This is a genomic window from Chitinophaga sp. 22308 (assembly GCF_052045305.1).
GTDB classification, from domain to species: Bacteria; Bacteroidota; Bacteroidia; order Chitinophagales; family Chitinophagaceae; genus Chitinophaga; species Chitinophaga varians_A.
In genome coordinates, this window is record NZ_JBQEOP010000010.1 from 1 (window position 1) to 57,671 (window position 57,671).

Annotated in this window: 41 protein-coding genes (1 of these 41 running past the window's edge); 20 read left to right on the forward strand and 21 right to left on the reverse strand. The window is 50.0% G+C overall.

What is annotated here, in order from left to right:
• Both ACTJJS_RS30830 and ACTJJS_RS30835 read left to right on the forward strand, forming a co-directional pair.
• Positions 1 to 5,464, forward strand: a 5,464-nt coding sequence (locus tag ACTJJS_RS30830; RefSeq protein ID WP_440667627.1) for an HYR-like domain-containing protein, incomplete at its 5' end; no start/stop codon positions are given.
• A gap of 132 nt (positions 5,465 to 5,596) precedes the next feature.
• Positions 5,597 to 7,828, forward strand: coding sequence for a glycoside hydrolase family 20 protein (locus ACTJJS_RS30835; RefSeq protein WP_440667629.1), 2,232 nt, complete (start codon positions 5,597 to 5,599; stop codon positions 7,826 to 7,828).
• A 62-nt stretch (positions 7,829 to 7,890) separates the two neighbouring features.
• On the opposite strand, the gene ACTJJS_RS30840 is transcribed toward ACTJJS_RS30835, so the two are convergent.
• From ACTJJS_RS30840 to serA, 3 genes are all read right to left on the reverse strand, one after another.
• Complete coding sequence (locus tag ACTJJS_RS30840; RefSeq protein ID WP_440667631.1) at positions 7,891 to 9,477, reverse strand: S41 family peptidase; 1,587 nt, start codon at positions 9,475 to 9,477, stop codon at positions 7,891 to 7,893.
• Between the two features lie 26 nt (positions 9,478 to 9,503).
• Complete coding sequence (locus ACTJJS_RS30845; protein ID WP_440667632.1) at positions 9,504 to 10,292, reverse strand: hypothetical protein; 789 nt, start codon at positions 10,290 to 10,292, stop codon at positions 9,504 to 9,506.
• Positions 10,293 to 10,513: 221 nt separating this feature from the next.
• On the reverse strand, positions 10,514 to 11,749 hold the full coding sequence (serA, locus tag ACTJJS_RS30850; protein WP_168875096.1) for a phosphoglycerate dehydrogenase: 1,236 nt from the start codon (positions 11,747 to 11,749) through the stop codon (positions 10,514 to 10,516).
• A gap of 322 nt (positions 11,750 to 12,071) precedes the next feature.
• On the opposite strand from serA, the gene ACTJJS_RS30855 reads away from it, so the two are divergent.
• The gene (locus ACTJJS_RS30855) at positions 12,072 to 13,283 is read left to right on the forward strand and encodes a serine hydrolase domain-containing protein (protein WP_247655114.1); all 1,212 of its coding nucleotides are present in this window, start codon (positions 12,072 to 12,074) and stop codon (positions 13,281 to 13,283) included.
• 92 nt (positions 13,284 to 13,375) lie between these two features.
• On the opposite strand, the gene ACTJJS_RS30860 is transcribed toward ACTJJS_RS30855, so the two are convergent.
• Positions 13,376 to 14,353: a cation diffusion facilitator family transporter gene (locus ACTJJS_RS30860; RefSeq protein WP_440667634.1), complete on the reverse strand. Its 978-nt coding sequence runs from the start codon at positions 14,351 to 14,353 to the stop codon at positions 13,376 to 13,378.
• Between the two features lie 163 nt (positions 14,354 to 14,516).
• Between ACTJJS_RS30860 and ACTJJS_RS30865 the strand changes: the two genes are divergently transcribed.
• Both ACTJJS_RS30865 and ACTJJS_RS30870 read left to right on the forward strand, forming a co-directional pair.
• Positions 14,517 to 15,104 (forward strand): HD domain-containing protein, encoded by a 588-nt coding sequence (locus tag ACTJJS_RS30865; RefSeq protein WP_440667636.1) that lies wholly within the window; start codon positions 14,517 to 14,519, stop codon positions 15,102 to 15,104.
• A 17-nt stretch (positions 15,105 to 15,121) separates the two neighbouring features.
• Complete coding sequence (locus tag ACTJJS_RS30870; RefSeq protein WP_440667638.1) at positions 15,122 to 15,637, forward strand: hypothetical protein; 516 nt, start codon at positions 15,122 to 15,124, stop codon at positions 15,635 to 15,637.
• 163 nt (positions 15,638 to 15,800) lie between these two features.
• On the opposite strand, the gene infC is transcribed toward ACTJJS_RS30870, so the two are convergent.
• A complete protein-coding gene (gene infC / locus ACTJJS_RS30875) occupies positions 15,801 to 16,460 on the reverse strand; it encodes a translation initiation factor IF-3 (RefSeq protein ID WP_168875092.1) in 660 nt (219 codons plus the stop codon).
• A gap of 167 nt (positions 16,461 to 16,627) precedes the next feature.
• Positions 16,628 to 18,568: a threonine--tRNA ligase gene (gene thrS, locus ACTJJS_RS30880; protein WP_440667640.1), complete on the reverse strand. Its 1,941-nt coding sequence runs from the start codon at positions 18,566 to 18,568 to the stop codon at positions 16,628 to 16,630.
• A 513-nt stretch (positions 18,569 to 19,081) separates the two neighbouring features.
• On the opposite strand from thrS, the gene ACTJJS_RS30885 reads away from it, so the two are divergent.
• The 3 genes from ACTJJS_RS30885 (at position 19,082) to ACTJJS_RS30895 (ending at position 20,296) form a co-directional block, all read left to right on the forward strand.
• Positions 19,082 to 19,510 (forward strand): hypothetical protein, encoded by a 429-nt coding sequence (locus ACTJJS_RS30885; RefSeq protein ID WP_440667642.1) that lies wholly within the window; start codon positions 19,082 to 19,084, stop codon positions 19,508 to 19,510.
• 38 nt (positions 19,511 to 19,548) lie between these two features.
• On the forward strand, positions 19,549 to 19,869 hold the full coding sequence (locus tag ACTJJS_RS30890) for a hypothetical protein (RefSeq protein WP_440667644.1): 321 nt from the start codon (positions 19,549 to 19,551) through the stop codon (positions 19,867 to 19,869).
• A gap of 79 nt (positions 19,870 to 19,948) precedes the next feature.
• Positions 19,949 to 20,296, forward strand: a complete 348-nt coding sequence (locus ACTJJS_RS30895) for a hypothetical protein (RefSeq protein WP_440667646.1) — start codon at positions 19,949 to 19,951, stop codon at positions 20,294 to 20,296.
• A gap of 3 nt (positions 20,297 to 20,299) precedes the next feature.
• Here the strand turns inward: ACTJJS_RS30895 and ACTJJS_RS30900 are convergent, their stop codons facing one another.
• The gene (locus tag ACTJJS_RS30900) at positions 20,300 to 22,660 is read right to left on the reverse strand and encodes a TonB-dependent receptor (protein ID WP_440667648.1); all 2,361 of its coding nucleotides are present in this window, start codon (positions 22,658 to 22,660) and stop codon (positions 20,300 to 20,302) included.
• 43 nt (positions 22,661 to 22,703) lie between these two features.
• Positions 22,704 to 23,294 carry a DUF3347 domain-containing protein gene (locus tag ACTJJS_RS30905; RefSeq protein ID WP_440667650.1) on the reverse strand — a complete coding sequence of 197 codons (591 nt, stop codon included), beginning with the start codon at positions 23,292 to 23,294 and terminating at the stop codon, positions 22,704 to 22,706.
• Positions 23,295 to 23,512: 218 nt separating this feature from the next.
• On the opposite strand from ACTJJS_RS30905, the gene ACTJJS_RS30910 reads away from it, so the two are divergent.
• From ACTJJS_RS30910 to ACTJJS_RS30935, 6 genes are all read left to right on the forward strand, one after another.
• The gene (locus tag ACTJJS_RS30910) at positions 23,513 to 25,477 is read left to right on the forward strand and encodes an ABC-F family ATP-binding cassette domain-containing protein (protein ID WP_440667652.1); all 1,965 of its coding nucleotides are present in this window, start codon (positions 23,513 to 23,515) and stop codon (positions 25,475 to 25,477) included.
• A gap of 123 nt (positions 25,478 to 25,600) precedes the next feature.
• On the forward strand, positions 25,601 to 26,287 hold the full coding sequence (locus ACTJJS_RS30915) for a response regulator transcription factor (RefSeq protein ID WP_078673032.1): 687 nt from the start codon (positions 25,601 to 25,603) through the stop codon (positions 26,285 to 26,287).
• 6 nt (positions 26,288 to 26,293) lie between these two features.
• A complete protein-coding gene (locus ACTJJS_RS30920; RefSeq protein WP_440667654.1) occupies positions 26,294 to 27,664 on the forward strand; it encodes a sensor histidine kinase in 1,371 nt (456 codons plus the stop codon).
• A 98-nt stretch (positions 27,665 to 27,762) separates the two neighbouring features.
• Positions 27,763 to 29,040 carry a TolC family protein gene (locus ACTJJS_RS30925; protein ID WP_440667656.1) on the forward strand — a complete coding sequence of 426 codons (1,278 nt, stop codon included), beginning with the start codon at positions 27,763 to 27,765 and terminating at the stop codon, positions 29,038 to 29,040.
• A 4-nt stretch (positions 29,041 to 29,044) separates the two neighbouring features.
• Positions 29,045 to 30,136 carry an efflux RND transporter periplasmic adaptor subunit gene (locus ACTJJS_RS30930; RefSeq protein WP_440667658.1) on the forward strand — a complete coding sequence of 364 codons (1,092 nt, stop codon included), beginning with the start codon at positions 29,045 to 29,047 and terminating at the stop codon, positions 30,134 to 30,136.
• A 48-nt stretch (positions 30,137 to 30,184) separates the two neighbouring features.
• Entirely contained in the window at positions 30,185 to 33,280 is a 3,096-nt protein-coding gene (locus ACTJJS_RS30935) for an efflux RND transporter permease subunit (RefSeq protein WP_440667660.1), read from the forward strand.
• A 178-nt stretch (positions 33,281 to 33,458) separates the two neighbouring features.
• Here the strand turns inward: ACTJJS_RS30935 and trhO are convergent, their stop codons facing one another.
• Both trhO and ACTJJS_RS30945 read right to left on the reverse strand, forming a co-directional pair.
• Positions 33,459 to 34,475 carry an oxygen-dependent tRNA uridine(34) hydroxylase TrhO gene (gene trhO / locus ACTJJS_RS30940; RefSeq protein ID WP_440667662.1) on the reverse strand — a complete coding sequence of 339 codons (1,017 nt, stop codon included), beginning with the start codon at positions 34,473 to 34,475 and terminating at the stop codon, positions 33,459 to 33,461.
• Between the two features lie 211 nt (positions 34,476 to 34,686).
• A complete protein-coding gene (locus tag ACTJJS_RS30945; protein ID WP_440667664.1) occupies positions 34,687 to 34,914 on the reverse strand; it encodes a helix-turn-helix domain-containing protein in 228 nt (75 codons plus the stop codon).
• Between the two features lie 288 nt (positions 34,915 to 35,202).
• Between ACTJJS_RS30945 and ACTJJS_RS30950 the strand changes: the two genes are divergently transcribed.
• Positions 35,203 to 35,586, forward strand: coding sequence for a response regulator (locus tag ACTJJS_RS30950; RefSeq protein WP_440667666.1), 384 nt, complete (start codon positions 35,203 to 35,205; stop codon positions 35,584 to 35,586).
• A gap of 115 nt (positions 35,587 to 35,701) precedes the next feature.
• On the opposite strand, the gene ACTJJS_RS30955 is transcribed toward ACTJJS_RS30950, so the two are convergent.
• From ACTJJS_RS30955 to ACTJJS_RS30965, 3 genes are all read right to left on the reverse strand, one after another.
• The gene (locus tag ACTJJS_RS30955; protein ID WP_440667668.1) at positions 35,702 to 35,908 is read right to left on the reverse strand and encodes a hypothetical protein; all 207 of its coding nucleotides are present in this window, start codon (positions 35,906 to 35,908) and stop codon (positions 35,702 to 35,704) included.
• A 471-nt stretch (positions 35,909 to 36,379) separates the two neighbouring features.
• Positions 36,380 to 38,899, reverse strand: coding sequence for a DUF5686 and carboxypeptidase regulatory-like domain-containing protein (locus ACTJJS_RS30960; protein ID WP_440667670.1), 2,520 nt, complete (start codon positions 38,897 to 38,899; stop codon positions 36,380 to 36,382).
• Positions 38,900 to 38,977: 78 nt separating this feature from the next.
• A complete protein-coding gene (locus ACTJJS_RS30965; protein ID WP_343746541.1) occupies positions 38,978 to 39,334 on the reverse strand; it encodes a hypothetical protein in 357 nt (118 codons plus the stop codon).
• 142 nt (positions 39,335 to 39,476) lie between these two features.
• Here ACTJJS_RS30965 and ACTJJS_RS30970 point away from each other — a divergent pair, with 142 nt between their 5' ends.
• The gene (locus ACTJJS_RS30970) at positions 39,477 to 39,884 is read left to right on the forward strand and encodes a DoxX family membrane protein (RefSeq protein ID WP_440667672.1); all 408 of its coding nucleotides are present in this window, start codon (positions 39,477 to 39,479) and stop codon (positions 39,882 to 39,884) included.
• Between the two features lie 72 nt (positions 39,885 to 39,956).
• Here ACTJJS_RS30970 and ACTJJS_RS30975 read toward each other — a convergent pair whose 3' ends face one another.
• Positions 39,957 to 41,144 carry an O-succinylhomoserine sulfhydrylase gene (locus tag ACTJJS_RS30975; protein WP_440667674.1) on the reverse strand — a complete coding sequence of 396 codons (1,188 nt, stop codon included), beginning with the start codon at positions 41,142 to 41,144 and terminating at the stop codon, positions 39,957 to 39,959.
• Positions 41,145 to 41,168: 24 nt separating this feature from the next.
• Positions 41,169 to 41,588 carry an OsmC family protein gene (locus tag ACTJJS_RS30980; RefSeq protein ID WP_343746539.1) on the reverse strand — a complete coding sequence of 140 codons (420 nt, stop codon included), beginning with the start codon at positions 41,586 to 41,588 and terminating at the stop codon, positions 41,169 to 41,171.
• Between the two features lie 192 nt (positions 41,589 to 41,780).
• Here ACTJJS_RS30980 and metX point away from each other — a divergent pair, with 192 nt between their 5' ends.
• Together metX and ACTJJS_RS30990 are read left to right on the forward strand one after the other, a co-directional pair.
• Positions 41,781 to 42,794, forward strand: coding sequence for a homoserine O-acetyltransferase MetX (gene metX / locus ACTJJS_RS30985; RefSeq protein ID WP_440667676.1), 1,014 nt, complete (start codon positions 41,781 to 41,783; stop codon positions 42,792 to 42,794).
• A gap of 97 nt (positions 42,795 to 42,891) precedes the next feature.
• Positions 42,892 to 45,765, forward strand: coding sequence for a TonB-dependent receptor (locus ACTJJS_RS30990; RefSeq protein WP_440667678.1), 2,874 nt, complete (start codon positions 42,892 to 42,894; stop codon positions 45,763 to 45,765).
• Positions 45,766 to 45,942: 177 nt separating this feature from the next.
• Here ACTJJS_RS30990 and ACTJJS_RS30995 read toward each other — a convergent pair whose 3' ends face one another.
• The 5 genes from ACTJJS_RS30995 to ychF form a co-directional block, all read right to left on the reverse strand.
• Positions 45,943 to 47,514: a reverse transcriptase domain-containing protein gene (locus ACTJJS_RS30995; RefSeq protein ID WP_440667680.1), complete on the reverse strand. Its 1,572-nt coding sequence runs from the start codon at positions 47,512 to 47,514 to the stop codon at positions 45,943 to 45,945.
• A gap of 406 nt (positions 47,515 to 47,920) precedes the next feature.
• Complete coding sequence (locus ACTJJS_RS31000) at positions 47,921 to 49,573, reverse strand: SWIM zinc finger family protein (RefSeq protein ID WP_343746537.1); 1,653 nt, start codon at positions 49,571 to 49,573, stop codon at positions 47,921 to 47,923.
• Positions 49,574 to 49,655: 82 nt separating this feature from the next.
• Positions 49,656 to 52,988, reverse strand: coding sequence for a HEAT repeat domain-containing protein (locus ACTJJS_RS31005; protein ID WP_440667682.1), 3,333 nt, complete (start codon positions 52,986 to 52,988; stop codon positions 49,656 to 49,658).
• A gap of 206 nt (positions 52,989 to 53,194) precedes the next feature.
• Positions 53,195 to 53,563 carry a hypothetical protein gene (locus tag ACTJJS_RS31010; protein WP_440667684.1) on the reverse strand — a complete coding sequence of 123 codons (369 nt, stop codon included), beginning with the start codon at positions 53,561 to 53,563 and terminating at the stop codon, positions 53,195 to 53,197.
• Positions 53,564 to 53,709: 146 nt separating this feature from the next.
• Complete coding sequence (gene ychF, locus ACTJJS_RS31015; protein WP_168875066.1) at positions 53,710 to 54,813, reverse strand: redox-regulated ATPase YchF; 1,104 nt, start codon at positions 54,811 to 54,813, stop codon at positions 53,710 to 53,712.
• Between the two features lie 67 nt (positions 54,814 to 54,880).
• Here ychF and ACTJJS_RS31020 point away from each other — a divergent pair, with 67 nt between their 5' ends.
• Entirely contained in the window at positions 54,881 to 56,113 is a 1,233-nt protein-coding gene (locus ACTJJS_RS31020) for a nucleoside recognition domain-containing protein (protein ID WP_440667687.1), read from the forward strand.
• A 30-nt stretch (positions 56,114 to 56,143) separates the two neighbouring features.
• Positions 56,144 to 57,388, forward strand: coding sequence for a YeiH family protein (locus ACTJJS_RS31025; RefSeq protein WP_440667689.1), 1,245 nt, complete (start codon positions 56,144 to 56,146; stop codon positions 57,386 to 57,388).
• Between the two features lie 86 nt (positions 57,389 to 57,474).
• Here ACTJJS_RS31025 and ACTJJS_RS31030 read toward each other — a convergent pair whose 3' ends face one another.
• Positions 57,475 to 57,671: the 3' portion of a SusD/RagB family nutrient-binding outer membrane lipoprotein gene (locus ACTJJS_RS31030; protein ID WP_440667691.1), read on the reverse strand. 1,207 nt of this gene lie beyond the right edge of the window; the window shows 197 of its 1,404 coding nt (coding positions 1,208-1,404); its start codon lies off the right edge, out of view — the gene reads right to left on this strand; its stop codon occupies positions 57,475 to 57,477.

Here is a 57,671-nt window from a genome sequence, read left to right on the forward strand (position 1 = left end):
TACCAACGCCCTGCCTGGCTTCACTGACATCGTGGACGCTGCATGGACCGGTGCTGGTACTATCAAGGTATCCTACCCTGCTACCACAGCGGCTGGTACCTATGATTTCGTACTGACCGTTCAGGACGCCAACAACGCAGGTTGCGTATTCACCAAAAACTTCTCTGTGAAAATCATGCAGCCTTCCACACCGCCTACCGGCATCAGTGTGAATGCAGCTGAGATTTGCGACAAAGGAGATGTAGTGTTGACTATCCAGGGTGGCAGCCTCGGCACAGATGAAAACGGTGCCACCAATGCTACCTGGAAATGGTATATCAACGGCTGCCCGGGAACTCCCGGCAGCATAGCGGTAACTCCTGATGCCATCAGCGCAGACGGCCGGACCGCAACCTTTAAAAATGTATCTGTCACCACTACATGGTTTGTACGTGCTGAAAGCACCGGCGCCTGCGGTAACACTGCCTGCGCATCTGCCAAAGTAATTGTGTACGAACTGCCTGCCAAAGCAAATGCAGGAGAAGACAAAACTTTCTGTAACATTACAACAGACCTGAAGCTGGAAGGTAATGATCCGAAAGCTGCCGGCGCAACCGGTACCTGGACGACCAACAACCCGAAAGCCATCATCCGCAATCCGAACCAGCCGGTAACCAATGTATACCTGCCAATTGGAGAAACAGCCACCTTCACCTGGACTATCACCAACGGTGTATGCGCAGTGACCAGCGACGATGTAGTGCTGACCAACTACGAAACACCTGCCGTTGCCAATGCCGGTGCTGATCAGGAACATTGTGATGATGAAAACTTCACCCTCGACGGTAACGCACCTACGCAGTTTGGCGCTTCCGGTACATGGACAGCCTCTACTACTACCGGTGTTACCATCGATCAGCCAAACAACGCTAAAACCAAAGTGACCGTGAAAGCCGGTATCACTGTAACCTTCACCTGGACCATCACCAATGGTACCTGCGCGGCTACCTCAGACAACGTAGTTGTCACCAACTACGCTACCGCAGCAGACGCCAATGCCGGTCCGGACCAGGAAGCATGTAACCAGGCAGGCGACTTCGTGATGAGCGCCAACGCACCAAGCGTACCAACTGCTACAGGAATGTGGAAAGACATCAGCCGTATACCGGGAAGAGCGGTGATCAAACAACCGACCAACCCGCTGACCGCTGTAACAGTGCCCGTTGGCGACACCGTGGTACTGGAATGGACCATCACCAACGGTACATGTAAAACCACTTCCAGCAGAGTAACTATTATTAACTACAAAGCAGCTGCCGTTGCCTACGCCGGTGCTGACCAGGAAAAATGTAATACCAATGCCGACTTTGTAATGGACGCCAATCAACCCGGCTCCTCCAGTGCAACAGGCACCTGGACAGACATCAGCCGTGTACCAGGCAGAGCTACTATCTACGAGCCGAATAACCCGGCCACTAAAGTGAAAGTGCATGTAGGCGATACCGTTATCCTTCAATGGACCATCGCCAACGGCAAATGTGCCAGCTCTTCCAGCCAGGTGACACTGATCAACTATGCGAAAGCCCTCGACGCCAACGCAGGCCCCGATCAGGAAGCTTGTAACCAGCTGATGGACTTCACCCTCGCAGCTGACGCTCCAAGCGTACCGAGCGCAACAGGTTTCTGGTCTATCATCAAAGGAACAGCTGTCATCAGGTCTATCAACAGCCCTGTGTCAAAAGTGAAAGTAAATCCGGGCGATACCGTAACCCTGCGCTGGACCATCACCAACGGTGTATGTAGCTCCACTTGGGACGATGTGACCCTGATCAACTACCTGACACCGGTAGCCGCTAACGCCGGCCCTGACCAGGAACATTGCAACGACGCTACCTTCATTATGAATGCCAGCGATCCGGGCGTACCAGGCGCCAAAGGCGTATGGGTAGTCACCAGCAACAACGCTTCGCTGATCACTATCAGCAACGCCACTGACAGGAAAGCAACCATTACCGTACCTGCCGGTGAAACAGCACAGCTGACATGGGTAGTAAGCAACGGTAAATGTGCTGCCACCAGCTCCAGTGCTACACTGATCAACCGTAAACCGATTCTGGGCAATACCATCCTGGCGGACCAAACGGTATGTATGACTGAAACGCCGGGCGCTATCCGTGGCAACGCCCTCTCCGGAGGTAACGGCACCTACACTTACGTATGGCAACAAAGCACTGCCGGTGCAGCCGGACCGTTCACCAACATCCCGGGCGCTACCGCCGATACCTATCAGCCAGGTCAGCTGTCCGCAGATATCTGGTACAGAAGACTGGTATCCTCTGGTGCATGTATCAACAACATCAGCAACGTGGTGAAAATCACCGTTGTCAATAAAGCACCGTTCGCAGTGTCTGAACCTCCTGCTATCACTACCGAATGTGTACAGGGTAAAGACTACACTGCCCTCTTCGGTAAACCGGTGTTCAGCCACGCACCTTATGATGACGTGTCCCTGAGTGTGACCTATAATGATGTGACCACCGTCACTTCACCATGTCTCACGACCATCACCCGTACATGGACTGCCATCGACAGATGCGGCCTGTCTGCCAAAGCGTCTCAGACTATCACCATCGTGGATACCAAAGCACCGGTGTTCATCACCCCTGCTCCGGCCAACATTACTGTTGATTGTGACAAGGTGCCTGCGAAAGTAGATCTGATCGCAAAAGACGACTGTGCCGGCAACATCACTATCCCTGTGGTGGAAGTACGGAAAGACATCCCGGGCGCCTGCGGCAATAACTACCAGCTGGTCCGCACCTGGACAGCGAAAGATGCCTGCAACACCGGTGTAACACTGACACAGATCATCACCGTGAAAGACATGACTGCTCCGGTATTCACTATGCAGCCACCAGCTGACGCTACAGTGGATTGCGATAAAGTACCGACCGGCATCAACCTGACCGCTACCGATAACTGTACTCCAGGCATCATCACCGTTGCCTCCAGAGACTCTATCGTTCGCAAGGCAGGCATGTGCAACAGCAACTACACCATCTTCCGCAAATGGACAGCATTGGATGAATGCGGCAACGGTAGCACTGTACAACAGATCATCCGCGTACAGGACACCACCAGACCAGTATTCTCCATGCCTGCGCCAAAAGACACCGTGGTAGATTGTGATAAAGTACCAGCATGGCCAGTGATCTCCGCTACAGACAACTGCTCCGGTAGCATCCAGGTGATCACCAGCTCCAAAACACAAAGAACACCGGGAGATTGCGCCGGTAACTACCTGGAAATCCGTACCTGGACAGCGACTGACGATTGCGGCAACAAAGCCACCATGCAGCAGACCATCCGCGTACAGGATACCACTAAACCGGTATTCACCGTACTCCCTCCAAGAGACACCACGGTGAACTGCGATGCTATCCCCGCCCCTGTTACCAATGTGACAGCTACGGACAACTGCAGCGCCAACGGCAGCGGTCTGACCGTAACACGTCAAACTATTACAGAAACCATCGCTGGTGCATGCGGCAACAACTACCGCATCATCAGAACATGGACCGCGAAAGACGCTTGCGGTAACATCGCAACGGTAAAACAGGTAGTAACCGTACAGGATACCACCAGACCAGTGATCATGCCTGCCCCGGCAGATGTGACCATCTACTGTCAGGACCCGATCCCGGCGCCGGTGACCTTAACCGCCACCGACAACTGTGACCCGGCCTTCCCGAAAAAAGCAGTATACAGCGAGGACCCGTTTGTGAAAGACATCTGTAACGGCTATACGATCGTAAGAAGATGGAGCATCACAGACGCCTGCGGTAACAAAGCCAACGATGTTATCCAACGCATCATCATCAAACCTTGTCCGAAACCGCAGCTGAACGCTACCCTGCCGGCCAACTGCTCCGATAACCCGAGAGTAGCCCTGCAACCGGTAGGCAACGTGAACCTGCCAACCTTTACCCTGGTGGCCGTAACACCTGCCAACGCAGTAACAGGCCTGCCGTTGACACAACGCAGCAATCAGTTCAACCTGAACGGTGCGACTTCTGCCTCCTTCATCATGACGGACGGTAAAACAGGTTGCTCTTCCGATACCATGACTTACCAGCTGAATTACATTCAGAAACCGGTAGTCGACCTCGGCAAAGACACCACCATCTGCGGCGGCAACAGCCTCGTACTCGATGCAGGCGCTTCCAACTTTGCCTACACCATCAAGTGGTCTACCGGTGAAACAACACAACGGATCAAGATCACCAAGGCAGGCACTTACTGGGTTAATGTCAGCAACGGCCAGTGTATCACCAGCGATACCATTAAAGTAGGGCTCATCCCCACTCCGCTGGTAACTATTCCGGACACCACCATCTGCCGTGGCCAATCCGTGAAACTGGACGCTTATGTAGACGGCGCCACTTATCTCTGGAGCACCGGTGCTACCACCTCTTCCATCCTCGTCAGCACACAGGAACAATTCTGGGTGAAAGTGATGAAGAGCGCCTGTATCACTATCGACACCGTGAAAGTGAGCGTAAATCCGCCACCGGACATCACCCTGAGCCGCGACACTGCGATCTGTCCTGACCAGTCCATCATGCTCACCGTTACTTCCAACGGCGGCCGCATCAAATGGCAGACAGGCGAAACCAGCAACTCCATCATCGTCAACAAACCAGGCGGTTACTGGGTGGCTGTAAGCAGAGACAACTGCGTGGTAAAAGATACCGTTAACGTAAGAATGAAACCGGGTATCCAGGTAGACCTCGGCCCTGACAGGAACATCTGCCCTGACGGCACCGTTACCTTCAACGGCACCAACACAGACGCAATATCCTACCTCTGGAACGATGGCGACACCAACCCTGTCAAACAGGTAAGCCAAGCCGGCAAATACAAACTGGCCGTGATGGACCGCTTCTGCCAACGGGTATATCTCGACAGCGTGAACGTAAACATCACCGGTGTACCGAAAATCAACCTGGGCAACGATACCGTGATGTGTATAGGCGAAACCCTGACACTCCGCGCTGAGGGCAACGGCATCACCAGCGTCCGCTGGGATAACGGCAGCACCTCGCCCACCCTGCAGGTTACCAATGGTGGCACTTACACAGTGACCGTGTTTAATGATTGCGGCAGCGCAACAGACGACATCAGAGTCAACTTCACACAGTGCGAACCGAAACCGCAGTTCCCGAACGCCTTCTCACCAAATGGTGACGGACGGAACGATGTGTTCAGACCAATAGTACGCGGACCTATGTTCGACTACGAACTGCGGATCTTCAACCGCTGGGGCGAACTGATCTTCATCTCCTCCGACAGCCACAAAGGATGGGACGGTAAGTTCAAGGGCAGCCCGGTAGATATTGGCACCTACGTATGGTGGCTCACCTACAAAAAAGTAGCCGGCGGCGCTTCCAATGTTATCAAAGGCGAAGTGACCGTGGTAAGATAAAAGTGTAATCGAATACTCCTGTTGCAGAAAGCATAAGGCCTCCGGGCTTTATGCTTTCTGCTTTTAAGACACCCTGCCATTCCCTTTTTTGTAATTCTTTCCCTATCATTGTCCTTTAATTTTATCAGGCTTATGTTCAAGTATTGTGTCAGTGTGTTGTTGTTGACAGCATGCAGTGTGCTGCCAGGGAAAGCGCAGTATACCGGTAACCTCGACCTGGTCCCGCGTCCCACACAGGTGACGGCAGGTACCGGCTTTTTTCATCTCAACGGCCAGGGACTTATTTTCCCGGGAAAAGATTTCCGGCAGGCCACGCAGCTGCTGAAAGAAATGGGCGCCTTCCCCACCAATGGGAAAACCCGTTCCACCATTATCTTCAGACAAGCTAACGCCCACGCCATACCCCATCCTGATGGATATCGCATCCGGATCTCTCCCACAGCGGTCACCATCGACGCCCGCAGCAACGCCGGCGCTATCAATGCCGCGCTGGCCATCGTACAACTCAGCTGGCTGCAGCCCAACCGCTCACTGCTGCCCTGCGCAGACATCGCTGACCAACCTCGCTTCCGATACCGCGGCGTACATCTCGACGTGTCCCGCAACTTTTTCCCGGCGACATACATCAAACGGTTTATCGATCTGATGGCACTTTACCGGATAAACACTTTCCACTGGCATCTCACCGATGGAGCCGGCTGGCGGCTGGAAATCAAAAAGTATCCGGCACTCACCCAACAGGCTGCATGGCGCACCGCCGGCAACTGGAAAGACTGGAGAAAAGGCGACCGCCGCTATTCCCATGAAGGCGACCCTAACGCCTACGGCGGATATTATACACAACAGGAAGCAAAGGAAATCGTGGCCTATGCCGCAACAAGGGGAATCACCGTGGTGCCGGAAATAGAAATGCCCGGTCACTCAGAAGAAGTGCTGGCCATGTACCCTGAGCTCTCCTGCTCCGGTATCCCTTATAAAAATTCAGAGTTCTGCCTCGGTAATGACTCAACATTTTATTTTCTCCAGAACGTACTGGACGAAGTAATAGCCATCTTCCCTTCCAAATACATTCATATCGGCGGCGATGAAGCTTCTACCAAAGCGTGGAAACAATGCCCGAGGTGCCAGCAGCGCATCCACACGGAACATCTTAAAGACGAAAAAGAATTACAGAGCTACGCCATCCGCCGGATGGAAAAATTCCTGATCTCCCGCCATCGCAAACTGCTCGGCTGGGACGAGATACTGGAAGGTGGCCTTGCTCCGGAGGCTACTGTCATGTCATGGCGCGGTGAAAGCGGCGGTATCGCGGCAGCGAAAGCCGGCCACGACGTAGTCATGACGCCCGGCGCCTATTGTTATTTCGACAGTTATCAGGCCGATCCCGTTACACAACCAGAAGCTATCAGCGGATTCCTTCCATTGGAAAAAGTGTATAGTTATGAACCGGTGCCCCGGGAGCTGGACAGCACGGCAGCAAAACATGTATTGGGCGCACAAGCCAATATCTGGACGGAGTACATCCCTAATTCCTATCACCTGGAATACATGTCCTATCCCAGGGTGATAGCATTATCCGAGGTCGTTTGGTCAGATACGCTGCATAAAAATTGGGAAGACTTCCATCGGCGGATACAGTCACACTATCTCTTACTGCAACGGCTAAACGTAAACTATTACCGGCCCTCTTACGCGGTGAACATCCATCCGGAAATCAATACCGCACAGCATGAAGCGGCCATCACTTTCAGCACGGAACAATATCAGCCACAGATACGTTACACGCTGGACGGCTCCACGCCTACTCCACAGTCAACGTTGTACAACGGCCGCTTTATGGTAAAAGGCTCCGCTGTGGTAACGGCTGCCATCTTCCAGGACACGGTGCTGCAAGGCAAACCAGCGGTGTTGGCGGTAGACGATCATATCGCACTGGGCAAAAAAGTGATCTATAACAGACCCTACAACGAAAAATACGCAGCACAGCGCGAGGCTACTTTAGTGAACGGATACAAAGGTTCGCTGACCTACGGAGACGGCCAGTGGCAAGGGTTCCTGGGCGATATGGACGTCACGGTGGACCTGGAAAAAGTAACGCCGCTGCATAGCCTGTCCCTCAATTTTATGCAACTGACCGGGCCCGGCGTTTATATCCCGGCATGGGTGGAAGTGCAGCTATCAGACGATGGTCAAAACTTCCGGACGGTACAACAGATCAACAATGATGTTCCGGTCACCTTGTCTACACTGGCTTTTAAAGATTTTAAATTCAATTTCAATCAACAGCAGGCACGTTACGTGCGCATCCACGCGAAGAACGAACAACGTGGATTTATGTTCACCGACGAGATCATCATCTACTGATAAAAAAAATCCCCGCAAAGCACTGTCAGCGGCTTTGCGGGGATATATAATTTTAATCTTTCTTAGTGGCTGGCGCGAATAATGCGGCTGCGTTCATAGTCCACCATGCCGTTAAAACCATTCACCGGTTTCAATGACGGGATCGCCTGACGCAAGTCACTCAGTTCAGTACTGGCCACACGGGCGCCGGACGTATAACTGCCGGTGGTCAGATAATTGACGATTGCTATCAGATTAGCGTCTTTCCGTGTATTTCCCCAGGCCACGTCCACGTAATCGTTGGCAGGTGCATCCACGTTGATACCTGCAAAATATCCTCCCACGCCATTGGCATTTTTTGTCTCGAAGTTAATAGCATAAAGGTCTGCCAGGTATTTCTTATTGTGATTCTGGTCATAAACAGAAATATTAAAATCGATAAAACCGACCGGTTTACCATATGTTTTAGATCCCACCAGTTTTACAGGCATATACGGTTTCAGGTTGTTCAGCGTCAGCTCACTGGCCGATGCCGTGTTACCGGTTGTAATGAAAAACACATTGTCCAGATTGAGTTTGCTGGTAGCGGCTGCGAATTTGGTGGTGGTGGTCAGATTAACGTCCGATATATGCGCCATCAGTTTGTCATTGAAGATGGTGTTGTACATCAGCTGACCGGCTGCTGCAGGCGGAGCGATCGCATTATCAAGATATTCCGCTGTTGACACCGCGCCTCCCCCGTTGTAGCGGAAATCCACCACCAGGTTGTTAATCCCCTGCGATGCAAATTTGGCGAACAGCTGGTCCAGCACCGTCCGGGTATAGGTGTCCTGGCCGGTACTATTGATAATGCTGGAGAAAGTATACATGGAGAAATATCCCACTTTCTTCGCGATGTTATTTTTATCGATCACCGTAAACACCGTGTCAAACACCACCGGATTGATGCTATAGCTGGTAGTGGTGAGGGTTTTGGTGATGGTGCTGCCATCGGGCCGTTTGAACCCGAGCGTTACTGAAGTACTGTTGAAGATAGCATTGTACAACGACTGCAGGAAGGGCTGACTGGTGGATATATTGCTGTTACCGTTCACGGAAATGATTTCCCATCCGCGGGTAACGCCGATTTGTCCGGCCGGCCCGTTCTTGTCTGCGTATAATATAAATATGCGGGCATTGTTGCTGTTGTCCAGTGCCACGCCATAATCCAGTCCGTAATCGCCGTTGTTGGTGGCCGCAAAGGTCTGTGCAGAGATGCCGTTCATTAGTTTGTTGGTCAGCACGCCATTGCGGTCCAGGAAGCTGTAATGATCGTACGGCTGTGTGGTGGCCGGATTAATGGCATATGATTTCATGACGGACAACAGGCTGTCGGCATTGGCATATTTAGTGTCCAGCGGGTTGAGGGCCGGCACCTGGGAATACCAGTAGTAGGTAGGCAATCCGGCAGATGCATTGCGGCCGCCGTCTGCATAGGAGACTTGCATGATCTGGTACGTCAGGTACTTCAGGGAATCTTCATACGCCGATGCAGGCTTACTGGTGGTGTCTATACCCGACGGTGTGGGCTGCGATCCCTTGTTGTCTTTGCGGCACGCCGTCCATAAAAGCACACAGGCAGCGCCGGCAAGGGCTATCCTGGCTCCTGAGGTAAACAGATTTCTATGCATAATAACGGTTAAGACTAATTGAAATGTTACGGATGCGCCGCCAATGTCTGTCTTGTCCAGAATTCTGTTGAAAAGAACAGCATCATTTTCATGCGGGTCTCTTCATCCGGCATCGCTGGCGCACCGCCATCCTTGTTTGCTTTGGCTTGTTTCTCCCGCAGGATTTTCTCCTGTTCACGACGTTCGGTCGCGCTCAGGGAGTTTACTTTAAAACGGTAAGCTACCGGTTTATCGTATCCGGCAGGGATGCCTGCCACAGAAAGTGGTACGGCCAATTCGCAGACCAGGTTGCCTGCCGCGTCAAAAGCAGCCGCAGTACGGATGCCATTGGTATTGTTGACCGGTATGTTACCGTCTGTTACGCCGGTAAGCCCTTCCACCTTGATCTCCTTCACATTTGCAAGGGCCTGTCTTCTCCACTCCTCAGCCAGCTTCTGGCGGGATTCCTGTGGTACGTCGGGGGCATTATTGATTTCCCCTACCAGCGGGAAAGTGATCATGGCGCCTCCTTTCTTCTTCCCTGTGGGATTGATGGAGACACTCAGTCCGGACCGCAAAATACGTTGCTGGCTTATCTTATCAGGCACGCTCACGATCAGGAACAGGGTGTCCTTATTATTGGCGATCGTATAAAAGAGTTTGGTATCGTTGTTATAAAACTGCAGTGGCTTGGGCCATTCTGTTGCCTGGCCATCGATGTGGATGTTCTCTGGGGCCCATTTATTAGGCTCACTGTCCTGCGCGTTTACATTTACCTGCCATAGCAGTGCGGCTGTTAGTGCTACCCCTGCCATGCGTACGTTGATACTGTTCATGCTTTTGTTTTGATTGCTGTTTACGCTTGCAAGGATAACAAACAAATCTGAAACAATTTACATAAAAAGCGGGGAAGGCAGGAAAAAGAATCGATGAAACGGTCAGTCGGGAAGACAGAACCGGTATTTGGGGATTTTAAAGATTTTGTTATTTGATTATTTACAGGCTGCCACGGAAAGGTAGCCCATAAATAACCAAATAACAAAATAGGAAAATTCAATTAATAGAGCAGTCTGGCTTTGATCGTATGTTTCACGTCTTTCAGCAATGCCAGGGCTTCCTGGGACAGCTGCCGGTCTACGTCGAGCACTACATAACCAATCTGATCATTGGTTTTAAGGTACTGTCCGAGGATATTGATTTTATTTTCAGACAGGGCAGTGTTGATGGCAGACAGTACGCCCGGCACGTTCTGGTGTACATGCAGGATACGATGGGTGTTTTCGATTGGCGGCACGCTGATGGCAGGCACGGTATGGGACCCAAAGCTGGCACCTTTCTCGAGATAGTTGAGCAGTTTGGCGCTTACGTCCAGGCCGATGTTATGCTGCGCTTCTTCCGTACTGCCACCGATATGCGGTGTCAGGATCACGTTGGACAATTTCTGCAGTGGGGTGCTGAACGCAGCACCGTTTTTTTCCGGTTCTACAGGAAACACGTCTACTGCGGCACCGGACAGCTGACCGCTTTCCAGCGCTTCTTTCAGGGCTTCCAGGTCAACTACTTCTCCCCTGGCGTAGTTCAGGAAGATGGCGCCTTTTTTCACATAGGAAAGGGTTTCCCGGTTGATCATCATCTCGGTGGACCTGTTGGAAGGCACATGGAGGGAGATGATGTCCGCCTGTTCAAACAGCTCTTTCAGGGAGCGCTGCTGTACAGCGTTGCCCAGCGGCAGTTTGGTTTCCGCGTCATAATACATCACGTTCATGCCCATTCCTTCGGCCAGCACGCTCACCTGGCTGCCGATGTTGCCATAGCCGACGATACCGAGCGTTTTACCTCTCAGCTCATAACTGCCCTTGGCTTCTTTCATCCAGATGCCGTTATGCGCGGCCGCATTTTTATCAACGATACGACGGATCAATACAATAGACAACCCAATCACCAGTTCAGCTACAGAACGGGTATTGGAATAAGGGGCGTTGAAAACGGCCACACCATGTTCTGTGGCTGCTTTAAGGTCTACCTGGTTGGTACCGATACAAAAACAACCGATGGCCTGCAGCTTTTTTGCAGCCTCCAACACTTTGCGGGTGACTTGTGTTTTGGAACGGATACCTAATAAATGAACATCCTTGATTTCGTTGATCAGATCTGCCTCACTGAGCGCTCCGGCCACTTTGCGTACCGAATAGCCTGCAGCGGTGAATTCTGCCACAGCGGCGTCACTGATATTCTCCAACAATAAAATGCTGATCTTTTCTTTCGGATAACTTGTAGACTTTACCTGTTCCATAATATTATTAAGAATTATATGTATATTTTATCCTTGCAATTGGCTTAATAATTGCGGTTACGCGGGACAACAAACAAGGCACAAACCTACTCTATGTTGGGGAATAATCAAATACTGTCATAGTCAAATTCGATTTTTATCAAAAAAACAGGTATCTACCCCTCGTTTTTTTGATGATTTAATAATCAACGGGCTTAAAAATGTATTAAAAGCGGGTTGGATGCCTGGTAATATTTGGTACACATTGACAATGAGTATAATTTTAACGCCTTGAAAATATTGAGAGAGAATAAGCATTAAGTAAGTCAGTGAATCACCTCTAATGAAGCGATTGAAAGCAGTAAGCATCATCTTATCTATCACGGGAATTGCCATTATCTCCAGCTGCCAGGGCAATGCAGCACGCAAGGAAGCGAACAGAAAAAAAGCCATATCAGACAGCACGCTGTATACGCTTAATCTAACAGAAGCACAGCGGGAAGCTGTGCTTAAAGCACCACGCACCGTGCAATTACAACGGGAACTGAATGCATTTTATACCGGGAAACTCTTGCGCAGCGGCTTTAACGGCGCTATCCTGGTAGCTAAAAAAGGCGTTATCATTTTTGAACAATACCATGGTTTGGAAAACTACCGAACTAAAACACCGGTAGTAGACAGCTCCGCCTTTCAACTGGCATCAGTCTCCAAAACCTTTACCGGCGCAGCTGTGCTGTGGCTGGCAGAAAAAAAGAAACTGAGCCTCGAAGATTCCATTCAGAAATTCTTCCCCGAATTCCCCTACAAAGGGATCAATGTACGCATGCTGCTGAACCACCGCAGCGGCCTGCCCAACTATCTTTATTTCTGCGACAGCCTCTGGAAAGACCAGGCAGCTTTTATTACCAACGATCAGGTGATCCGCCTGATGGAACAACACAAGCCGCCCATCCAGCACCTGCCCGACACACACTTCCAGTATTGCAATACCAACTATCTCCTGCTGGCCTCCATTATAGAAAAGGCCACCGGGCAGAAATACGCAGACTTCATGCAGCAAACTTTTTTCAAGCCGCTGCAGATGGTCAATACTTTTGTTTATGACCCGGCTTCAGCGACACGGCGTCATCAGACCCAAAGCCATAAATACAATGGCCAGGCTGAACCAGATACATACTTCGATGGCGTAATGGGCGACAAAGGCATTTACAGCACCGCCCGTGACATGCTCAAATGGGACCAGGCGTTGTATTCCGGCCAACTGCTGGATTCTGCCACGCTGAAAGCCGCCTATACCCCCTACAGCCATGAAAAACCCGGCATCCGCAATTACGGCCTGGGATGGCGTTTGATGGTATATCCTGACAGCACCAAAAACATTGTGTACCACAATGGCTGGTGGCATGGTAATAACACCGTGTTTTATCGCTTTGTACAAGACACTACTACCCTGATCATCCTGGGCAACAAATACAACCGTGGTATTTACCAGGCGGTGAAGCCTATCCGCGAAATGATGGGCCATGGCGATGGTGAAGAAGCCGGTGCAGAATAGATCACGTAGGATAAAATGTATATAAACCAAGGGGCGAAGATCAATAATGACCTTCGCCCCTTGGTTATTTTATGTTGATGGATATTCGTCGTTTACCCGTGTTTGCGGTTCGGCAACACGTTGTCCCGCGTCCACGTGATTTCTCCGGTGAAAGCATGTTTCCTCACAGGGCATGCTTCCTTCAGGCAGTAATGGCAACAGGTGGGAATGCAGGGGTCCATATGAATAAAGAATTCCACCTCGCTCCCTTCAAATCCTTTATTGACAAGCACTTCCACCCTCTTCATTTCATCATGTGCTTCCGTCAGCGTGAGGTAATAGGGCATAGTAATATGACAATCGATATGGTAGTTGTTGCCGTATTGTTGCACCCGCATGTTGTGAATGTCTATCCAATTGGGCACCCTTTCGGCGGAGAGAATGGCAATTACCTTGTCCACCACCTGCATGTCTGTTTCATCCATCAGGCCGGAAATAGAACGCCGCATGAGCTGATACCCGTTGGTGAGGATAAGGACGCCCATCAATACGGAAACGGCCGGGTCCAGCCAATTCCAGCCGGTGAAATGGATTACGCCCAGCGCGATGAGCAGGCCCACGCTGCTATATACGTCGGTCATGATATGCTGACCGTTACCCCGCAGGGTGATAGAGCCCAGCTTGCGGCCGGAACGGATCAGGTACAGCCCCAGCAGCAGGTTGGCCAGTGTGGTAGAACCCAGCAGCCATAAGCCGCTGCTCATTTCGTGCAGTTCCTTCGGTGAAATAAAATACTGTGCGGCTTTAACAAGGATGAGCACCCCCGCAAAGAAAATCATGGCACCTTCAAAGCCGATGGAGAAAAACTCTACTTTGCCATGCCCGTAGGGGTGATTGGCATCTTTAGGTTTACCGGACAAGTAGATGCTGTAACTCGCAAAACCTCCCGCCACCACGTTAATAATAGACTCCATAGCATCAGAAAGAATGGCCACGGAATGGGTCAGATAGTAAGCCAGGAATTTGGCCATGGTCAGGATGAAACTAACGACAAGCGACACCAGAATGACGCGTAATTCTCTTCTTAGCAAGTAGATCAGATTGTATGGGTGTGAAAGTACAAAGGTACGGTTATTACCGTATTGCTCCCACTGCGGCAGCAGTGAAAATTAATATTCCCGTAACACCGGCCCGCTAAATTTTTACGAAATTAATAAGCTGAAATTTGCCCCCTAACGTAAACCCATAAACGAAATGAACAGTAGAGAAATCCGGGCTAATGCTGTGGTAGACGAACTTTTTGGTTTGTACGAGCAATACGGCCACCATGCCTATGGAGAACAGGTGACTATGCTGATGCACATGATGCAATCCGCCCTCATAGCCGAACAGACCGGTTCAGACGATGAAATGATACTGGCCGCTTTTCTGCACGACATCGGCCATTTCTTTGAAAATGGCGACCAGATGGACATCTATGGTGCGCAGGCACACGATACCATAGGGTACCGTTATCTTACTTCCTGCGGGTTTCCACCAAGAATGGGACAGCTGGTGGCAAGCCATGTGGCCGCAAAAAGGTATCTCACATGGACAGACAGCGCCTACTATGATACGCTCTCAGAAGCGAGCAAGGAAACTTTGCGGTACCAGGGCGGCCCCATGACAGCTTCTGAAGCAAAAGTCTTCCGTGCCGATCCGTTATTCGAACAATACATCCAGTTAAGGATCTGGGACGATATGGGCAAAGATCCGGACACACCGGTACTTCAGCCCGACCTGGACAGGATGCGTACGCGCATGCAGCGTTACCTGCTGGCATATGGACAACTGGGAGATTAATTCTATATTGCCGTAGTATGAAACTCAGAGAAGAAATACTATCGGCCCACAGCAAGGAACATTCCCTTTATATCGCCGGCTGGATTGGTGGTGATGCCAAACGGTTCTCGCAGCTGATGCAGCTGTTTCTGAAAGATGAATACCGGGTGGTGCAGCGAAGCGCCTGGATCATCAGCCTGGTGGCCGACAAACACCCCGAGCTGATGACCCCGCACCTGCCGGAAATGGTGGCCCGTATGGAGACAGCCGGGCTGCCTTCCGCTGTAAAACGAAATGTGCTGCGGGTGCTGCAGCACATGACCCTTCCGTCCGAGCTGCATGGCCCGGTAATGAACGCCTGCTTTCAGTACCTGGAAGACCCGAAGGAAATGATTGCCATCAAGGCCTTTTCCATGACCATACTATCTAATCTCGCACAGGCCTACCCTGACATCAGGAATGAAATACGTATACTGCTGGAAGACCTGCTGGAGCATGACCCTTCTCCCGGTATCCGTTCACGGGCCAAAAAGGTAATGAAGGATATCAGTTGAGAAACGGGCATCGCTTTCAGGGGATTATGGACAGCATTTTAAAATACGCACAGCTGTTGTACCAGCGTTATCTGCAATGCTGCTGCAGCCGTATTTGTCCAACAAAAAAGCGGCACAGCAGGTAGATGATACCTGCCGGTGCCGCTGTATAAATTTGATACCGTTAAGCTTTGTCTTCGGGTTTGCTTTCAGCAACGCGAGGCTCTTTCGGCTCTCTTGGTTCTTTAGGTTCCTTTTCTTTTTTCTTGGCAGCTTTTGGTGCGAAGATGGCGATCATGCGTTTACCTTCCATGGTAGGCATGCTTTCCAGGCCACCTACTTCAGCCAGCCTTTCAGCGAACTTCAGCAGGATCAGTTCTCCACGCTCCTTAAACATGATAGCACGGCCTTTGAACTGTACATAGGTTTTCACCTTGTTACCTTCTTTCAGGAAGTTCTCCGCATGTTTAGCTTTAAAGTCAAAGTCATGATCGTCGGTGTTAGGCGTAAAGCGGATTTCTTTCACCTCGCTTTTGTGCGCCTTCGCCTTCATTTCCTTTTCCTTCTTTTTCTTTTCGTAAAGGAATTTATTGTAGTCGATGATACGGCATACGGGGGGCGCAGCATTAGGGGATATTTCCACGAGGTCGAGGCCTTGTTCCTCGGCCATACGCAGGGCGTCCTCCGTTCTGTAAACGCCGACCTCCACATTTTCACCTACCAGTCTGACCTCAGGAACACGGATCATTCTGTTGGTCCGGTGTTCTTGTTGTTGTTCCCTGCGGAAATTCGGGTTTCTGCCCCGATTATTACCGCCAAAATTTGGTCTGGGTTTTTGTTGCATTAAAAAAATTAAGATTTATTAATTATTGTTCATAGTCCATGGTCCATATCCCACACATGGACCAAAAACAACTTCTACAAAAATAAGGGGAAAATTCCGTGCAATTAACATACCTGAATTCAGGAATGTTCATTGTTTTATATACTTCTTTTCCACATTTAAGTATGTTACTCGATTGGCTTGCGGTTGATCACCTCTTCATTAACCAGTGCAGTAAACTGTTCCAGGGTCATGGTTCCGAGGTCACCTTTGGCTTGCCGGCGAACAGCCACGATATTATCGGCTGCTTCTTTTTCACCGAGAACGAGCATATATGGTACTTTAGCGAGTTCCGTATCGCGGATTTTCTTACCTATTTTTTCGCTTCTGTCGTCAATCTCAGCGCGAATTTCCGCTTTTTTCAGCAATTCTGCTACTTTTTCTGCATAGGCCTGGGTTTTCTCGCTGATGGGCAGGATTTTCACCTGGGTAGGTGCCAGCCATAGCGGGAATTTACCTGCGCAGTGCTCGATCAGCACGGCGATGAACCTTTCCAGGGAGCCAAACGGTGCGCGGTGGATCATTACCGGACGGTGACGCTGATTATCGGCGCCGATGTATTCCAGTTCAAAACGTTCCGGCAGGTTGTAGTCCACCTGGATGGTGCCCAGCTGCCATTTACGGCCAAGGGCGTCTTTTACCATGAAGTCCAGTTTCGGGCCATAGAAGGCAGCTTCACCGTATTCGATCACGGTGTTCAGTCCTTTCTCCGCCGCAGATTCAATGATCGCCTGCTCCGCCAGGTTCCAGTTCTCTTCCGTACCGATGTACTTGCTGCGGTCTTCCTTGTCGCGCAGGGAAATCTGGGCAGTATATTCGGTAAAGCTGAGGCTGTTGAACACGTACATTACCAGATCTATCACTTTCTGGAATTCTTCCTTCACCTGGTCGGGACGGCAGAACAAGTGCGCATCGTCCTGAGTAAACCCTCTTACGCGGGTAAGGCCGTGCAGTTCACCGTGCTGCTCGTAGCGGTATACGGTACCGAATTCCGCGAAACGTACCGGCAGGTCTTTGTAAGACTTCGGAGACCCCTTGTACAGTTCGCAGTGGTGCGGACAGTTCATGGGTTTCAGCATGAACTCCTCGCCTTCTTCCGGTGTGTGGATAGGCTGGAAACTGTCTTTACCATATTTTTCGTAGTGACCAGAAGTCACGTACAGGTTTTTGTTACCGATGTGCGGCGTTACTACCGGCAGGTAGCCGCTGGCCAGCTGTGCTTCCTGGAGGAAACGTTGCAGGCGTTCACGCAGCATGGCGCCTTTAGGCAGCCACATAGGAAGGCCCAGCCCCACTTTCTCAGAGAACATGAACAGTTCCAGTTCCTTGCCCAGTTTGCGGTGGTCGCGTTTCTTCGCTTCTTCGATCAGGGTCAGGTATTCGTCCAGCTCTTTCTGGTTCGGGAACGTGATACCATAGATGCGGGTGAGCATCTTGTTTTTCTCATTACCGCGCCAGTAAGCCCCTGCGATGCTGGTCAGCTTAATGGACTTGATAAAGCCCGTGTTCGGGATGTGCGGGCCACGGCACAGGTCTGTAAAACCGCCCTGGGTATAGAAGGTGATGCTTCCATCGGGCAGTTCATTGATGGTTTCTACTTTGTAGGGATCGCCTTTTTCAGTGAAATAAGCCAGCGCGTCGGCTTTGCTCACGTCCTTGCGAACGTATTCGCTGTTCTTTTTGGACAGCTCTACCATCTTGGCTTCTATCGCTTTCAGGTCCTCTTCGGAGATAGTGCGGTCGCCCAGATCAATATCGTAATAAAAACCGTTTTCAATAGAGGGACCGTAACCCAGTTTCACACCGGGATACAGCGCTTCCAGGGCCTCGGCCATCAGGTGCGCGGAAGAGTGCCACATGGTGGATTTACCATCTGTATCCGTCCACGTCAGGAGCTGCAATGTAGCATCCGTTGTAACCGGGCGTGTAGCGTCCACTACCTGCCCATTAACTTTTGCAGCCAATACTTTACGTGCCAATCCTTCGCTGATGGATTTGGCAATGTCCAATGCAGTTACTCCTGATTCATACTGACGAACTGCGCCATCCGGAAAAGTGATATTTATCATACGTTTTACTGTTAGCGTCATACTTTTTCATATGCGCTATATTTCCTTTATAAAATGTTTGCGAAGTTAAGAAATAGTTTGTTAGCTTTTTGCTTAGTCCGCCAGCGAATTCCAAGGAATTTAAAAATAATGGTCCGCGCAGCGGTGGGGTATCAGTCCGGAAAGTCAACAAAGTCTACAAATATAATGAATTAATGCCACTTTACAAAGCTGTTGACCGGCGGATTATCAGGAAGTTGACAAAATCGTTATTGCGGATCGGGGGTGGTGAGCATTCGCGGACCATACGGCGGGGATGCTGCCGATGACTTATCCTTTCTTTATATTAAGCCACCATGGCCAACTATGTGTATTTCCCCGTTCCATGAGACAGGCCTTCCCTATCCCGTTTTTTATCTTCCGAAGACAGAACTTTTAAAAATTGTTGTGCAAAAAATTGGGTGGCTAAACGACCTATGGTAATTTTTAAATATCATTTAAAAACATTCTTTTTGTATATTTAACAAACAAAAAATGAGCTACATTTTAAAACCAGATCGAAAACCTATACTCGCTGGCGGTAACCTTCGAATTTATAATATTTTAAAGGATGAGCTAAAAATGGATGCTTCAACTGCCCGGGAACTGTGGGCTGAAATGGACGCTGTCCTCAACGATAGGCTGCAGGATATAATACAGTATGCTAAAACGCTGGGCGAAACCAATGAAAAGAGCATCCAGACGGAGGCTGACCAAATCAGGCGACGATTAAACGAAAGGGACAAATCTATCACGGAAAAAAATGAATACTTCAGAAATGAACTGCATAAGATGGATATGAGGCTCGATGAAGAACTTTGGTTCTGGGGCCGCGGCACATGGCGTATTATTTACTGGGTTTTGATTTTGGGCGTTCCGGTTACCTTATTTCTTGTAGACCTCGCCGGTAAACTAAAAAAATAACGATATACTTATTTATCAACCTTGTAAAAACATATCCAATGATCGCAGCAAACGATGAAATCTATAACATTTTCAGAAAAGACCTTCATCTCAGTGAGGAAAAAACCAGACAACTGGTTTCAAAAATGGATACAGCAATCAATAAGGCCCAGGCGGACAAGTTTGCCCTAAAGAGTGAAGTGTCAGAAGTCTCCATCAAATTGGGCTTAGTACAGGATGAAATGAAAGAAATAAAAGTGGAGGTAAAACAGATGAGAGAAAAGCTCGAGGAAATTGTTACCACGCTTTCCGGAAGAGTGGCACTCTATATAACTATAGCTGTTGCATTAGTAGGTTTGTTGATTCGTTTCCTGAAGTAACAACCATCAAAACCTATCACAAACTGGAATTTGTAACCAAAGAACTGGCAGAAAATTCTGAATTTTCAAAAAATATGCTATGACCACCAATAACGACAAAATCTACAATATTTTCAGAAAAGACCTTCATCTGAGTGAGGAAAAAACCAGACAACTGGTCAACTCAATTCGTGACTCCCAGTCCAGTATTTATGTAACGAAAACAGAAACACTGGATTTAACAGTTAAACTGGAAAAGGTAATTATTATACAGGATAATATGCAAAAGGCACTCGAAGAAGTCAAAACTGGCGTCGCGGCGCTAAGTAATGAGATAAAATCCAATTACAAAGACTCAATTAAAAACATATTTGCTGCCGGCTTCATACAATTTATTATTACCGTCAGTGCTTTGATTGGCATCATATCATTTATGCTAAAAAAATAACCCTCAAAACTGAAAATTATACGTCACCGCGGGAATAATCGGAAACAACGACACCTGCTTGGCCTTGACTTTCAGCGATCCATCCACCGCCTTTCCCTCCTGGTCGAAATAAATGAAATATGGATTTTTTCTGCTATATACGTTATAGATCGAGAAAGCCCAGCTGCCCCGGAACCGCCTGTTCTCCCGCTTAGGCTTCGGTGTATAGATAGCTGATAAATCCAGCCGGTTATAAGGCGCCATACGATAAGAATTGATCTTACCATATCCCTGCACCAACGCTCCTTCCATAAAATAGAACTGCTCAGGCATCGTGGTGGTATTACCCGTACCATAGATGAACACGCCGGAGAAAGTCCACCGTTTATTTAATTCATACGTCGCTACGGCCACGAGGTCATGCCGCCGGTCGTATTTCGCCGGGAAACGCTTGCCTTCGTTCAGCATCGGGAACTGCCGCCAGGTCCACGCCAGCGTGTATCCCAGCCAGCCGGTCAATGCGCCTTTTTTCTTATTCACAAAAAGCTCCAGCCCATAAGCCTGCCCCTTGCCAAAAACAAAATCCAGTTCCGGATCGGACAACGACGGCGTATAGCCCTCCCGGTATTCTACCTGGTGGTACATTTCCTTATAGTAAACTTCCGCAGAGGCTTCATAAGTATTATTTTTAAAATTACGGAAATAACCGGCGGAGTATTGCCACGATTGCTGCGGCCTCACCCGGTAAGTACTGGGCACCCACACGTCCGTCGGCAACGTGGTGCCGGCATTGGACACCAAATGTATAAACTGGTAATTGCGCGTAAATGAGGCCTTGACAGCGTTATCATTATTCCATGAATAGCGCAGGATCAGGCGTGGCTCAAAACCTCCGTAATGGGTTACCGGCCGGCCGCGGCCATATTTAACACTGTCCGTCTTCTGACCGGCTGCATCGCGGATATAACGGGTATAAGGCCCTATCTGCATAAAACCGCTGAAACGCACGCCGGCATTAAGTTGCAGATGAGGCGATATCTCCCAGTCGTCCATCAGGTAAGCCCCCACTTCATGCGCATATTTCTTGTAGGCATTTTCCGGTGGGGCAAATACCGTAGAGTCCTGCCCTCCGCTGACGGTGCTCGGCGTAAACACATGGTAAATATAGTTGCCGCCAAACTTAATGTGGTGGCGGGGATTGGCATAATAGTCAAAGTCCAGTTTGGCATTGCCGTCGCTGATGCCGGATGACAGGCGGAGGTTAAAATTATTCTGGAGCGCGCTGAACTGGAATTTATAATCGTTATAAATGAGGGACAGGTTCGCAAACAATTTGCTGTTGAACACATGGTTCCAGCGCAAAGTGGCCGTACTGTTGCCCCATGGGATCTTCACCATGAACTTGCGGTTATCGCTTGAAAAGCTGAAAACATCCCGGCCAAAGTAACCGCTGAGATATAACCGGTCTTTATCAGACAGGATGTAATTCACTTTCATGTTCAGGTCATAGAAGTAATAGCCGGTGCCTTTGTAGGATGAATTATTGACAAAGGGTTTGGTAAGCAGATCGATATATGTACGGCGGGCGGAAACGATAAAAGAAGCCTTGTCTTTTTTAAGCGGCCCCTGTAGTGACAACCGTGAAGCAATCAGCCCTATCCCACCCTCTCCCTGGAAGTTTTTGTTGTTGCCTTCCTTCATATTTACATCCACAACGGAAGACAGCCGGCCGCCGTAATTGGCCGGCATCCCACCCTTGATCAGCGTTGTATTTTTGATCGCGTCTGCATTAAACACCGAGAAAAAACCAAACAGGTGGCCCGTGTTATATACCGGCGCCTCGTCCAGCAGGATCAGGTTCTGGTCAGGTCCGCCGCCACGTACATAAAACCCGGCATTGCCTTCTCCGGCGGCCTGCACACCGGGCATCAGCTGCAGCGCCTTCAGAATATCGGTCTCCCCCATCAATGCGGGGAGCTTTTTTACCTGCTGTGCAGACATTTCCACCCGGCCCATGTCAGTGCTTTTCACATTGGCATGCTGCTGTTGGGCCGTCACCACGACTTCTTTTGCCTGATAGGACCGCGGCAGCAGCTCCATATAACGTATAGTGTTGCCTGTTAGGGTCAGCTCAAGCGGTTTACTTTCATAACCCACAAAAGAAAAAATGATGGTGTAGGTGCCCGGCGACAAAGTGAGGGAATAAAAACCATAAGCGTTGGTTTGGATACCGGTGCTGGTACCTTGTACGTGGACCGTAGCGCCGGGGAGCGATTCGCCGTTGGTACTGTCGCGCACATAGCCACTGACAGTAAAATGCTGTGCCCTGACAGACAAGCATAGAAGGGTCATCAGGAAAGTAACTACATATCTGAAGAATTGCATATTACTGTCTATTGTCGTCCGGCAATAGACAGTAATTTACAATTTACTGATAACTTAAAGTGTCTTTTGTTTCTCCACAATGCAACATTTTATTACCGAAGTAAGGGTTTAAAATGTCCGGTTTTTCGCTTAACCAGTAAGCACCTTTGTCATCAAAGGCCATTGGGCAATATTGGTGATAGACGGTTTTGCCTTTGAGTCCGGTATTTTTTACGAGGTCGAACAACATATCAGAAACCATCTGGAAGGAAGAACGTTTGCCTTCCAGGTCCTGTTCACCTTCGAAGCCCGCCAGTTCAGCGCTGATACTGCCAGTGGTGCCGGTAATGATGCTCAGGTGGCTGCTGTCCATCTGGAGGGTATTCACCGGCAGGCTGTCCATATGCAGCTTCAGGGAAGCCGCCGCAGTATTGGCCGCGAGGCTATCAGCCTTTACCAGCGCGTCTGACAACTGGTAGTAAGCCTGCATGACCAACTGAAGGGAATCGTAATATTGCTGACTGTAGGGCGCCTGTAAAGAGGCCGCCGGTTTAGCAGCCGCCTCTTCGCCGGATTTGGTGGGTGACGGCTGACAACCAAACAAAGCTGCCACTATGCATAATGTTCCTACGGGAACGCCTGATCTGAAATTCATGGGCATTTATTTTCTTCGTCCGCAAAAGTAATAATAATCAGCGGGCATGGAAACAGCGATCAAAACGTTAAAATCTAATCTTCATTAGAATTTTATAATCCACAACTTATTATTTATCAATAATTAATATGTGCATAAAATACAAAAGCACAGGAAACATTAAAATGACATAAGTTCTGGTTACCTTTGCACGTTTTTTATCCAATTTTTGAACAACTATGTTAATCGCATTACAGGACATTACATTTGAGTTTGGGTCCAGGGTCATCCTGGAAAATTCCTCCTGGCATATTGAGCCGGGAGACCGCGTTGGCCTTATCGGATTGAATGGAACAGGCAAATCCACCCTGCTGCGTATTATCAACGGCGAATACTCCGTTTCCAAAGGAAGCGTTAACAAAAGCAAAAACCTGACGATCGGTTTTTTCAACCAGGACCTGCTCAGCTTTGAAACCGATGAATCTATCCTCACCGTAGGTATGATGGCCTTCGGCAAAGCGCTGGAACTGGAAAAGGAAATAGACAGGCTTACCAAAGAACTGGAACACGACCAGACAGAAGAGTTGCTGCACCAGTTCAGCGACGCCCTCCACGAATTTGAAGCGCTGGACGGCTACAACATGAAACACAAAACGGCACAGGTACTGGAAGGCCTCGGCTTTACCACCGCCGATCTGGACCGTCCCTATAGCGAGTTCTCTGGTGGATGGCGCATGCGCGTGCTCCTCGCCCGCCTCATCCTCCAACAGCCGGACGTGCTCATGCTCGATGAACCGACGAACCACCTTGACCTTCCGTCCATCGAATGGCTGGAACGTTACCTCGTTGGCTACAATGGTGCCGTGATCATCGTATCGCACGACCGTTACTTCCTTGACCGTATGGTAAACGGCATCGTGGAAGTGTACCAGCAGCAACTGCACCACTACTCCGGCTCCTATGCCGACTATGAAGTGGAAAAGGAACTGCGCCGCGAAATGCAGCAACGTGCCTACGATAACCAGCAGGACTATATCCGTCAGCAGGAAAGATTTATCGAACGTTTTAAGGCCAAAGCCTCTAAGGCCGCCCAGGCACAGAGTATCGCCAAAAGACTGGATAAACTGGAACGTGTGGAACAGGTGGACAGTGGCCCGTCTAAAATCAAGATCAACTTCTCCATCGATAAAACACCAGGTAAAATCCTGTGTACGCTGAACAATATCAGCAAAGCCTATGGCGATAACCAGATCCTGAAAAACACCAGCGCTGAAATCAACCGCGGCGACAAGATAGCCCTGATTGGTGCCAACGGTAAGGGTAAATCCACCCTGCTGCGCATCATCTTCGGCATGGAGCCCATGGAAGGCGAAAGAGTGCCGGGCCACAACGTGGTGACCAGCTTCTATGCCCAGCACCAGCTGGAGTCGCTCGACCTGAACAGCGAAATCCTGGACGAGCTGAAAAATTTCGGCTCCGGCCGCACCGAGCTGGAATTACGCCAGCTGCTCGGCTGCTTCCTCTTTACCGGCGATGACGTATTCAAAAAAATCCGTATCCTTTCCGGTGGTGAAAAAGCCAGGGTGGCGCTCGCCAAAACGATTATCAGTCAGGCCAACTTCCTCATGCTCGATGAGCCCACGAACCACCTCGACATGAACTCCGTGCAGATGCTGATCGACGCACTCGACAAATATGAAGGCAGCTTTGTACTCGTATCGCACGACCGTTATTTTGTAAGCCAGACAGCCAACAAAATCTGGGAAATCGTGGATGGCGAAATCAAGGAGTTTAAAGGCACCTACACCGAATATGAAGAGTGGAAAAAGAGAATGGCTGCCCAACAGGCGCCCGCTCCCGTAAAAGCCGCCGCTGACAAGAAAGAAACCAAACAGGCCGCCCCTGCCAGCAATAATAATGCTGCTGCCGCCAAGGGCGCCATCAACAAAGAGGTGCAACGGGAACTGCAAAAACAACAAAAACAGTTTTCACAGGTAGAAGGACAACTTGCCAGCCTTAAAGAACGTAAAGCCCGCCTGGAAGCCAGCTTAGGCGACCCGGCCACCTATAACGACCGAACTAAATTTGCCCAGGTGGAAAGCGAATACCAGGAAGTGCAGAAATTTATCGATAGGGCCAATGAACAATACGAACAGCTCTTCGAGAAAATCATGCAACTGGAAGCCAACCTGGTAACCAATTAGAAATTACGAATGACGAATTACGAATGAAGGGATTCCTTATATAGCGGTTGCTTAGTAACCTTTGGAAAAGAGGCCCTCAATTCGTAATTCGTCATTCGTAATTCGTCATTTCAAAAGTCCTATATGCAGAAAATACTGGTGGTAGAAGATGAGGTCAAAGTAGCCAATGCCGTAAAAAAAGGCCTTGAAGAAAACGGCTTCGAGGTAGATGTGGCCTACGACGGCCGCATGGGCAAAAGCCTTGCTGCCAGCAATAACTACGACCTTGTCATTCTCGATCTGAACCTCCCCCATCACAACGGCTATGAACTGTGCGAGGTCATCCGCCGGAAAAACAACCGTGTGCCTGTCATCATGCTCACCGCACTGGGTGGCGTGGAAGATAAAATGCAGGCGTTTGAGCTGGGGGCAGACGACTATCTGGTAAAACCCTTTGATTTCCGTGAGCTGCTGGCACGTATCCGCGTGTTCCTAAAGCGCGCCGGCTCTGAAGCGCCGCACAGCACCCAATACAAAATCACCATCGCCGATCTGGAAATAGACAGGGAGAAGAAGGAAGTCACCCGCGGCGGCAAAAAAATTGCCCTCACCGCCAAAGAATACCAGCTGCTCGATTTTCTGGCGCTGCATAAAGGCAAAGTGATCTCCAAACTCACCATCGCGGAAAAAGTGTGGGACATTGACTTTGACACCGGCACCAACGTGATCGAAGTATATATGAACTTCCTCCGTAAAAAGATCGACAAGGATTTCGAGCAAAAACTGCTGCATACCAAAACCGGCATGGGATACTATCTCTCCGAAGAGTAATCCTGCATGAAGATCAAATATAAAATAGCGCTGTATTATACGCTGTCGGCCTCCCTGATGCTGATCGCCTTTGCCGTGCTGGCCTATTATTTCTCTTCCAAATCCAGGCGTGCCGAATACCTCGAAAGGCTGGAATACCGCGCCCGCTCCATCGCCAATGTGATCATCGAAGACGGCAATGTAAAAGTGGACCTGCTGCGAAAACTGGACCGCACCACTTTCCAAGACCTTTACAAAGAGACGATCCTCGTATACGATCCCAGCTACGACCTGCTTTACAGCAACCTCAAAGACACCACCATCCGCACGCACCGCAGCCTGTTGGATTATATCAAACAAAACAAACTATACAGCAATATTAAAAGCAGCGGTGAACAGGTAGGCGTGTACTATACCGAAGGCGATGTGTCCGTGATCGTGATCGTATCCTCCTTTGACAAATACGGTTTCCAGAACCTCCAAAACCTCCGCCAGATATTGCTGATAGAGCTGATCACCGCTGTGGCGATACTGGTGGGCGTAGGCTATTTCTTCGCCCGCAAAATGATGGAGCCTATCGACAAACTGGTACAACAGGTAGATAACATCAACGCCAGCAATATGCAGGACGCACAGGTGGCCGTGAAAGGCAAAGATGAAATTGCCACGCTGGGTGCCAACTTCAACACCATGTTGCAGCGTCTCAGTGACTCCTTTGACCTGCAGAAAAGTTTCGTGAGCAATGCCTCCCATGAGCTGCGTACCCCGCTGGCAGCTATTATCAGCCAGTTGCAGGTGACGCTTTCCAAGGAGCGTACCAAAGAAGAATACCAGTCACTGCTGATTTCCGTACTGGAAGATGCTGAAAACCTGTCTGACCTGTCGAATGGACTACTGCAGCTGGCACAGTCAGAACTTAACCAGGAGCAGTTTGTATTTAACAGCGTCCGCATCGACGAGCTGCTGATGGACATGGCCAACCTGATACGGCTGAAACACAAGGCGCCCGCCAAAGTGGATATCCAGTTCGTCAAAGTACCGGACATCGACCTGCTGGTCACCTGTTTCGGGAACGAGAGCCTGCTGAAAGTGCTTTTCCTGAACCTGATAGACAACGCCTGCAAATTTTCTCCCGACAAAAGCGCGCATGTGTCTATCGACTTCTTCACCCAGTATATCACGGTGCAGATCAGGAACCAGGGCGCTCCGATCCCTTCCGGAGAGATCAATAAAATCTTCGAGCCCTTCTACCGCGGCGATAATGCCCATCAAACCCGCGGCCATGGCCTTGGCTTGTCGATCTGTAAAAAGATCGTGCAGATACATAACGGCCATATTACGGTAACTTCCACTGCTGAAGAGGGTACCACCTTCACCGTGATACTCCCCCACCTCTGAACAAATCTGCCATTAACTCATTTTTAATGCGTTTTTAATTTGTCTTAAAGCCGTCTTTAATTTCACTTGGGGAGCTTTGTGTCATAAAAATAGGCAATATGCGAACCAAGACGAGACTGATTCTGTCAGTATGCGTTGCCAGCCTGGGCTTTATTTTACCTATAAAGGCACAAACTCCTACCCGGACGGTCACCTTACAGGCCGTCGAGGATTCTTTCCTGGTCAGGAACTATGTACTGTTGGCACAACGTTATCAAATCGACGCCTCCAAAGCACTGGTGCGTCAGGCAAAAATGTGGAACAATCCCTCCTTCAGCACGGTATTGGGCTTCGGTAGCACCGATAAGTTCCAGCCTTTTAAGGTAGGCTCCGGAGGTGAAACACAGTATACCATTGACCAGCTGATACAGCTGGCCGGCAAACGCAACAAGAATGTGCAGCTGGCGGCCACCGCCACTAAAATGAACGAGGCCACCTTCGACGAACTGGTGCGCACGCTCCGCCTGCAGTTGCGTGAGAACTTCTTCACGCTCTACTACCGCCGCCAGACCGGTAAAGTGCTCAAAGAACAACTGGAAAACCTGCAACGTATCGTTGACGCCTATGTGACCGCGGATAAAAAAGGCAGTGTGGCCCATTCCGACCTGATACGCTTACAAGCCTTACAGGTAGGCATCGAGAACGATTATGCCGATCTGAAACAGGAAGAACTCGAAGCACAGAAGAACCTGCAACAGCTGCTGCATAGCCAGGATTTTTATGACGCCGTGGTAACACCCGCCGACCTCGCCGCCTACCGGCTGGACCATGTGGAATTATCGTCCCTGCTGGACAGCGTGGCCACTAATCGTCCGGACGTACGCATCGCTGCCACCCAATACCAGACAGCGGAACTGAACTACCGCCTGCAAAAAGCGATGGCCGTGCCGGACCTTCACGTAGGCGCCACCTATGATAAAAAAGGCAGCTACATCGATAACTTCGTGGGCCTCACGCTGGGAATAGACCTTCCGCTGTGGAACCGCAACCAGGGCAATATCCGGGCGGCACAGCTGCAAATAGGCGCCGGCAAACAACAACTGCAACAACAACAGTCCGTTGCCCAGACAGAAGTGATCAACGCCTATCAGCGCATCGTAGCGCTGGAAAAGCGTTACAAAAGCTTTGACCTGCACCAGTTCCAGGATGAGTTTGACACGTTGATTGCTGAAGTCGCCAAAAACTTCAGCAAAGGCAATATCTCCCTGTTACAATTCATCGACTATTTCAACAGCTATAGCGACAACGCTAAAAACATCAACAAGTTTTTATCCAACCGGGTCAACGCTTATGAAGAACTTAATTACGCCACAGGACAAGAATTATTTAAAAACTAAGCACATGAAACAGCCTATATTGATCGTTGGCTTTTCGCTGCTGGCAGCAGTTATCTGGAGTGGATGCAAACACTCACAGGCAGAAGATTCAGAGAAGAGCACATTTGTACTCAGCGATACCATGTTAAAAAATATCCGCATCGATACCGCCCATATGGTGCCCGTGATGAACGAAGTGCGGCTCTCCGGCAAAGTAGCCCCCAATGGCGGCAAGGTACTTAAAGTATATCCGCTGGTGAGTGGTTATGTGGAAGATATCAAAGTGCAGCTGGGCGACTATGTGCAGAAAGGCCAGGTGCTGGCCGTGATACACAGTGCCGAGATCGCAGACTATGAAAAACAACTGGCACAGGCCCGCTCCGACCGCGGCGTGGCAGAGAAAAACCTGAAAGTGGCGCAGGACCTGTATGACAGCCGCCTGAGCACAGAAAAAGACGTGGTGAACGCCAGAGGCGAAGTACAGAAAAACAACGCGGAAATCAACCGTCTCAACGACCTCTTTAAAATATACCGCAAAGGTAAAGGCGCTACCTACCTGGTGACCGCCCCCATCTCCGGATATATTATTGAAAAGAACATCAATAATAACATGGAGATCCGTACAGACAACAGCGCCAATATCTTCACCATCTCCGAACTGGACGATGTATGGGTAATGGCCAACGTGTTTGAAACAGATATCGCCAAAATCAAGGAAGGCTATGAAGCTGACGTGGTGACCGTAAGTTACCCCGATGAGCCCTTCCATGGCAAAATAGACAAGATCAATAATTTCCTGGACCCTGCCACCAAAACCATGCAGGTACGTATCCGGATCGACAACAAAAACATGCTGCTTAAACCGGAGATGTTTGCCACTGTATACGTGAAGTACACCGATCACGATGAGAAAATCGCCGTGCCTTCCGCCGCCGTCATCTTTGACAACAGCAAAAACTATGTACTGGTGTTCAAAGACAAATTCAACATCGCGGTAAGGCAGGTGGAAGTGGCCAAAACCTCCGGTGACCTGACTTACCTCAGCTCCGGCCTGCAGGCAGACGAAAAAGTGATCTCTAAAAATCAGCTGCTGATTTACGACGCGCTGAAAGACTAAGCTATGTCATGGCATAAAACACCAGCCTGGCCCTAAAGAAGAGGAATTATGAATAAATTCATCAGAAATATTGTCGCTTTTTCGCTCAAAAACAAACTCTTTGTTTTTATCGGCGTGGTCGTACTGATCATCGCAGGCGTGTTCTCGTTCCTGCACACGCCTATCGAAGCGTTTCCCGACGTTACCAATACACAAATCGTCATCGTTACCAAATGGAACGGCCGCAGCGCCCAGGAAGTGGAGCGTTTCGTGACCCTGCCCATCGAAGTGTCTATGAACGCCGTACAACGCAAGACCAGCGTACGTTCCGTAACCATGTTTGGTCTCTCTGTTGTAAAAATCATCTTTGAAGATGATGTGGAAGACTTTTTCGCGCGCCAGCAGGTAAACAATATGCTGGCAGGCATTAGCCTGCCCGAAGGCGCGGAACCGGAAGTACAGCCTCCCTACGGCCCTACCGGCGAAATCTTCCGCTACTATCTCAAAAGCAACAAACGCGATTCCCGCGACCTGCTGACCTGGCAGAACTGGGTCATAGACCGACAGATACGCAGCGTGCCCGGCGTGGCAGACGTAGTGGCCTTCGGCGGACAGGAAAAGATCTATGAAATCTCCGCTGATCCGGTACGCCTCGCCAAATACGACATCACGCCGCTGGAACTCTACCAGGTGGTGACCAAAAGCAACGTCAACGTAGGCGGCGACGTGATCGAGAAAAACGGCCAGGCTTACGTGGTACGTGGTATCGGCCTGCTTAACAGCATCTCCGATATCCAGAACATCATTGTACAGAATATCAACGGCGTACCGCTGCTGGTAAAAGACCTCGCCAACGTACATGAGTCTTCCGCCCCACGGGTAGGACAAGTGGGCCTCGATAAAGCCGACGACCTGGTGGAAGGCATCGTGGTGATGCGTAAAGGTGAAAACCCGTCTGAAGTGCTCAAACGCCTGAAAGATAAACTGAAGGAGCTCAACGAAACCGTGCTGCCGGACGACATCAAAATGGAAACCTTCTACGATCGTGACAACCTGATGGAGTTCTGTACCCATACGGTGATGCACAACCTCGCGGAAGGGATCATTTTCGTGACAGTGATCGTGTTTATTTTCATGGCCGACTGGCGCACCACAGTGATCGTGTCGATCATCATCCCGCTGGCGCTGCTCTTTGCCTTCATGTGCCTGCGCATAAAAGGCATGAGCGCCAACCTGCTCTCCATGGGCGCCATCGACTTTGGTATCATCATAGACGGCGCCGTGGTGATGGTGGAAGGCATCTTTGTGATGCTGGACCACAAAGCCCATAAATACGGCATGGAGCGGTTCAATAAGATGGCCAAGCTGGGATGGATCAAACAGACCGGCGGCGAACTGGCCAAAGCCATCTTCTTCTCCAAACTGATCATTATTATCTCCCTGATACCAATCTTCTCCTTCCAGAAGGTAGAAGGTAAAATGTTCTCTCCGCTGGCGTGGACACTGGGCTTCGCGCTGTTGGGCGCATTACTGTTCACCCTAACGTTGGTGCCTGTACTCTGTTCTATCCTGCTCAACAAAAACGTGAAGGAGAAAAACAACTTTGTGGTGAACTTCTTCGACCGCATTGTCACCAACGGGTTCAACTGGACCTACCGTAATAAACGCCTGAGCCTCACCTGCGCCCTGGCCTTTATGGTGGTGACCTTTATGTCTGCCAAGTTCCTCGGTACAGAGTTCCTGCCCCAGCTCAATGAAGGTTCTCTCTGGGTTACCACCGAGCTGCCCATGAGCATGTCGCTGACAGAGAGCACCCGCATGGCCCACAGCATCCGTGAAGACCTGGGCGGTTTCCCTGAAGTGAAAAGAGTGCTGTCGCAGGTAGGCCGTTCCAATGACGGAACCGACCCCAACGGCTTCTACTTTGTGCAATACCAGGTGGACCTGCTGCCTAAAGATGAATGGAAACGCAAGATCACGCAGGATGAACTGATTTCGCAGATGGAGAGCCGGTTAAAAAAATACCCGGGCATTATCCTCAACTTCTCTCAGCCTATCAGCGACAACGTATCAGAAGCTGTGGCCGGTTTTAAAGCCGCCAATGGCGTGAAAATATACGGCGCAGACCTGTCCCAGCTGGAATCACTGTCACAACAGGTGATCACACAGCTGAAAACAGTGCCCGGCATCAAGGACCTTGGCGTAATACGGAATATCGGTCAGCCAGAGATGAGCATTGACCTGGACAACAACAAGATGGCCCAGTATGGCGTATCTACCGGCGACGCACAAGCCGTAATTGAAATGGCGATTGGTGGTAAAACCGCTACGCAATTGTATGAAGGCGAGAAAAAATTCGATATCCGTATCCGTTATGACGCCAACTACCGCAAAAATGAAGAAGACCTGGCCAATCTGATGGTGCCTACTATCAATAACAACAAAGTGCCGCTGAAAGAAATCGCGGAAATAAGGACCATTACCGGCCCGGCATTTATTTACCGCGATCTTAATAAACGTTTCATCGGTATTAAGTTTTCCGTGCGTGACCGTGACCTTGGCTCTACCATTAGCGAAGCACAGCAAAAAATTAATAAAGTCATCAAACTGCCTAAAGGGTATAGTGTAGGGTGGACCGGTGAGTTTGAAAATCAGGTACGCGCCACCCAAAGACTCGGTCAGGTAGTGCCTATCAGCCTTGTCGCCATCTTCATGGTGCTGTTTATTATGCTGGGTAATGTGAAAGATGCCGGACTGGTTTTAATGAATGTTCCTTTCGCACTAATAGGGGGAATTCTCGCTTTGCACGTTACAGGTATGAACTTCGGTATTTCTGCCGGCGTAGGGTTTATTGCCCTGTTTGGTATCTGTATCCAGAATGGTGTTATTCTGATTTCAGTGTTCCATAAAAACCTGCAGGCTAAACTCGATCTGAACGAGGCTATTAAGCTGGGGGTCCAGAGCCGTATCCGGCCGGTGGTGATGACCGCGTTGATGGCCGCTATCGGTCTTGTGCCCGCAGCACTTTCACATGGTATTGGTTCCGAAACACAGAAGCCGTTGGCCATTGTGGTGATTGGAGGTTTGATTACCGCGACCGTATTGACATTGCTGGTGTTCCCGATTATTTTTTACCGGGCATATAAAAACAATACAGCCATATAAAGATATTATATCGCCTTCCGGCGGATGATCGACCGGGAGCAGATCAATTTTTAGTTCGCATATAGGTTGATAGAATGGTTATGAAAAAGGAAAAGGCCGGACGACGGTCCGGCCCATACTGATTTTATAATTATATCTACTCCGCCCTGCCGAGAGGAAACAACGCGGGGCGGATTTTTTATTTTATTCTTTTCCTGCGGGATTTGTTGAACATAAGTCCTTTGTCGACTCCTTTGCGCAAGGCAGCTTTTTCTTCTTCCGGCAATGCATGCACGTCTTTGCAGGCATCACTGCAGCAGCCATTATATTTTGCGGCGCAGGACCCGCACTGAATAAATAAAAGGTGACAGCCGTCATTTAAACAGTTGGTGTGGGTATCACAAGGTTCCCCACATTGATGACATTGGCTAATAATATCCTCACTTATTCTTTCTCCCAGGCGGTCATCAAACACAAAATTTTTGCCTTTAAACTTAATGGGCAGTCCTTGTTGTTTGGCTTTGTTCGTGTATTCGATAATGCCCCCTTCGAGGTGGAAAACATTTTTGAATCCGTGGTGCAACATATACGCAGATGCTTTCTCGCAGCGGATTCCCCCTGTACAGTACATGATGATGTTTTTGTCTTTCTGGTCTTTCAGCATGTCTACCGCCATAGGCAGCTGATCGCGGAAAGTATCAGAAGGAACTTCGATGGCACCGTCAAAATGTCCGACTTCATATTCGTAGTGGTTACGCATGTCCACGATCACCGTTTCCGGGTCGTCCGTCAGTTTGTTGAACGACTGTGCATCTACGTACCTGCCCCGGTTGGCCATGTCGAAGGTGGGATCTTCAATACCATCGGCCACAATTTTTTCCCGTACTTTGATTTTAAGCACGAAGAAAGATTTTCCATCGTCGTCCACGGCGATGTTCAGACGGATGCCATTTAGGAAGCTGACCGCATAGAGCGTTTCGCGGAATGCCTCAAAATGATGTTCCGGTACGCTGATCTGCGCGTTGATCCCTTCATGGGCCACGTAGATACGTCCGAAAACATCCAGTTTAAAGAGGGACTCGTAGAGTTGATCGCGGAAAGCCTGTGGGTCTTCAATTTTCGCGTACTGATAGAAGGAGACGGTGACGCGTTTAAATGTTTCCAATAATAGCCGCTTCCTGAGCTCGGCGGCGGAGACTCTGTTGTGTAATACCATTTTGTTTGAAATTTTAGGGACACTTGCCTTGTGAACAAAATTCCAATCACTACCCTGGTCCTCCCAGGTGGTTGATCGATTCGTCTTAAAAGTATGTCAATGACGCCTGTTTTTTGTCAGGCTGCGCAAAGATAGGCAAAAGCCGCGGGAAATGAAGCGGAAACAGGTGGGAACAGTCGTACAGGTATCACGCATAAGCGAAATACCATATCTATAAATCCTTCAAAAGTGTGGATGTATCAGTGCCAAGAGCTTTGGCTACTGCTTCCAGTGTACTTAAAGTTGGATTGCCTTTTCCGGATTCAATGGTCCATACCTGGGAGTAGGCAATGCCGGCGGTATCAGCAAATTCGCGTGTACTCAGGCCTGTTGCCTCACGCAGTTCCCGGAATCTTTCACCAAATCTTTTGGACAGTTCTTCGTTGCGGACACCATTCATTCGCACAAATTCAAGAAAAGGTGTAAAATTATTGACTTGATATATCAAGTCAATTGAAAAAAAATATTATATTCGGTTATCTTTGCCTCCCCAAAAAATATTACGAGGCATCGCTTTTTTGACCTGTCCAGCCGACCAAGCAAAGGGATACAGGAAAGGAAGCGAGCCCGCCACCTTAGTGCGCGGGCTCTTCTTTGTCTGATCCCGTCTTGGTCGGCTGGCAGCAAGGATAGAGTTCCGCGCTTTTTTTCTGCGCGTTGCTAAACCCCTGACCCAAATCAATATCCCATGGAAACCTGTCAGCATAAACGCTACAAAATATTTTGGGTAGATGATGATCCCTTTTTTCTGAACTGGATAACACCACAGGTAACAGCCTTTGCCTGCTTCACCATACAGACCTTCGATAATGCCCGGGGCGCGCTGGAACAGCTGAAAAGCACCCATCCGGACATTATACTGACCAATCTTGTAATGCCTTATATGTGCGGGCTGGAGATGATCGCCACTATCCGTTGCAAAGACACGGGCATTCCGATCGTGGTGGTGACTAACCGGTTTCAAAAAAGCGACAGGCAGGCGGCCCTGGAGGCAGGCGCCAACTCATTCCTCTGTAAAGCGGGGATCAATGGACTAGCCATCAGGGCCGGCATATGGCCCTACCTGGCATGAAGACATTCATTTTTTTTCACAGCATGCCCCTCGTTTGTCTAAACCAGGGTTTTTTCATAATCCTTATTAAATAACAGAACGCAAAACGCCGGATATCTATCCGGCGTCTTTTATTTTACAGCTGTGATGTCTCGGCCTTCCTGCCCCATTCGTACAGGCGACGCAGCAACAACCACGCGATAGCGCTGATAATCAATATGTAGCCAATAAATCCGCATGTCCGCCATTCCACTGCGCCAGGCAGTTCATTGATTTCAGTGACGTAAGCAGCGATGGCCAACAGGATGCCCGTCATTAATGCCGTCCAGGCTAACTTTTTCATTGCATTGGTTTTCAGGGTAATGGTTAAAATCCCACTTCAGTGTGATAAAATCCACAAAAAGTGTATCTCGTTGGATATCAATTTTACAACAGATGGTCACTGCCAAATGTTCACAAAGTGTGAAAAATTTAGTTATGGATTTATAACTATTTGATATTTATTGTATATATCTTTGCTATTAAGTTACGAACCCCTAGTTGGCACCCTTTTTGAAAATATCGTTTTGACAAAAAATTGATTAACCCGAAAATGTTATGTTATGAGTATTTACCTTACTTACTTTATGTACGCCATCGTTGGCATCTGGGTCTACAGACTGTTGGCTTATTTCTTCGATGAACGCAAAGAAATGAGAAGCAAAAAAAGATAGGCTATGAAGAAGACATCGGTAATTTGGTTATTTGGAAATTTGGTTATTTGTTCTCCCCAATAAAAAGCCAGTCCAAATAACCAAATATGTTGTCAACGCCCCTACTGGTCCAGCTTTATTAAATTTCCGAACACCCCTCCCATTCCCACTCTGACGCCTATACGTGTATTGTCCTGGCTCTGATAACCGGCCACCACATCTACCCTGAGCACTTTCAGAATATTTTCCAATCCGAGGAACGCTTCCACATAATTGTTTTTATCATTTACATAAAACGCATTGGAACCAGCTACCAGATTCCATTTCAGCCTGTTCAGCAAAGGTATTTTATTGGTCAGCAGTCCATTGAAATGGTGCTCCACATTGGCTGTCATAAAAAACGGCGCTGTAGTGCTATAGCGATAATACGGCGCTAACTGGAAACTGTTCAGGTATTTGGTATTGTAAAACGTCTGGTTGCCATTGAAGTGCTGAAAGTCCGGTATCTGTACATTACGGTCATTTAGGAAACCGCCGGCAGTAACACGGTAACGGAATTCACCAAACAGTTTGAAGTTCATATTGTCAAACACCGATAACTTCCATTTGTCGAAATCCACCACACTGTTGCCCACATTTGGAATGCCTTTGCTGTAGGCCAGTTCAAAGGTCGGATATTTGGAGCCCAGCGGCATCTTGCGGTCCGGCAACTCCACAAACTGTTGCCCCGGCTGGTAACGGAAACTCAGGTCCACAATAAAGGCCTGGTGCCGTTCAAACGGCACCTGCGCCAGTTCTTCCGGATGATTGGGCGTAAACTGCTTTTTATCGTTTTTAAAAAAGGTAAAGTCTGTGGTATTCTCTACCGGGATACGGCTTTCATAACGCACACCGGCAGTTAACCGGTCGTTGGTCTGAAACGTGCGGCTGTAGCGCAACTGGCCAAACCAGTTTTCATACAGTTTCATATAGTTCTCTTTCAGCAGCAACGTATAAAATTCATTGGCGATGTTATCGATCGGGTTATCCTGGTTGAACTGACTGACACGTTTGCCACCGCCCAGCGTCCAGTCGTTGCGGCCATAACGCTGGCGCACGCGGCTATTGGCGCTATAGGTCAAAAACGTATAAGCGTTGAGGTGAGTATTGCTCAAACCGTAACGCACATACGGAGATATCCGTAGTTGCCGCTCCTCTCCCAGGTTCAGCTGCAGCCGCGGTTCCAGCGCCAGCACCAAACCTTCCACCGTATTATATTTAAGGGATTTGGCCAAACCGTTCACATACAACGTATGCGACGCAATAGCGCTGTCACGGCGGAAATACAACTTGCGGTTAACACCGCCCCACAACACGTCCATTACCTTCACCGGCTTTTGTTTTTTACGCAGCGAATCCAGCGTATTGCCGTTCATGGCCGCCAGCCTGTTGGCGCGGGCAGTGCTGTCTTTCTGATGGTAATCGCGGGACTCGGCCTCCTCCAGGGGCACCGGCCGGATACTGTCCCAGTACACTGCTTCTTTTTTATCAAACGCGGAATCGTATTTCAGGAAAGTGTTGTCAAAGTACTTCGGCCCGAAGTTCGGGTGCAGGTTGTAGTCCGAATATACGTTCACGAAATTACCGACCATACCGAAGCCGAATTTATCGACCGACATATACAGTACCTGGTCTTTAACGCGCCATACCTCGCCGGACACCGGCACATGCGTTTGACGGATACGCAGCGTATCCATCAGCTCCAGCTGGTATTCGCTGGTTAGTACCAGGTCGGTGCTATGAATGCGCCAATCGCCGTCGGTGATAAAGATATAGCCGGCAAACAGCGGCTCCTGCTTTCTTTTAGGGATCACCTTTATCTTATTGACCATACGGCCGTCTTCCAGGAACTCGCCCTCGAGCCGGTATTTGTAGTATGACAGCGCATTTTGTGAAATGGGTGAGATATAACCTCTGGGGCCCATCTGCGTGATAACGGCAGATACGTTATTATCATAAAAGCTGATGAAAGCCGGGAAACTCATACCGAAGCCACCGCCGCTCTTACGGTCGGAGATCACTTCCAGCTTCAGTTTATCCGGCATACGGGAAGAAATTTTAGTCACCGATTCCGACAGGAATACCATGCCTTTACCAGCACTGTCCACTCCCATGTCTTCCTTATCGATTTTTTTGCCCAGGAACTTATTGGGCGTACCAGTCATTCTAATGGTGCCTTTGATATAAGACATACAGGTGTATTCCTGGACCTGTTGCTGATAGAAAGCCCTTTTTTTGATGGCCTGCCGGATGATGGCATAGGCGGGGTCTTCGCCTCCTGCTTTCACCACGACCTCTTTGATCTGAAGGTTGACAGGCGACAGCGTGAAGTTGACGACCTGGGGAGTAAGATCGACCTGAATTACTTTCTCCGTCTTACGGTAACCGATATACTGGCAAACGAGTGTATGTTGACCGGATGGTACGTCCAGTTGGTACTGGCCGGCAGCGTTGGTAGTGGTACCGGTCGTGGTCCCTTTTATCAGAACGGTGGCAAAAGGTAGCGGGTTATTTTTGTCATCGGTCACCAAACCTTTGACAATAGCGGCTTCACAGTAGGTAGTAAACAGGAGTAAAAACAGGGTCGGTAAGTATTTCATCATATCTCAAAAATAACTACCAGGTATGTACGCAAATGAAGCACCTACCGTTTTACCACAAATTTAACAGCACATGATAAGCTAGGACACGATCTTCCTGGGAGCCCGGACAAAGGCAGCGCTGCTGGCTGCGAAACCGGCCACCAGTCCGCCAATGAGCGCACTGATAACTCCCAGTAACGGCGCGCTGCGCACCTGCAGGATCATTTCGCTCATCCGGTTGGCCAACAGGTGGTCGTTGCGTACATCCATATAAAATGCCAGCACCAGCCACAGTATGAACACAGAGAGGAACGCACTGAAGAAGGACTTGCCAGGAGACAACGGCAGCACCAATGTCACGACAAAGGCCACCAGGGCTACGCTCCACCAGGGAAGCACAGTGCCCGCCAGATACGCCAGTACAAGGACCAGCAAAAAATGAGAAAAGGATTTCATAATTCTAATATAACAAAATATCTTAAATATTCATTTGTGTTTTAAGCGGTATAACTTTCTTAAGCTGTCTTAAGAAGAAATCCTGGAATGGTAAATACCTTTGTTATCGCTCTGCATTACATCACTATCCATTTAAACAGTTATGAAGTCTTCAGAAGAAAAAATAACAGCCTGGTTTTTACGTATAGCCCTCAGCGCAGGTTTTTTGTCCGCCGTGGCCGACCGGTTCGGACTTTGGGGTGCGGCACATTCCGCCTGGGGCAACTGGGACAAGTTCCTTCAATACACCGCAACCTTGTTGCCCGGTATCCCGGCACCGCTGGTTTCCATTGCCGCAGCGGTGGCAACAGCCCTGGAACTGCTTTTCGGCATATTGTTGTTGGCCGGCTTCAAAACCCGGCTGGTAGCGCAAGGCAGCGGTATTTTGCTGATATTGTTTGCGCTGGCGATGACTTTTTCAAAAAGCATCAAAGCCCCGCTGGATTTTTCCGTATTCTCCGCAGCCGCAGCGGCTTTCGCGCTGGCCGGTTTATACAGGCAAAAGGTATAGGTGAACGAAAGGCCATAAATGACAATGCCCGGAGCGCAGGCCCCGGGCATTATTGTATAGATGCGTTGATAGCTACAGGGCGCTTTTTTCCAGTGCCTGTTTTATGTCCGCTAGGATGTCATTTACGTTTTCCAGTCCGACGGAGATGCGGATCAGACCCGGCGTGATGCCTACGTTGGCCCTTTCCTCATCGCTCAGTTTGGCGTGCGTGGTGCTGGCCGGATGGGAAGCGATGCTGCGGCTGTCGCCCAGGTTGGCTGTGAGGGACAACAGTTGCAGGGCGTTGAGGAAACGCACACCGCTTTCAAGGCCGCCTTTCAGTTCAAAGCATACGATACCGCCGCCGCCGCTCATTTGTTTACGGGCGATATCATGCTGCGGATGGCTTGCGAGGAAAGGATATCTCACGCCGCTCAGGTGTGGATTGCCTTCCAGCGACTGTGCCAGTTTCAGTGCGCTGGCAGCATGGCGTTCCATGCGTACGTGCAGTGTTTCCAGGCTTTTGCTCAGTACCCATGCATTGAAGGGCGACATGGCCGGGCCGGTGCTTCTGCAGAAGGTATGTATTTCTTTGATCAGTTCTTTTTTACCAACGATAGCGCCGCCCAGTACACGTCCCTGGCCGTCGATCCATTTGGTGGCGGAGTGGGTAACGATATGAGCGCCTGCTTCGATAGGACGTTGCAGCACCGGTGTGGCAAAACAGTTGTCAACGTTGAGGATGACATTATGTTTATTGGCGATGCCGGCGAGGTACGCCATATCGATGATTTCCAGTCCGGGATTGGAAGGCGTTTCCACGAAGATCATCTTTGTATTTGGTTTGATCATCGCTTCAATGCCGGCGGGATCGTTGACATCGAAATAGGACCATTCTATCCCCCATTTGGGCAGGAACTTAGTGATAACAGTATGTGTGGAACCGAAGATAGAGCGGGCGCTCAGCAGGTGGTCGCCTGCTTTCAGCAGGGCCATGAAGCTGGCGAAAATGGCGCTCATGCCTGAAGCCGTGGCATAACCAGCTTCCGCGCCTTCGAGCGCGCACATCTTCTGGACAAACTCGTCCACGTTGGGATTGCTGAAGCGGCTGTAGATATTAAAATCTGTTTCATCCGCGAAAGTGGCCCTCATTTCTTCTGCATTATCAAAGCAGAAGCTGGAAGTCAGGAACATTGGTGTGGAATGTTCCATTTCGTTGGTACGTGCCGTCTGAATTCTTACCGCATTGGTTTCCGGATGGTATTGCTTGTTATTGCTCATGGACATGGTGGTTTCTCTCCGTTATTAAGCGTTCAGTTTCACTTCCCAGGTCAGTTTGGTGTTGGCCTGACGCAGCGTTTCAGCGACGGAGCAATATTTGTTCATCGACAGTTCCACTGCGCGGGCAGCTTTATCAGCGTCGATGTTTCCGGTAAAATGAAATACGATGTGGGCTGTTTCCCATAAAGACGGTTCTTTGCCTTTTTCCCTCTCCGCTTCTATTTCAATGCGGAAATCCTTCACTTCCTGGCGTTGTTTTTTCAGGATCATCAGCACATCAATGGCAGAGCAACCTCCGAGGCCCATGATGACCATCTGCATAGGTCTTACTCCGTTGTTCTTCCCCCCGTTTTCCAGGGATGAATCCATCAACACTTTGTGACCGCCTTCATCAACGGCTTCCATGTTGAAACCGTCGTCTACTCTTTGTAATGCTATTTTCATGATTAGGTGGGTTTCTTCCAACAAAGATAAATAATTCAATTACGAATTACGAATTAGGAATTACGAATTGAGGGCTGTTTCACGGAAAGGTCCGTTAACAGCCGCCCTGTAAAAGAACCCTCCATTCGTAATTCCTAATTCGTAATTTGTAATTCCTGATTGGTATTGTAGATTTGCAAAAATTTTGGATTATTGTCTGCACAGGTTTTTTACAGTAAAGCACCATTCCGGCTGGAGTCCGGCCAGGTATTACCTGAATTACAGATCGCTTATCATACTTACGGCACCATGAATGCTGACGGCAGCAATGTGGTATGGGTATGTCATGCATTGACCGCCAACAGCGACGTGGCTGACTGGTGGAGCGGCCTTATAGGCCATGAGCGGGTAATTGACCCGGCCCGGCATTTCATTGTGTGCGCCAATATTATCGGTTCCTGCTACGGCAGTTCCGGTCCGCATACTGTAAATCCTGCTACCGGCGAGCCCTGGTACCATACCTTTCCGGCCGTTACCATCCGTGATATGGTGCAGGCGCACCGCCTGTTACGGGAACACCTGCAGATACAACAGATAAGCCTGCTGGTGGGTGGTTCCATGGGCGGTTACCAGGTATTGGAATGGGCGTTGACAGAACCGGAGCGCATTGCCCGTCTGTTCCTGCTCTGCACCGGCGCCGCTGAAAGCGCCTGGGGCATTGCCATTCATACCGCGCAACGCCTGGCCATAGAAGCCGATGCCAGCTGGCAGGACCCTGCGCCCCAAGCCGGCGCACGCGGCCTCAAGGCAGCAAGGGCCATCGGCATGGTCACTTATCGCAACTACCAGACCTTTATGCGCACGCAGTCTGATCCTGACAAGGAAAAGACAGACCATTTCCGCGCTTCCTCCTATATCGATTACCAGGGCGATAAACTGGTGAAACGTTTCAATGCCCAGTCCTACTGGCTGCTCACCAAAGCCATGGACAGCCATAACATTGCCCGCGGCCGTCATGAAGATATCACCACTTCCCTTTCCCATATACAGCAACCGGTATTGCTCATCGGCATCAGCAGCGACCTGCTCTGTCCTCCCGAAGAACAACGCCTGCTGGCCACCTATCTGCCTGATACCGTTTATCATGAAATAGACTCCTCCTATGGCCATGACGGCTTCCTGATCGAGTTTGAGAAGATCGGGAAGATATTGCAGGATTGGCGGTAGCCGGCTCTCCCGGGAAATATTTTCAGTTTCGCAGTTGTATTTGATTTTTCCTTATATTTAGATATAACCGAGTCTAAATCAAAAACGTCCACTGCGTATGAAAAGCATTCTATTCAAAGTATGTTTGGGCTCCCTGTTGCTATTGATGTCCTTTTCCCTGGTACTCACAGCGCAAACGCCTACAACTATTACCGGTACTGTAACAGACAAAACATCCGGAAACGGTATGCAGGGAGTTACGGTTGCCGTGAAAGGCGCCACAGCCGGCACTATCACGGGCAACGGCGGTAACTTCCAGCTCAAAACCAACCATGCCCTGCCACTGACCCTTGTTTTTACCTATGTGGGTTATCAAACCACAGAGCAGGTGGTCAACAATGCCAACGAAAAAATCACTATTACACTCGGCACGACAGAAATACTCGGGCAGGAGGTGGTAGTAGCCGCCAGCCGCGTACAGGAAAGCATCCTGCAATCGCCGGTGTCCATCGAAAAGCTGGACGCCCGCGCCCTGAAAGCGTCTCCGGCCCCCTCCTTCTATGACGCCCTTGCCAACCTGAAAGGCGTGGAAATGAGCACCCAGAGCCTCACCTTCAAATCCGTGAACACACGCGGTTTCAACAGCAACGGCAACACCCGCGTGCTGCAACTGAACGACGGTATGGACAACCAGGCCCCAGGCCTTAACTTCTCCGTCGGTAATATGGTGGGCATCCCTGAACTGGACCTCGATAACGTGGAACTGATCCCCGGCGCCGCGTCCGCCCTGTACGGCCCCAACGCGCTCAACGGCATCGTGCTGATGACCAGCAAAAATCCGTTCCAGTACCAGGGCCTCAGCGCCCAGGTGAAAACCGGCATACTCAATGACGGCGGCCGCACTTCTGCCACCACCGGCTTCTATGACGTGGCGGTCCGTTATGCGCATGCATTCAACAACAAATGGGCATTTAAACTGAACGTAGGCTATATCAAAGCGGACGACTGGCAGGCCCACGACTATCGCGACCAGAGCCTGGCCAACGGTCACGGTCTCCAGGACGGCACCCGCGCCAACAACGAAGGATATAACGGCGTCAACACCTATGGTGATGAGAACTCCGTTAACATGTACAACACCCTGAAAACCGGTGGCCTGCTAAACCAGCAACTGGCAGGCATCTCCGCCATGTTCGGCGGCAAGGTGACACCCGACCAGATTTTCAATGCAGCCATCCCCGCTCCCAACAGGGCCACTATCACCCGTACCGGCTACAATGAATCCGATGTGGTGGACTACAACACTAAAAACCTGAAACTGAACGGCGCCCTGCACTATAAAATCACCGACAACCTCGAAGCCCTCATCCAGGGCAGCTATGGCTCCGGCACGACTGTTTACACCGGCGCTGACCGTTACTCGCTGAAGGACTTCAACATGGGCCAGTATAAAGTGGAATTACGCCACCCTGACTTTTATGTAAGAGCTTATACCACCCAGGAAAGGTCTGGCGACAGCTATGCCAGCGGCACCCTGGCCGCCGGTATCAATGAAGCCTGGAAACCAAGCACTGTATGGTATTCCCAGTATTTCGGCACTTATGCCACGCAGGCACTGGGCACTTTCGCGCAGGCCTATGGCAAAGCGTTGCAAACCGGTGCCACCGATGCTGCCGCTTATGCTGCCGCACAAAACGCCGTTTCCACCGGTATGCCGCTCTTCTTCCAGAATGCCCGTGCCAAAGCCGACTCCGGCCGCTTTATGCCAGGTACCCCGGACTTCAATAACGCAGCAGCACAGGTGAGAAGCAAGCCTATTCCCGGCGACGCCAAAGGCGTAGGCGCGAAATTCACTGACAAGACCAATCTCTACCAGCTGGAGTTTATGTACAACTTCCATAACCTGATCAAATTCGCTGAAATACTGGTAGGCGGTAACTATCGCCGCTATACACTTAACTCTGAAAAAACCCTGTTCGCAGTAGACGATAATGGCAAAGAGTTTCGCATCAATGAGTATGGTGGTTATCTGCAGATCATGAAAAAACTGGTGGATGATCACATTAAGCTGACCGGTTCACTGCGCTATGATAAAAACATGAACTTCAAAGGTCAGTTCAGCCCCCGTTTATCTGCCGTATATACCTTCCTGCAAACACACAACCTGCGTGTATCCTATCAGACAGGCTTCCGCATTCCGAACAACCAGGACCAGTACATAGACCTCACCACGCCGCAGGCGCATCTGATCGGTGGTCTGCCCTTCCTGCGTGAACGCTACGGCCTGAATAACGGCCCTGTATTCACACTGCAATCTGTGCTGGCCGGCAGTCCTAAAGCCTATACCTTCCGCGAATTCAAACCGGAACGTATCCAGGCTTATGAGCTTGGCTATAAAGCGCTGATCGCAAAAAGATTACTGGTAGACGCCTACATCTATAAAAATGATTTCAATAACATGAACGGCAGCCAGGTACTCGTGAAACCTGCCAGTGGCACCTCACCGCAGCAGATCTTCTCTGTGCCGGTAAGCGCAGAAGAAACCGTTAAATCATGGGGATGGGCGCTGGGACTGGATTACAGCCTGCCTCTCAATTTCACTGCCGGGGGTAATATCTCCTACAATGAACTGAGCAACGAAAAAGACCTCGGCAGCTTCCTCGCCATGTTCAATACGCCCAAAGTACGTTACAGCCTTAATGTAGGTAACCGCAACATCGCCAATTCCAATATAGCCGTTAACGTTGTATGGAAATGGCAACAGTCCTATATCTGGCAATCCTCTTTTGTGGGGCCCAATGTCAATGCACTGGCACTGAGCGAAATTCCTGCCTTCGGCACGCTGGACGCCATGGTCAGCAAATTCTTCCCGAAAGCCAAAACCACCGTCAAACTGGGTGGGGTAAATATCCTCAACAAATCCTATGTGCAATCATGGGGCAATCCAACCATTGGTTCACAATGGTATGTTTCACTGGGATACAATCTCTAAAATCAATTACGAATTACGAATTACGAATTACGAATTACGAATTACGAATTACGAATTACGAATTACGAATTACGAATAAAAAGCGAAGACCTGAGCAGATATACAGCTCAGGTCTTCGCTTTTTATTCGGAGAGATCTCCTCGTCTTAATTCGTAATTCGTAATTCGTAATTCGTAATTACAGCACATCCCACCATGGCTTATCTGGCTTATTAGCTGCCGCCGGTGTGTCTTTTACGATTGGAATACCTTCCGGATGTTGGGCCGTAGAAGGTTTATCAGCTGGTGCAGGCGTATCAGCGGACGCAGGCACCGTAGAGCCGGTGGTCCAGAGGTTACGGGCTTCCGCCTTGATATCTTCCCTTTGCAGCAGCGCTGCCAGTGTTTCCTTCAGCTTAGTGCCCTGTTCCGGTTTCACCATATATACGTAGTTGGCGAAACCTTCCATGCTACTGATAATATTTTTGCCTTTGCCCCAGCGTTTGCCTGCCAGGCCGGTTTTGGAGATCTGATGCAGCAGCGCACGGAACTTACGCAGCGTATCACGGTCAAGGCTGATTTTTTCATTGACAACGATGCCGGTCACCTCTCTTTTGTCGCCGCGGCGCATCACCTTCAGTTTGTCCGGATGAATGGTGAAGCCTTCTTCTTTTACCACCTGTTTCACTGACCAGAGCAGCTGTCCGGCTTTGTCGGCAGCCTCGCCTTTAGCGGAGAAAGTCATATCGTCCGCATATCGCGTGTAGGCGTAACCGTATTTGGCGGCCAGCCCCTCAAAACGGCGGTCCAGTTTGAAGCAGATCAGGTTCGTGAGTGCCGGGCTGGTAGGCGCTCCCTGCGGCAGGTGCCTTTCCGTTTTGGCCACGTAATATTTACGGTTGTCGAGCAGGATCTCATCCACTTCCGGTTCGGTGCAGATGAGGCCCAGGATGGTAGCCACCTGCTCTGCGTATCCCAGTTTACAGAAAAGGCCTTTCACCCTTTTGTAGGGAACGGAAGGGAAAAAGTCCCGCAGGTCGATATTGATCACGATGTCCTGGCCAACGTGTGGTGCGGCGTTGGTAACGATGGATTTGCCGGGTACGAAACCATGGGCAGCATCGCTGTTTTTGATTTTATAAAGAATGTTCTCCAGTATCCAGTGTTGTGCGGCTTTCAGTTGCGGCATAGGCGCTGAGATAACGCGGGTGCCGCCTGATTTCTTGGCAATCTGGAAACGTTGATAATGCGAAGTGTGCGCCACCTTCCGGTTGAACGCCAGGAAGCGCAGTTTACCGAGGGTGATGCCCATAGCGGCAGCCAGGGCTGTAGCATCTTTGAACACCGGCAGGCCGAATTTGGCCAGCTGTGTTTCATCAGGTGCAATTTTATTAAGGCCGGCGGAAACTTCCTCACCGAGGTAGATGATATCGAGCTTCTTTTTCTCTGCCCAGGCTTCAGCGCGGGCTTTTCTTTTTTCTTCGTTGCGTTTTTTTGTTTCCGCGCGTTTCAGTTTTGCTTTGGCCATGCGTTCTTTGCGCATGTCTGCCAGCATTCTTTCCTTGTTGCGGTATTTTTGTTTTTCGGCCAGCAGTTCATTCAATTCGCGGCGCAGTTCTCCTTCCTTGCGTATCAGTGTTTCCGGTAAGGATGGCTGGGTGGTATTGCGTGCCCAGAAACCCAGACGGGTCATTTCTTCCAATATAAATTCCTCTTTGGAGGATGCACGGATTCTGTCGTACAGCTGTTGACGGGTTAAGCCTTCGGCCATAGTGTTGGCGTTTACTTTTTTAATGAATGTTTAGCAGCTAAACTGAAGCGGAGTAAAAAGGTCCGGCTTTGAAGCGGCTGCGGAAGCCATGCCTGACGCGAAGAGAAACAGGATTTTGTAAAGAGGAAAAGGCCTTCGTGCAAGCCATTGACTAAATCAATCAACTCCAGGGAGGGGCGTACCTATAGCGAATTTCAGCCCCCGGGGCTTGTACCGTAAATTTGCTATAGGTACGCCCCTCCCAAAGTAAAGATTGCATTTAGTGAAGCATGTATAGTCATGATACCTGAATGACGAAACATCATTCGTCCCTTTTACGGGCGCAAGTGCAATCAATTCCTCTTTACAAAGATCTGTGTTTATTAACGAGCAGGCAAGTTAGAAAATAATTCTGAAAAATAAAATTTTATTGAGCAGAATTATTTTCAGCATGCGTCATACGCAGTGCCAGCATGTGTTCGCACGGCCCCTTGTATAACTTGTTGGTGTTATAAAAACTACAATCGCAATGTGCATCGCTGAGTCTTTCATCATTATCAATGACAATAACGGGATGGTATACACGATGTGTGCTTTTTACATTTCCTTTCAACTGTATGCCGGTACCGGGAATGTCCTGGGCGGTGAAAGTCACCCGTTTTTCCTGCACCAGCTGCGACGCTTCTGCTTCCAGCGGGTTGGCAAACCGCAGGGACTCCAGCGGCAGCGGGTCGCGGCTCAGTTCCCGCAGGCGGTACATGCCGCTGTGCAGGTCAAAGATCACTTTGCCAGCTTGCGTATAGATACCCAGCGCGCCCAGTACAGTGGCTTTGTCCAGCCCTGTGGCAGCGGCGATGGTCTCCGGTTTGGCCATCCAGCGGGTTTGCAGGTCGGCAAACACTTTCAGTTTGGCGCTGTCTTCCACAATGGCACGAGGCGCCATCAGGTCAAACTGACCGGCACGTGACCAGTCATTGGCCGTCCAGCCGGAGAGTCCGAGGGTGAATTGCATATCTCCCAGGTCTGCGACGTAGAAAGACGGCAGACCGTTGCCGGTAAGATGCACGGTGAATTTTTTGGCGATAGGGACCAGGCGTTCCAGTATCAGCAGTCTCCTTCTGCCCCATATCCTGATTTCACGGCTTTGACCGCCCTTGTATATCGATCTCGCACACACGATTTCGTGGTTCCATGGTTCAAATACCGCCCGTACAGGTTTGCCCGGCTCCAGTTTAAAACGGATGGAACGCGGACCACTTTTTTCTTTGAAACGGCGCAGCCACAGGCAGAAATTATATACGTCCATCGGGTGCAGGTCGAAGGTGGCGGCAGGCAGCGTCATAGCGGAACTTACCTGTAAAAAGCCTCTCACCCAGCTGTCCGGCAGATCAATTTTCACTTCATGGTACATTTCTTCCTGCGAAGTCTGTATCTGAAAACCTCCCGGGTCTACTTTAAAATCAGTTTCCTTATAGTCCCGGATTTTCTGGAACTCGTCATACAAAGCAGCGGAATAGTCGATGTTGGTAGTACCGCACCCGAACTCATTCACTTCCTTGAAAACGTTATAGCTGGCGCTTAGTTTACCATAGGTAGATTCGTCCTGGCTAAAACATTCGAAGAACATTTCATCCGGGTGCACCGTGATCACCGGGTCCAGTACAAACCAGGCATCCCGGTCTTTCTGGTACAGGTAATCAAAATATTTTTTACGGGCGTTGTAAAAAGGGCCCATTACTTTATCCTTCTCTGCGCTTACCTCCTTCAGGCTTTCGGAGAGCGCGGCAATCCGTTGGTTGGCAGCTTCTCCGTCGTAACCGTTCATATGTTCCGCCAGCCATACAGACTCCTGCTGGGCGGCCCATTCCTTATAGGCGGTTTTATCTTTGGGTTTAAAACGCAGGTCCGACACCACTACATCATGCAGTGCAGATATGGCTTCGCGGAAGGCGATTTTTTTATGGAGTTTTCCAACAAAAAAGGTCGGGTCACGGCGGGTGTCCGGGGCAAAGGAAATACCGGCAGATGTAGCATTGCTGTACACCTGTGAGTTGCCGCTATATCTGTAATTGAATAACATAAATCTATTTTCAGATTTTGTTATTTGGTTATTTCATCATTGAAAGATGGCATTCTTTCAAAATCCCCAAATAACTAAATTTCTAAATCGTTTGGGTTCGTACAGGCATTAACGTTATTGGCAGTGCAATATCGAACTGTTGCTGAATATCGCGCATGATCTGTATGCAGCGTGCCTTGTCAGCAATAGACACGGTAGCGGATATATGAGCGATGATCTCTCCGATGTAAGCAGCTGCTTCGGCAGACTTCAACGCTTCTTTCTCCAACAGGTTAAAGATACGCTCCTTGGCTACCCTGGCTTTGTTCACACGGCTCAGCACAGAACGGAAATAATGCTCCATACTGCGCAGGTACTCCAGATCGTCGGTAGCATAGGCTGCCAGGTAATTGGTGGCAAAGACCTGCATGGCCACGCTCGGATGCTGGCTCAGTTTCAGCAGATAAGACGGTCCGTCTGCATCTTTGAAGAAACGCATCAGCATTTCACGGCCGAAGGCCTGAATGTCCGGGCGCACACTGTCGGCGATGGACACGAGGGTTTCCGGTGTCCAGTCATTTTCGGAGAACTGCGTACGGAAAAACTCCTGCGCAAAACGGCGGGTATCGTCCCATTTAGCGTCCAGCAGGCCGATGGCCGCGTCGCGCTCATAGCGCATACGGGCGGCATGCCGGTTAAAGAAGCCCCAGCTCCATTCACGCACCGCCAGCAGTTCGTGGCTGCCGGCAGCAATCACCTGTTTAACGGTCAGCGCTTCTGCCGGGATGTATTTATTCAGTACTACCACGCCAAATTCCTGCGCAGCGCGGTAGTTGGCATACAGTAAACGTAATGCGGTAGCGGTGTCTACGTCCTGCAGATGCTCCACCAGCTCATGGCTCAGGATAGCAGCGATATCATCATGGATACCTTCCGCGGTTTCCTTGCGCATGAGGCGCGGCACCAGCTCGTTGACCAGATACACGGCCAGGCGGTTGTCTTTCGCCACCAGAGAGGCTATCAGCGGGCGTATTTCTTTTCGTACGTCCGCATACGGTGCCAGCACGATATCGAGCAACACCTCTGCCCTGCGCAGCAATTCCGCTTCCGGCATCGCTTTCAGGACAGACATGCCGGCCATTCTTACCGATGCATGCTGACTGGCCACCAGGTTACGCAGCAGCTGGTCTGACAGTTCTGCGAAATTCAGCTGTCCTTGTTTCATCACCATCAGGCGCACGCCAAAAGCCTGGCAGGCCGGTGTGGGTGAGTTCATAAGGTCAGTGATCACTTTCATGTCCACTTCACGAAGGGCATCGGCGCAGAAATGTTCCAGGATCTGGCAACCATCGTTGAGGTTCTGGTTCACATCATCTGCCAGATTGTTGGACGCCAGCAATGCGGCAATCGCTTTACCGACGAGTGCGCGTGCCTTATCTATGGGCAGATGTTCCGGTGTCAGTTGTTGCCGTACATAATTACGGATATCCTTATACGGATTAAATATCATCCGCATCAGGAAATCCGCGTCCCCAAAGCAGGCAGCCTTGTTTTGGTCGACCCAGTCGAGGCCCTGTACCCTGGCCACTTCCAGAGGGCTCATGGTAACGGCGTACAACAGGAAGAACGACAGGCTGGCCGGGTTATATTTTTCTTTTGCCAGTTCCAGGCCGAAGAGCGCGGGAACATTAAAATGGCTGATCAGCAGATAGTAGATCGTTTGCTCATCCATTTTGGCTTTCAGGTCTGTGTATTCGGGGTGCGATTTCAATTGCTCCATGGCAAAGAGATGCACCACTTCCATTCTGCCGGCGATCAGCAGTTGCACAAACGCCTGTGGCATCTGTCGCCATAACTCCAGGTAAGGCACCTCGCTGACCGGCGCCGCAGGAGCGGTTTCCGGCTGATAAGTGGGCGGTACCACACCGGGTGCCGGCGTTTGTTTCTCCCCTCCCAGCCAGCCGAACAGTTTCTGTAACAGCGTGCCTTTCTGCTGTGCTTTCACCGTGTCAGGGTGGGCGCGCAACGTGGTGGCCTCGTGGCCAGGTTCGCCTTTTTCATTTTTCGGTTCCTCGTAGTACCATGTGGTGCCGTTGGAGTCCAGCCGCAGATTAGGCGTGTTACCACGCAGGATATAATTGAGGAACACGGCCTGTGCATGGGCCGGGAACTGTCTGTACCAGGTGGTGTAACGACCGTTGACCCAGGCATACTGCGTGGTGTGGTATTCCTTTCTGGCATCCCGTTGCTCTTCGTATTGCAGCAGCATGGCCGTAGCGAGGCGTACATATTCCAGATCGCCTCTTTTGCCCGCTGCGCGCAGGTTACGGAGCACCCTGCGTCTCAGGTAATTTCTTGTTTTATTGGAATAAGCGAGGCGGGAGCCCGGCTTTTTTATTTCCCTGGCTATTTTAAAAGTCTCCTGCAACTCTGGCACGAACACATTGGGATGATATTCGTTTCCATCATAGTCCAATCGTTTGCCGGGATGGTTGAACATTGGCAGTTCCCTTTCAAACCTGACGGCCAGCGCACCTACGATTCCCTGATCGTCGCGCAGTTCGGCCTGTTTGAAAATATGGCGTATATGCTGGAAGTAGCTGGGGCGTAAAGGCATGTGGACCAGGAAGCCAATGATAGCGTCCCTGACGGCCTTATTGTTATACGCCACTATGTATAGGTCTTCCAGCATCGGGTAGTTGAGTTCTGATTTGACCATGACCAGCTGCTGTACCTCGTCGAAGATGGCCTGGGCATTATCACCGGCGATGGTTTGCTGCAATGATTCCGGCAGGCGGTGGAAATGGCTCTGGATATGCGCGTTGCGCTCCTCTTCGGGAAGCGTCAGCAGCAGGCCATTGGCGGCCAGCATCCGGATGTTCTGCGCATAGGAGCCGTTGTCTGCATAGGAACGCAGTACCGGGACCGCAGCGGGATCGGCACATCTGCCGAGGGCCCAGAGCGCGGTATACCGCTGCATGGCATCTCCCCTTTCCATCAGTTTGATCAGATAAGGGACCGCTTCTTTGAGCTTACGTTCACCTGCTTTCCAGATCACACGCGATGTTTTCCAGGCAGTTTTATATGCGGGCTTATTTTCCAGTGCGCCCTGCAACCTTTTGAGAATAGCGGCATCTTGTGGATCGGCCACCACGGAAGTATCTACTGGTACAAAAGAAAGGTCTTGCACAGCTTCCTGCTCACCGAGATAACCTTTGCTGCGCTTTTCTTTTTCCAGGGCGTCAAAGATGGTGGTGGCGGCTGCAAGCGCTACGGGGGTTACAGTCTTGGTGCCTTCTTTCAGGGTTCCGAAGCGTTTTCCGTATCTAAAGTTAACAGTATATTGTTCCGGGCCAACTTCACAAAGGTCTATTTCATATGTTTTGTCCGAGTTTCCTTCCCGGAAAAACAGTTTTACATTCCTGACTAATCGCATGAGCTAACATTAAAATAGTGAGCTAAACTAATAAATAAGTTGTACTCACCAAGTATATTTTTTTCAACAGTTTTTTTGCTATGCCACAGAAACCAGTCTGGTACGTTGTTCGCACCAGTTGACATCAAACGAAGCTGCAAGGCACATGATAAGAAAAGCGGTTACCGAAAGTAGTATTCCGGCAACCGCTTTTCGTTTTTGCAGTATTATTTAACCCATATATCTGAAGGGCGTGTCTCCCATCCACTGTCAGGGACGGCAGTGGTGCTGTCCTTCAGCTGATAATCAAAATACATGGTGCTGACGCTCGGGAGCCAGGCATTAAATTTCACCAGGTAACGTCCCCCCGCTTGTGCAACGGAATTATCATCAGTGGCGCTCGTGTATTCGACACCGTTTACACGATATTTAAAATGCATCGTAGCGTAACGTCCGTATGACCTGCCTAATGTTTCTCCGACTGTATAACGGGTGTTTACCCTGATCAGCACAGCGTCAGACAAAAGATACAACAGCCCCAAAAGGCTAATTAATATGCAGATGTAGACTAAAACTGACTGCAGTTTTAATTTCATGTCAACCTGTTTATTGTAATGATACGATTTCTAACGTCGATCATCTTTCAAAAAAAAGAGCGTCTCATTTTATTGAGACGCTCCCGGTTTTGTTGTAACCTCCATGCATTTGAATATCATGAAAGGATTTATTGTAACGGAAATGATTACACGTTGAAACGGAAATGCATGACGTCGCCGTCGGCCACGATGTATTCCTTGCCTTCAATCCGCAGACGGCCGTTGTCACGGGCAGCGGATTCAGAGCCATATTTTACATAGTCGTCGTAAGCTATTACTTCTGCTTTGATGAAACCTTTTTCGAAGTCGGTGTGGATCACGCTGGCGGCCTGTGGTGCTTTCCAGCCCTTGTGGATGGTCCAGGCACGCACTTCCTGCACGCCGGCAGTGAAGTAAGTGATCAGGTCCAGCAGGTTGTAGGCGGAGCGGATCAGGCGGTTGAGGCCTGGTTCGGTAAGACCGTATTCAGAGAGGAACATTTCCTTATCGGACGGGTCTTCCATTTCGGAGATCTGCGCTTCGATGGTGTTGTTCATCACGATCACTTCGGCATTTTCCGCCTTCACCCCTTCTTTCAGGGCTTCGGAGTATTTGTTGCCGGTATGAAGAGACGCTTCGTCTACGTTGGCTACGTACAGCACTGGTTTTTCCGTGAGCAGGAACAGGTCGGCGATAGCAACGCGTTCTTCTTTGCTCAGGCCCAGTTCGCGGATATTGCGGCCTTTCTCCAGGTGTTCCTGGCATCTTTTCAGCACTTCAAATTCCGCTTTAGCTTTGGCATCGCCACCGGTTTTAGCCATTTTCTCAGTGCGGGCAACTTTACGTTCCACGCTTTCGAGGTCTTTCAGCTGCAATTCAGTGTCAATGATTTCCTTGTCGCTCACCGGGTTGATGGCACCTTCTTCGCGGAGGATGTTTTCATCTTCGAAGCAGCGGATCACGTGCACGATGGCGTCCACCTCGCGGATATTGGCCAGGAATTTATTACCGAGACCTTCGCCTTTGCTGGCGCCTTTCACCAGTCCGGCGATGTCCACAAACTCGATGGTGGTAGGTACGGTGCGCTGAGGCTGCACCAGCTCAGCCAGTTTGTCCATACGGTTGTCAGGCACGTCCACCTGCCCTACGTTCGGTTCTATGGTACAGAAGCGGTAGTTGCTGGCCTGCGCCTTAGCGCTGTTACTCACCGCGTTAAATAATGTCGATTTCCCTACATTCGGCAATCCTACAATTCCAACTTGCAAAGCCATTTTTTAAAATTTGCGCAAAGATAAGTTTATTTTAGTTTATTTGTTGCCAGAATAAACCAATAATCTAATGGCATTAAACTACGTTTGGCTGGGCTTTTTCCTGATAGCTTTTGTAGTAGCAGTTTTCAAGTCGGTGTTTTTACAGGATACAGCTATTTTTGGCGATATTATGAATGGTATGCTCGCCAGCGCCAAAACCGGGGCGGAGATCTCCATCGGGCTGGCCGGCATTATGACGCTCTGGCTCGGTATTATGAAAGTGGGCGAGGCAGCCGGCATGATCAACCGCTTCTCCAAACTGGTTTATCCTTTTTTCTCCAAACTCTTCCCCCAGGTGCCGAAAGGCCATCCGGCCATGGGTTCTATGATGATGAACTTCTCCGCCAGTATGCTGGGGCTCGACAATGCCGCCACGCCCATGGGCCTTAAAGCCATGAAGGAGCTACAGGAGCTGAACGACAAACCGGACACAGCCAGTAACCCGCAGATCATGTTCCTGGTACTGAACACTGCCGGCGTAGTGCTGATCCCCACTTCTGTGATCGCCCTCCGTAAAGCCGCCGGGGCGGCCAATCCGGCTGATATTTTTGTGCCCACGCTGATTTCCACCTTTATTGCGTTTATTATAGGTATGTTCACAGTGTCCGCCTACCAGCGCATCAACCTGTTCAAACTCCCGGTACTGGTGTTCCTGAGCGGTTTTGCAGCGGTGGTGGCCGGCCTCTATTACTGGGTAAAGCATATACCTGCGGAAAAAATCGGCCCTACCATGAGCAATCTGGGGGGTGGTATCATCTTCTCGATCGTTATCCTCTTCCTGGGAGCAGGTATCATCAAAAAAATCAATGTGTATGATAACTTTATAGAAGGGGCCAAAGAAGGATTTCAGGTGTCGGTAAGGATCATCCCCTACCTGGTGGGCATCCTGGTGGCCATCAGCGTGTTCCGCACGACAGGCTGCATGGACTATCTTATCAACGCCATCGCCGGCCTCTTTTCCTGGATGGGCTTCAACACCGATTTCGTACCGGCATTACCGGTAGCCATGATGAAGCCGCTGAGCGGCGGAGGCGCCAGAGGCCTGATGATTGAAGTGATGACCAACTACGGCGCGGACTCTTTCCAGGGTAAACTGGCCAGCGTGATACAAGGCACTACGGAAACCACTTTTTATGTACTGGCCGTTTATTTCGGCTCCGTGAATATCAAAAATACCCGCTATGCGCTGACAGCCGGACTGATAGCCGACTTCTTTGGGCTGCTGTCCGCCATCCTTTTGGGGTACCTCTTTTTTCACTAGCATTCATATGTGCGTATAAGTTATTAACCTATGTTACAACCTAAGAAAATTCATGAAGACTGGATTGCGGTGATCATCGCCTTCCTCACCATCACGCTGGTGGTGGCCGGGCTAAAGCCGGCACTTCCCAAATACGGCTGGTCTTCGGGTACTGAACTATGGAACCAGCTGACAAACACCGCTAACCTGATACATATCGGCACCCTCTTCCTCTGGGTAGCAGGCAGCCTGTTGCTGGCGCGGTTCCTGGCAGGCGATTTCAAACCTGCCGCACTGCTCTCCGGACTGCTGGCCATCATGCTTATTTCGCTGCTGGCCCAAATCATCACCGCCAATAAAGCCATTAAAGACCTGGGCATCGAGGTGGTGCTCTTTAGCCTGTTGCTGGGCCTTTTCATCAGCAATTTTATCGGGCTGCCGCAATGGCTGAAACCGGCCCTGCAAACGGAACTGTACATCAAGATAGGATTAGTGCTGCTGGGCACCAATATCATCTTTGGCGATATTTTACAGGCAGGCATGCTTGGTATTCTTCAGTCAGTGGTGGTAGTATTCACGGTTTGGTATTTCTCTTTCTGGTTATGTAAAATGTTGGGGCTGGACGATGAATTCCGGATGATGATTTCCAGCGCCGTGTCCATCTGTGGCGTATCGGCGGCTATTGCCACTTCTGGTGCCATAGAGGGCGACAATAAAAAACTCTCCCATGTTATTTCCCTGGTGATGATCGTCGCCATCCCGATGATGCTGTTCATGCCAGGTATTGCGGTATGGGCCGGCATGTCGCCGGCCGTGGCGGGCGCATGGCTGGGGGGCACCATCGATACGTCCGGCGCCGTAGTGGCTGCGGGCACCAAACTGGGGGATGAAGCGCTGAAATACGCCACCATCGTGAAATTCTCACAGAATGTACTGCTTGGACTGGCCGCCTTTATCATCTCCCTTTACTGGTCATACACAAAAAAGAAGGCCAACTACGAGAAGCCTACTGCGCGCACCATTTGGGAACGGTTTCCCAAATTCGTGCTGGGTTTTATCGTGGCCTCTCTCCTGTTTTCCTTCGTATTGCCGTCGCCGGTAGTTGCCGCTGCTAAAGGTTCGCTAAAGGAAATCCAGACCTACTGGTTTGCCCTGGCCTTCACCTGTATCGGCCTTGAAACAAAGTTTACCGATATCTTTAAAGTGGAAAATGGCAGGCCCGCGATGGCGTTTATTATTGCGCAGCTGTTTAACGTGTTCTTTACATTGATCGTAGCGTATCTTGTTTTCAGATAACCAATCATATTTTATATAAAGAAAGATGCCCGCCTGACATATCAGACGGGCATCTCTCTTTATATAAGATATACCTGGCGGGCCAATCAGCGGTCCCACCATATTTTATCGGTTAGTGTTACGGACGGCACATTGGCGCCGTTGCGGCTTTTTTCGGAATCGGGATAGGCCACCCTGCGGATAAACGTCGGCAGTTGCGCGTTGACCGGCAGGTTAAAATCCTTGTACTGGTAATCATACCGGCGGGCGTCGCTCCAGGCCTCCGGGTGCAGGAACATCGCCA

What these genes read in the sequence shown, in the direction of transcription:
- ACTJJS_RS30990 (WP_440667678.1), top strand. Translation starts at nt 42,892, where the DNA reads ATGAAAAGCATTCTATTCAAAGTATGTTTGGGCTCCCTGTTGCTATTG.
- ACTJJS_RS30920 (WP_440667654.1), top strand. Translation starts at nt 26,294, where the DNA reads ATGAAGATCAAATATAAAATAGCGCTGTATTATACGCTGTCGGCCTCC.
- ACTJJS_RS30890 (WP_440667644.1), top strand. Translation starts at nt 19,549, where the DNA reads ATGATCGCAGCAAACGATGAAATCTATAACATTTTCAGAAAAGACCTT.
- ACTJJS_RS30970 (WP_440667672.1), top strand. Translation starts at nt 39,477, where the DNA reads ATGAAGTCTTCAGAAGAAAAAATAACAGCCTGGTTTTTACGTATAGCC.
- ACTJJS_RS30900 (WP_440667648.1), bottom strand. Translation starts at nt 22,660, where the DNA reads ATGCAATTCTTCAGATATGTAGTTACTTTCCTGATGACCCTTCTATGC.
- ACTJJS_RS30840 (WP_440667631.1), bottom strand. Translation starts at nt 9,477, where the DNA reads ATGCATAGAAATCTGTTTACCTCAGGAGCCAGGATAGCCCTTGCCGGC.
- ACTJJS_RS30995 (WP_440667680.1), bottom strand. Translation starts at nt 47,514, where the DNA reads ATGGCCGAAGGCTTAACCCGTCAACAGCTGTACGACAGAATCCGTGCA.
- ACTJJS_RS30915 (WP_078673032.1), top strand. Translation starts at nt 25,601, where the DNA reads ATGCAGAAAATACTGGTGGTAGAAGATGAGGTCAAAGTAGCCAATGCC.
- ychF (WP_168875066.1), bottom strand. Translation starts at nt 54,813, where the DNA reads ATGGCTTTGCAAGTTGGAATTGTAGGATTGCCGAATGTAGGGAAATCG.
- ACTJJS_RS30910 (WP_440667652.1), top strand. Translation starts at nt 23,513, where the DNA reads ATGTTAATCGCATTACAGGACATTACATTTGAGTTTGGGTCCAGGGTC.
- ACTJJS_RS31000 (WP_343746537.1), bottom strand. Translation starts at nt 49,573, where the DNA reads ATGTTATTCAATTACAGATATAGCGGCAACTCACAGGTGTACAGCAAT.
- infC (WP_168875092.1), bottom strand. Translation starts at nt 16,460, where the DNA reads ATGCAACAAAAACCCAGACCAAATTTTGGCGGTAATAATCGGGGCAGA.
- ACTJJS_RS30895 (WP_440667646.1), top strand. Translation starts at nt 19,949, where the DNA reads ATGACCACCAATAACGACAAAATCTACAATATTTTCAGAAAAGACCTT.
- ACTJJS_RS30930 (WP_440667658.1), top strand. Translation starts at nt 29,045, where the DNA reads ATGAAACAGCCTATATTGATCGTTGGCTTTTCGCTGCTGGCAGCAGTT.
- thrS (WP_440667640.1), bottom strand. Translation starts at nt 18,568, where the DNA reads ATGATAAATATCACTTTTCCGGATGGCGCAGTTCGTCAGTATGAATCA.
- serA (WP_168875096.1), bottom strand. Translation starts at nt 11,749, where the DNA reads ATGGAACAGGTAAAGTCTACAAGTTATCCGAAAGAAAAGATCAGCATT.
- ACTJJS_RS31005 (WP_440667682.1), bottom strand. Translation starts at nt 52,988, where the DNA reads ATGCGATTAGTCAGGAATGTAAAACTGTTTTTCCGGGAAGGAAACTCG.
- ACTJJS_RS30905 (WP_440667650.1), bottom strand. Translation starts at nt 23,294, where the DNA reads ATGAATTTCAGATCAGGCGTTCCCGTAGGAACATTATGCATAGTGGCA.
- ACTJJS_RS30965 (WP_343746541.1), bottom strand. Translation starts at nt 39,334, where the DNA reads ATGAAATCCTTTTCTCATTTTTTGCTGGTCCTTGTACTGGCGTATCTG.
- ACTJJS_RS30865 (WP_440667636.1), top strand. Translation starts at nt 14,517, where the DNA reads ATGAACAGTAGAGAAATCCGGGCTAATGCTGTGGTAGACGAACTTTTT.
- ACTJJS_RS30975 (WP_440667674.1), bottom strand. Translation starts at nt 41,144, where the DNA reads ATGAGCAATAACAAGCAATACCATCCGGAAACCAATGCGGTAAGAATT.
- ACTJJS_RS30980 (WP_343746539.1), bottom strand. Translation starts at nt 41,588, where the DNA reads ATGAAAATAGCATTACAAAGAGTAGACGACGGTTTCAACATGGAAGCC.
- ACTJJS_RS31020 (WP_440667687.1), top strand. Translation starts at nt 54,881, where the DNA reads ATGGCATTAAACTACGTTTGGCTGGGCTTTTTCCTGATAGCTTTTGTA.
- ACTJJS_RS30845 (WP_440667632.1), bottom strand. Translation starts at nt 10,292, where the DNA reads ATGAACAGTATCAACGTACGCATGGCAGGGGTAGCACTAACAGCCGCA.
- trhO (WP_440667662.1), bottom strand. Translation starts at nt 34,475, where the DNA reads ATGGTATTACACAACAGAGTCTCCGCCGCCGAGCTCAGGAAGCGGCTA.
- ACTJJS_RS30945 (WP_440667664.1), bottom strand. Translation starts at nt 34,914, where the DNA reads ATGAATGGTGTCCGCAACGAAGAACTGTCCAAAAGATTTGGTGAAAGA.
- ACTJJS_RS30955 (WP_440667668.1), bottom strand. Translation starts at nt 35,908, where the DNA reads ATGAAAAAGTTAGCCTGGACGGCATTAATGACGGGCATCCTGTTGGCC.
- ACTJJS_RS30835 (WP_440667629.1), top strand. Translation starts at nt 5,597, where the DNA reads ATGTTCAAGTATTGTGTCAGTGTGTTGTTGTTGACAGCATGCAGTGTG.
- ACTJJS_RS30925 (WP_440667656.1), top strand. Translation starts at nt 27,763, where the DNA reads ATGCGAACCAAGACGAGACTGATTCTGTCAGTATGCGTTGCCAGCCTG.
- ACTJJS_RS30960 (WP_440667670.1), bottom strand. Translation starts at nt 38,899, where the DNA reads ATGATGAAATACTTACCGACCCTGTTTTTACTCCTGTTTACTACCTAC.
- ACTJJS_RS30885 (WP_440667642.1), top strand. Translation starts at nt 19,082, where the DNA reads ATGAGCTACATTTTAAAACCAGATCGAAAACCTATACTCGCTGGCGGT.
- ACTJJS_RS30870 (WP_440667638.1), top strand. Translation starts at nt 15,122, where the DNA reads ATGAAACTCAGAGAAGAAATACTATCGGCCCACAGCAAGGAACATTCC.
- ACTJJS_RS31025 (WP_440667689.1), top strand. Translation starts at nt 56,144, where the DNA reads ATGTTACAACCTAAGAAAATTCATGAAGACTGGATTGCGGTGATCATC.
- ACTJJS_RS30935 (WP_440667660.1), top strand. Translation starts at nt 30,185, where the DNA reads ATGAATAAATTCATCAGAAATATTGTCGCTTTTTCGCTCAAAAACAAA.
- ACTJJS_RS30855 (WP_247655114.1), top strand. Translation starts at nt 12,072, where the DNA reads ATGAAGCGATTGAAAGCAGTAAGCATCATCTTATCTATCACGGGAATT.
- ACTJJS_RS30950 (WP_440667666.1), top strand. Translation starts at nt 35,203, where the DNA reads ATGGAAACCTGTCAGCATAAACGCTACAAAATATTTTGGGTAGATGAT.
- ACTJJS_RS31010 (WP_440667684.1), bottom strand. Translation starts at nt 53,563, where the DNA reads ATGAAATTAAAACTGCAGTCAGTTTTAGTCTACATCTGCATATTAATT.